The sequence below is a fragment of the Indolivaga alginatilytica genome (assembly GCF_003201355.1).
In the GTDB taxonomy this organism is placed as follows: Bacteria; Bacteroidota; Bacteroidia; order Bacteroidales; family Dysgonomonadaceae; genus Dysgonomonas_A; species Dysgonomonas_A alginatilytica.
This window is the reverse complement of the sequence record NZ_QICL01000011.1, coordinates 57,672-115,342: the sequence shown is the minus strand read 5'-3', so window position 1 is coordinate 115,342 and position 57,671 is coordinate 57,672. Positions and strand designations below refer to the sequence as shown.

General features: G+C 34.8%; 49 protein-coding genes (2 of these 49 cut by a window edge). 15 read left to right on the top strand and 34 right to left on the bottom strand.

All coding sequences use genetic code 11. The features are described 5' to 3' along the window. From CLV62_RS10315 to CLV62_RS10300, 4 genes are all read left to right on the top strand, one after another. Positions 1–1,232: the 3' portion of a fimbrillin family protein gene (locus CLV62_RS10315; protein ID WP_110310701.1), read on the top strand. It extends 715 nt beyond the left edge of the window; the window shows 1,232 of its 1,947 coding nt (coding positions 716–1,947); its start codon lies beyond the left edge, outside the window; it ends in the stop codon at positions 1,230–1,232. A 202-nt stretch (positions 1,233–1,434) separates the two neighbouring features. After that, positions 1,435–2,028, top strand: a complete 594-nt coding sequence (locus tag CLV62_RS10310; RefSeq protein ID WP_110310700.1) for a TetR/AcrR family transcriptional regulator — start codon at positions 1,435–1,437, stop codon at positions 2,026–2,028. Positions 2,029–2,069: 41 nt separating this feature from the next. Further along, complete coding sequence (gene fabG / locus CLV62_RS10305) at positions 2,070–2,816, top strand: 3-oxoacyl-[acyl-carrier-protein] reductase (RefSeq protein ID WP_050709391.1); 747 nt, start codon at positions 2,070–2,072, stop codon at positions 2,814–2,816. Positions 2,817–2,974: 158 nt separating this feature from the next. Next, the gene (locus CLV62_RS10300; RefSeq protein ID WP_110310699.1) at positions 2,975–3,655 is read left to right on the top strand and encodes an RluA family pseudouridine synthase; all 681 of its coding nucleotides are present in this window, start codon (positions 2,975–2,977) and stop codon (positions 3,653–3,655) included. On the opposite strand, the gene radA is transcribed toward CLV62_RS10300, so the two are convergent. The 22 genes from radA to CLV62_RS10190 form a co-directional block, all read right to left on the bottom strand. Then, positions 3,644–5,008: a DNA repair protein RadA gene (gene radA / locus CLV62_RS10295; protein WP_110310698.1), complete on the bottom strand. Its 1,365-nt coding sequence runs from the start codon at positions 5,006–5,008 to the stop codon at positions 3,644–3,646. The genes CLV62_RS10300 and radA overlap by 12 nt on opposite strands. 86 nt (positions 5,009–5,094) lie before the next feature. Then, positions 5,095–6,828, bottom strand: coding sequence for a T9SS type A sorting domain-containing protein (locus tag CLV62_RS10290; protein WP_110310697.1), 1,734 nt, complete (start codon positions 6,826–6,828; stop codon positions 5,095–5,097). A 5-nt stretch (positions 6,829–6,833) separates the two neighbouring features. Further along, positions 6,834–7,373, bottom strand: coding sequence for a shikimate kinase (locus CLV62_RS10285; RefSeq protein ID WP_110310696.1), 540 nt, complete (start codon positions 7,371–7,373; stop codon positions 6,834–6,836). Between the two features lie 439 nt (positions 7,374–7,812). Next, positions 7,813–8,631, bottom strand: coding sequence for a glycosyltransferase family 2 protein (locus tag CLV62_RS10280; RefSeq protein ID WP_110310695.1), 819 nt, complete (start codon positions 8,629–8,631; stop codon positions 7,813–7,815). Beyond that, on the bottom strand, positions 8,628–9,509 hold the full coding sequence (locus CLV62_RS10275; protein WP_110310694.1) for a glycosyltransferase family 2 protein: 882 nt from the start codon (positions 9,507–9,509) through the stop codon (positions 8,628–8,630). The genes CLV62_RS10280 and CLV62_RS10275 overlap by 4 nt, the downstream gene beginning before the upstream one ends. A gap of 35 nt (positions 9,510–9,544) precedes the next feature. Further along, positions 9,545–10,468, bottom strand: coding sequence for a glycosyltransferase family protein (locus CLV62_RS10270; protein ID WP_110310693.1), 924 nt, complete (start codon positions 10,466–10,468; stop codon positions 9,545–9,547). Next, positions 10,465–11,280, bottom strand: a complete 816-nt coding sequence (locus CLV62_RS10265) for a glycosyltransferase family 2 protein (RefSeq protein ID WP_110310692.1) — start codon at positions 11,278–11,280, stop codon at positions 10,465–10,467. The genes CLV62_RS10270 and CLV62_RS10265 overlap by 4 nt, the downstream gene beginning before the upstream one ends. After that, the gene (locus CLV62_RS10260; RefSeq protein ID WP_110310691.1) at positions 11,277–12,431 is read right to left on the bottom strand and encodes a glycosyltransferase family 4 protein; all 1,155 of its coding nucleotides are present in this window, start codon (positions 12,429–12,431) and stop codon (positions 11,277–11,279) included. The genes CLV62_RS10265 and CLV62_RS10260 overlap by 4 nt, the downstream gene beginning before the upstream one ends. 12 nt (positions 12,432–12,443) lie before the next feature. Next, entirely contained in the window at positions 12,444–13,286 is an 843-nt protein-coding gene (locus tag CLV62_RS10255) for a class I SAM-dependent methyltransferase (RefSeq protein ID WP_110310690.1), read from the bottom strand. Beyond that, on the bottom strand, positions 13,279–14,550 hold the full coding sequence (locus tag CLV62_RS10250; protein ID WP_110310689.1) for a glycosyltransferase: 1,272 nt from the start codon (positions 14,548–14,550) through the stop codon (positions 13,279–13,281). Before CLV62_RS10250 ends, CLV62_RS10255 begins: the two co-directional genes overlap by 8 nt. A 2-nt stretch (positions 14,551–14,552) precedes the next feature. Next, on the bottom strand, positions 14,553–15,464 hold the full coding sequence (locus tag CLV62_RS10245; protein WP_110310688.1) for an alpha-1,2-fucosyltransferase: 912 nt from the start codon (positions 15,462–15,464) through the stop codon (positions 14,553–14,555). A 39-nt stretch (positions 15,465–15,503) separates the two neighbouring features. After that, a complete protein-coding gene (locus tag CLV62_RS10240; protein WP_110310687.1) occupies positions 15,504–16,337 on the bottom strand; it encodes a glycosyltransferase family 2 protein in 834 nt (277 codons plus the stop codon). Between the two features lie 98 nt (positions 16,338–16,435). Beyond that, positions 16,436–17,422 carry a glycosyltransferase family 2 protein gene (locus CLV62_RS10235; RefSeq protein WP_110310686.1) on the bottom strand — a complete coding sequence of 329 codons (987 nt, stop codon included), beginning with the start codon at positions 17,420–17,422 and terminating at the stop codon, positions 16,436–16,438. Continuing rightward, positions 17,422–18,324: a glycosyltransferase family 2 protein gene (locus CLV62_RS10230; protein WP_110310685.1), complete on the bottom strand. Its 903-nt coding sequence runs from the start codon at positions 18,322–18,324 to the stop codon at positions 17,422–17,424. Before CLV62_RS10230 ends, CLV62_RS10235 begins: the two co-directional genes overlap by 1 nt. Positions 18,325–18,332: 8 nt before the next feature. Continuing rightward, positions 18,333–19,226 carry a glycosyltransferase gene (locus CLV62_RS10225; RefSeq protein ID WP_110310684.1) on the bottom strand — a complete coding sequence of 298 codons (894 nt, stop codon included), beginning with the start codon at positions 19,224–19,226 and terminating at the stop codon, positions 18,333–18,335. A 20-nt stretch (positions 19,227–19,246) separates the two neighbouring features. Continuing rightward, complete coding sequence (locus tag CLV62_RS10220) at positions 19,247–20,848, bottom strand: glycosyltransferase (RefSeq protein WP_110310683.1); 1,602 nt, start codon at positions 20,846–20,848, stop codon at positions 19,247–19,249. Then, on the bottom strand, positions 20,845–22,068 hold the full coding sequence (locus tag CLV62_RS10215) for a glycosyltransferase (RefSeq protein ID WP_110310682.1): 1,224 nt from the start codon (positions 22,066–22,068) through the stop codon (positions 20,845–20,847). Before CLV62_RS10215 ends, CLV62_RS10220 begins: the two co-directional genes overlap by 4 nt. A 2-nt stretch (positions 22,069–22,070) precedes the next feature. Then, entirely contained in the window at positions 22,071–23,000 is a 930-nt protein-coding gene (locus CLV62_RS10210) for a glycosyltransferase family protein (protein WP_110310681.1), read from the bottom strand. Continuing rightward, positions 22,993–23,718 (bottom strand): FkbM family methyltransferase, encoded by a 726-nt coding sequence (locus CLV62_RS10205; protein ID WP_110310680.1) that lies wholly within the window; start codon positions 23,716–23,718, stop codon positions 22,993–22,995. Before CLV62_RS10205 ends, CLV62_RS10210 begins: the two co-directional genes overlap by 8 nt. After that, positions 23,694–24,986 carry an ABC transporter ATP-binding protein gene (locus CLV62_RS10200; protein WP_110310679.1) on the bottom strand — a complete coding sequence of 431 codons (1,293 nt, stop codon included), beginning with the start codon at positions 24,984–24,986 and terminating at the stop codon, positions 23,694–23,696. Before CLV62_RS10200 ends, CLV62_RS10205 begins: the two co-directional genes overlap by 25 nt. A 19-nt stretch (positions 24,987–25,005) precedes the next feature. Continuing rightward, on the bottom strand, positions 25,006–25,863 hold the full coding sequence (locus CLV62_RS10195) for an ABC transporter permease (protein WP_185144260.1): 858 nt from the start codon (positions 25,861–25,863) through the stop codon (positions 25,006–25,008). A gap of 149 nt (positions 25,864–26,012) precedes the next feature. Beyond that, a complete protein-coding gene (locus CLV62_RS10190) occupies positions 26,013–27,671 on the bottom strand; it encodes an AMP-binding protein (protein ID WP_110310677.1) in 1,659 nt (552 codons plus the stop codon). Positions 27,672–27,845: 174 nt separating this feature from the next. On the opposite strand from CLV62_RS10190, the gene mtaB reads away from it, so the two are divergent. From mtaB to CLV62_RS10175, 3 genes are read left to right on the top strand one after another with little or no spacing between them, the layout of a single operon-like run. Continuing rightward, complete coding sequence (gene mtaB, locus CLV62_RS10185) at positions 27,846–29,156, top strand: tRNA (N(6)-L-threonylcarbamoyladenosine(37)-C(2))-methylthiotransferase MtaB (RefSeq protein WP_110310676.1); 1,311 nt, start codon at positions 27,846–27,848, stop codon at positions 29,154–29,156. Positions 29,157–29,165: 9 nt separating this feature from the next. Then, positions 29,166–30,059 (top strand): lysophospholipid acyltransferase family protein, encoded by an 894-nt coding sequence (locus tag CLV62_RS10180; RefSeq protein WP_110310675.1) that lies wholly within the window; start codon positions 29,166–29,168, stop codon positions 30,057–30,059. Next, positions 30,056–31,090 (top strand): glycosyltransferase family 2 protein, encoded by a 1,035-nt coding sequence (locus CLV62_RS10175; RefSeq protein WP_110310674.1) that lies wholly within the window; start codon positions 30,056–30,058, stop codon positions 31,088–31,090. The genes CLV62_RS10180 and CLV62_RS10175 overlap by 4 nt, the downstream gene beginning before the upstream one ends. A gap of 851 nt (positions 31,091–31,941) precedes the next feature. Here CLV62_RS10175 and miaA read toward each other — a convergent pair. The 3 genes from miaA to CLV62_RS10160 form a co-directional block, all read right to left on the bottom strand. Beyond that, positions 31,942–32,847: a tRNA (adenosine(37)-N6)-dimethylallyltransferase MiaA gene (miaA, locus tag CLV62_RS10170; protein ID WP_110310673.1), complete on the bottom strand. Its 906-nt coding sequence runs from the start codon at positions 32,845–32,847 to the stop codon at positions 31,942–31,944. Next, positions 32,847–33,401: an IS1096 element passenger TnpR family protein gene (locus CLV62_RS10165; protein ID WP_110310672.1), complete on the bottom strand. Its 555-nt coding sequence runs from the start codon at positions 33,399–33,401 to the stop codon at positions 32,847–32,849. Before CLV62_RS10165 ends, miaA begins: the two co-directional genes overlap by 1 nt. A 162-nt stretch (positions 33,402–33,563) precedes the next feature. After that, positions 33,564–34,280, bottom strand: a complete 717-nt coding sequence (locus CLV62_RS10160; RefSeq protein WP_110310671.1) for a 2-phosphosulfolactate phosphatase — start codon at positions 34,278–34,280, stop codon at positions 33,564–33,566. A 290-nt stretch (positions 34,281–34,570) separates the two neighbouring features. Here CLV62_RS10160 and CLV62_RS10155 point away from each other — a divergent pair, with 290 nt between their 5' ends. Next, positions 34,571–35,164 carry a DUF3109 family protein gene (locus CLV62_RS10155; RefSeq protein WP_110310670.1) on the top strand — a complete coding sequence of 198 codons (594 nt, stop codon included), beginning with the start codon at positions 34,571–34,573 and terminating at the stop codon, positions 35,162–35,164. Positions 35,165–35,189: 25 nt separating this feature from the next. On the opposite strand, the gene CLV62_RS10150 is transcribed toward CLV62_RS10155, so the two are convergent. Further along, positions 35,190–35,585: a 2-amino-4-hydroxy-6-hydroxymethyldihydropteridine diphosphokinase gene (locus tag CLV62_RS10150; protein ID WP_110310669.1), complete on the bottom strand. Its 396-nt coding sequence runs from the start codon at positions 35,583–35,585 to the stop codon at positions 35,190–35,192. Between the two features lie 160 nt (positions 35,586–35,745). Here CLV62_RS10150 and CLV62_RS10145 point away from each other — a divergent pair, with 160 nt between their 5' ends. The 4 genes from CLV62_RS10145 (at position 35,746) to CLV62_RS10130 (ending at position 43,054) form a co-directional block, all read left to right on the top strand. Further along, on the top strand, positions 35,746–37,134 hold the full coding sequence (locus CLV62_RS10145) for an NfeD family protein (protein WP_110310668.1): 1,389 nt from the start codon (positions 35,746–35,748) through the stop codon (positions 37,132–37,134). 78 nt (positions 37,135–37,212) lie between these two features. Continuing rightward, entirely contained in the window at positions 37,213–37,959 is a 747-nt protein-coding gene (gene kdsB / locus CLV62_RS10140) for a 3-deoxy-manno-octulosonate cytidylyltransferase (RefSeq protein WP_110310667.1), read from the top strand. Positions 37,960–38,163: 204 nt separating this feature from the next. Beyond that, positions 38,164–38,793, top strand: a complete 630-nt coding sequence (locus tag CLV62_RS10135) for a TetR/AcrR family transcriptional regulator (RefSeq protein WP_110310666.1) — start codon at positions 38,164–38,166, stop codon at positions 38,791–38,793. Positions 38,794–38,806: 13 nt separating this feature from the next. Beyond that, on the top strand, positions 38,807–43,054 hold the full coding sequence (locus tag CLV62_RS10130) for an acyl-CoA dehydratase activase-related protein (RefSeq protein ID WP_110310665.1): 4,248 nt from the start codon (positions 38,807–38,809) through the stop codon (positions 43,052–43,054). Positions 43,055–43,108: 54 nt separating this feature from the next. Here CLV62_RS10130 and CLV62_RS10125 read toward each other — a convergent pair whose 3' ends face one another. Beyond that, the gene (locus CLV62_RS10125; protein WP_245904072.1) at positions 43,109–45,475 is read right to left on the bottom strand and encodes a glycoside hydrolase family 20 protein; all 2,367 of its coding nucleotides are present in this window, start codon (positions 45,473–45,475) and stop codon (positions 43,109–43,111) included. Between the two features lie 189 nt (positions 45,476–45,664). On the opposite strand from CLV62_RS10125, the gene CLV62_RS10120 reads away from it, so the two are divergent. After that, positions 45,665–47,176, top strand: a complete 1,512-nt coding sequence (locus CLV62_RS10120; protein ID WP_110310664.1) for a catalase — start codon at positions 45,665–45,667, stop codon at positions 47,174–47,176. 56 nt (positions 47,177–47,232) lie between these two features. Here the strand turns inward: CLV62_RS10120 and CLV62_RS10115 are convergent, their stop codons facing one another. The 5 genes from CLV62_RS10115 to CLV62_RS10095 form a co-directional block, all read right to left on the bottom strand. After that, the gene (locus CLV62_RS10115; RefSeq protein WP_110310663.1) at positions 47,233–48,318 is read right to left on the bottom strand and encodes an RnfABCDGE type electron transport complex subunit D; all 1,086 of its coding nucleotides are present in this window, start codon (positions 48,316–48,318) and stop codon (positions 47,233–47,235) included. Further along, positions 48,308–49,600 carry an electron transport complex subunit RsxC gene (rsxC, locus tag CLV62_RS10110; protein ID WP_110310662.1) on the bottom strand — a complete coding sequence of 431 codons (1,293 nt, stop codon included), beginning with the start codon at positions 49,598–49,600 and terminating at the stop codon, positions 48,308–48,310. The genes CLV62_RS10115 and rsxC overlap by 11 nt, the downstream gene beginning before the upstream one ends. Positions 49,601–49,603: 3 nt before the next feature. Further along, positions 49,604–50,533 (bottom strand): FAD:protein FMN transferase, encoded by a 930-nt coding sequence (locus tag CLV62_RS10105; protein WP_110310661.1) that lies wholly within the window; start codon positions 50,531–50,533, stop codon positions 49,604–49,606. Then, positions 50,526–50,921, bottom strand: a complete 396-nt coding sequence (locus CLV62_RS10100; protein WP_110310660.1) for a hypothetical protein — start codon at positions 50,919–50,921, stop codon at positions 50,526–50,528. The genes CLV62_RS10105 and CLV62_RS10100 overlap by 8 nt, the downstream gene beginning before the upstream one ends. A gap of 137 nt (positions 50,922–51,058) precedes the next feature. After that, positions 51,059–51,778 carry a YebC/PmpR family DNA-binding transcriptional regulator gene (locus CLV62_RS10095; RefSeq protein WP_110310659.1) on the bottom strand — a complete coding sequence of 240 codons (720 nt, stop codon included), beginning with the start codon at positions 51,776–51,778 and terminating at the stop codon, positions 51,059–51,061. A 217-nt stretch (positions 51,779–51,995) separates the two neighbouring features. On the opposite strand from CLV62_RS10095, the gene CLV62_RS10090 reads away from it, so the two are divergent. Continuing rightward, positions 51,996–53,150 carry a PepSY-associated TM helix domain-containing protein gene (locus CLV62_RS10090; protein WP_110310658.1) on the top strand — a complete coding sequence of 385 codons (1,155 nt, stop codon included), beginning with the start codon at positions 51,996–51,998 and terminating at the stop codon, positions 53,148–53,150. A 72-nt stretch (positions 53,151–53,222) separates the two neighbouring features. Here CLV62_RS10090 and pheT read toward each other — a convergent pair whose 3' ends face one another. After that, a complete protein-coding gene (gene pheT, locus CLV62_RS10085) occupies positions 53,223–55,682 on the bottom strand; it encodes a phenylalanine--tRNA ligase subunit beta (protein WP_110310657.1) in 2,460 nt (819 codons plus the stop codon). Positions 55,683–56,178: 496 nt separating this feature from the next. Here pheT and CLV62_RS10080 point away from each other — a divergent pair, with 496 nt between their 5' ends. Next, a complete protein-coding gene (locus tag CLV62_RS10080; RefSeq protein WP_110310656.1) occupies positions 56,179–56,685 on the top strand; it encodes a TlpA family protein disulfide reductase in 507 nt (168 codons plus the stop codon). 38 nt (positions 56,686–56,723) lie between these two features. On the opposite strand, the gene CLV62_RS10075 is transcribed toward CLV62_RS10080, so the two are convergent. Beyond that, positions 56,724–57,671 carry the 3' portion of a beta-N-acetylhexosaminidase gene (locus CLV62_RS10075; RefSeq protein ID WP_110310655.1) on the bottom strand. 684 nt of this gene lie beyond the right edge of the window, so 948 of the gene's 1,632 nt are visible here — the last part of the coding sequence; its start codon lies off the right edge, out of view; the stop codon is at positions 56,724–56,726.

Sequence of the window (57,671 nt, the reverse complement as noted above, 5' to 3'; positions counted from 1 at the left end):
AGCGTAATAATCCGACAACCGGCTATGGCATCACATTTGAAGCGATAGTTCTTCCGCAAACAATTACAGCTTCAGCAGAATTATTTGCGATAAGATCGGCTGAAGGTACAACTCCATATACTTATAAAGCAGCTAACAAAGTAATATTCAGCTCTCAAAAACAATATACTTTTAATATTACAATTTCAAGGACGGGTATTTCAGTAACTACTGATGAGATTCAAGATTGGACAACAACACCCGATATTGAAGGAAACATCAATAAGCCAGTAAAAAAAGCAATCGACATTTCTAGCATCAATTGGAGTCTGACAAGAGTATATAAGGTGATGGATAAAGGAATTCAAATTGCTGAAGTAAGCAAAGAGTACTTACTTAGCGGAACAGCAATAGATGTACAAGCAATTGTTGTATATCCAATGGATGCAAACTCTAACGCCGATCTGACTAGAGGTTTTGTTGCACAAATAATGCAAACAACATTAAACGGAAATAACGAATACGATCCTAATACTGCAATAACAACACATGGAGGCAGTGTTAGCTGGCATAAACCAACCAACCTGATGGCTTATACAGCAGGCAAGAGTGATATCATCAACAAAGTACAAATTGACAAAAGTGATGTTTCTGCTGCTGGTGCAGATGCCATATACTCATTAACTCTAGAACCTGACATGGTGACTGATATTGACGAAAACAAGTATGGTGTAGTAAAAATAGGAACTCAATATTGGATGCGTGAAAATCTGAGAGTAGAACGCCATAGAGACGGATCGCCAGCAGAAACTTATTACTATAACAATAGCATTGCCAATAAAAATCTGTTAGGAGGACTTTATACATGGAATACTGCAACCAACCCTAGCAATTTAGCACCCAAAGGATGGCACGTACCAACGCATGATGAATTTAAGACTCTTTCGATTTATGCAGCAGGAACAGCTACAGCACCTTATTATAATGCAGGTAAAAAGTTAAAAGCAATGAGAATGTGGAGTACTACAGTCAATAATAGTAACATTACCGGGTTTGATGCTCTACCAGGAGGAAGAAGACTTGATAATGGTACCTTCAACGAAATAAACCTTTATGGTCAGTGGTGGAGTACTACTGAATATAATGCAGCTTATGGAAAAAGAGTTTATATAGATTATGGTAACACTGGAGTCTGGGTAGAAGCCAACCTTCTTAAGACATATGCCGAATCGGTTAGATGTCTTAGAAATTAATTCGTCTTTACTCAGCAAAACAGAAGAGGTACTTATTTAATAGGTATCTCTTTTGCTTTACATAGAAAAGCCCCTATTTTAGCAGAAGAAAGAACTTCACAGCTTCAAAAAATTTATAATTAAAAAAGAAAGAACTAATCAAGTCTGAATATTTTGTGTTATTTTTGCACAAAAAATAAAGGACTGTGCAGTTTTATAGAATATGGCAATAACCAAAACAAGAAATATGTTGATTGATGTCGCCCGGCAATTATTTGCTAAGCTGGGTGTCGATAATACAACTATGAATGACATTGCCGTTGCTTCTCATAAAGGTCGTCGCACCTTATATACTTATTTCAATAATAAAAATGAGGTATATAAAGCGGTTGTAGAATCCGAGCTCGATAAGATGATCAAAGCACTCCAAGCCGTAGTCGAAAAAGATCTTCCCGCTGACGAAAAATTAATGCTGTTTTTTTATACTCGTCTCGATGCTGTAAAGAATGTTGTAGCACGAAATGGAAACCTTAGAGCCGATTTCTTCAGAGATATCTGGCGTGTACAGAATGTTCGCAAAACATTCGACAGAAAAGAAACCGAAATCCTCAAAGAAATACTACAAAAGGGAGTAGACGAAGGTACTCTCTCGATGCCCGATGTTGACTTTACGGCGGAGATAGTACACAATGCCCTTAGAGGATTAGAAGTTCCTTATATAAGAGGACTCATCAATCCTAAAGATTCAGATAATAAGAGACGTTATCTCAATATATCGCATCTTATTTTTCAAGGAATCAAAAAGAACAAAAACTGAATCAACAAAATAAATATTCACGAGTAATTTAATATTTGATTATGAAACTTTTAGAAGGAAAAACAGCGATCATAACCGGTGCAGCCAGAGGTATCGGAAAAGCAATAGCAATAAAATATGCACAAGAAGGTGCAAACATAGCATTCACCGATCTAGCTGTTGATGATAATGCAAAACAAACAGAAAAAGAAATAGCTGCTTTAGGCGTTAAAGTTAAAGCATATGCATCAAATGCTGCGGATTTCGACGATACACACAAAGTAGTGGATGCAATCGTAGCCGATTTCGGAAAAGTAGATATCTTGGTTAACAATGCAGGTATCACTCGTGATGGTCTTATGATGCGTATGACTGAACAACAATGGGATCTGGTTATCAATGTAAACCTAAAATCGGCATTCAACTTCATCCATGCTATTACACCTGTAATGATGAAACAAAAATCGGGTAGCATCATCAACATGAGTTCTGTTGTAGGTCTTTCAGGAAATGCTGGTCAAACTAATTACTCAGCATCAAAAGCCGGTATGATTGGTCTTGCTAAATCTATTGCAAAAGAAATAGGTTCAAGAGGAATACGTGCAAACTGTATTTGTCCAGGATTTATTATTACCGAAATGACAGGTGCATTATCTGACGATGTTAAAAAACAATGGGCAGAACAAATTCCACTTCGTCGTGGAGGTACTCCCGAAGATGTTGCTAATGTAGCAGTATTCTTAGGTTCTGATCTATCATCTTATGTTAGCGGACAAGCAATTCCTGTTTGTGGCGGTATGAATATGTAATATCACAACCCAATTTTATTGCTTTAGCTAGTAAGATTATCTTATATCAGTTTTATTAAATACGGCAATAATATTCGAGAGAGACATTTCACTCACATAATATAAAAGGCGCAAAGATTTTAATTAACTTTGCGTCTTTATTTTTTGTCCCAAACATTATGACTGTACTATACGAAGATAATCATATCATTATTGTAAATAAAACTGTTTCGGAAATCGTACAAGGCGATAAAACAGGAGATAAGCCTCTTTCTGAAATAGTGAAAGAATGGCTTAAGGAAAAATATAACAAACCCGGGAATGTATTCTGTGGAGTAACGCATCGTCTGGATAGACCTGTTAGCGGAATCGTTGTATTTGCAAAAACAAGCAAGGCTCTTCCTCGTCTAAATAAAATGTTTCAGGATAAAGAAATAAAGAAAACTTATTGGGCTATTGTAAAAAACACTCCGAAAGAGCCAGAAGGGACATTAATCAATTATCTGGTTCGGAACGAAAAGCAAAATAAATCGTATGCCTATGATACAGAAAAGCCTGATTCTAAAAAAGCTATTCTACATTATAAGCTAATCGCTCAATCAGATAAATATAATCTCCTAGAAGTTGATTTGGAAACAGGGCGTCATCATCAAATACGTTGCCAATTAGCAAAAATGGGATGTACAATAAAAGGAGACTTAAAGTATGGAGCCGACCGATCAAATCCTGACGGAGGTATAAGTCTACATGCTCGCAGCATAAGTTTTATTCATCCTGTATCTCAAGAGCTGATAGAAATAACCGCACCCGTACCAGAAGATAACCTATGGAAAGCTTTTGAAGCCCAATTATCCAAATAATTGGCGGAATGCTTCTTCAACTTTTCTTACAGGAATAATCTCAATATTTACTTTCGCAGTAAATCCTTTCAGATTATTGTGAGGTATAAGAATCTTAGAAAAGCCCAATTTTTCTGCCTCTAATATACGCTGTTCAATTCTATTGACTGGACGAATCTCTCCTGACAAACCTACTTCTCCTGACATACAAACATGTCTTTCAACAGCAATATCAAGGCTCGAAGATAAGACAGCGCTTATCACAGCCATATCTATCGCAGGATCGTTCACTTTCAACCCTCCTGCAATATTTAGGAATACATCTTTTTGTATCAATTTAAAACCTGCTCGTTTTTCAAGAACTGCAAGTAACATATTCATCCGTCGGCTATCAAAGCCCGTAGCAGACCTCTGAGGCGTTCCATAAGCGGCTGTACTCACTAAGGCTTGCGTCTCAATCAAAAATGGGCGTACGCCTTCAATAGCAGCAGCAATAGACACACCACTCAAGCCTTCATGATTCTGAGTCAACAACAATTCCGAAGGATTGCTAACTTCTCTTAATCCATTCTGGCGCATCTCATATATACCTAATTCGGCAGTACTACCAAATCGGTTCTTTATACCTCTCAGAATACGATACATATAATGCTGATCGCCCTCAAATTGCAATACTGTATCAACAATATGCTCTAAGACTTTAGGACCGGCAATACTACCTTCTTTATTTATATGACCGATAAGTATTACAGGGGTACTTGTTTCTTTTGCAAACTTCAGAATAGCAGCAGAACACTCTCTTACTTGAGCTACACTTCCCGGAGAAGACTCAATTCCCTCCGTAAATATGGTCTGAATAGAATCTATTACAACCAGTTCCGGTTTTGTGTTTTGTATATGAACAAAAATTTGTTGCAGATTTGTTTCACAAACAATATAGCAGTTCTGACTCTTTTCGTTTATGCGATCGGCTCTCAATTTAAGTTGGCGTACACTCTCCTCCCCCGATACATACAATGTTTTCAGAGAATCTAAGTTTAGTACAGTTTGCAATATAAGGGTTGACTTTCCAATTCCGGGTTCTCCTCCTAAAAGAATCAAAGAACCGGGTACTAGGCCTCCTCCTAAAACGCGATTAAGTTCACCATCATTAAGATCCAAACGAGGCTCTTCACCCGTTTTTACATCCTGCAATAAAATCGGTTTGGCCTTCGGAGAGTCGAATAGTGTATCAGTGCGCCTGCTTCCGCTTTCTTTGGCTATAAGCTCTTCTACATAAGTATTCCATTCTCCACAGATAGGGCATTTTCCCAACCATTTAGCTGAGTCGTTACCACAATTACTACAAACATATACTGATTTGGTCTTAGCCATTATTTATAGATCGAATTAAGTAAAATGATAAGGAGACCCATTTTTTAAGATCTCCTTTATTAAAACAGAAATAAGGTTATTAATGCTTATTTCTTTATAAACTTGCCGGATAGTTTCTTAGATTCGGTTTGAACCAAAATAGAATAAACCCCTTTCGTCCATGAATCAACCGAAATTGTGGTTGTCGATGCATTATACCCTGATTTAGAATATACCTGACGTCCATTCAGATCATACACTTTAATAGTCCGAATGATTGAATTTGCATTAATATTTACTTCATTATCTGCCAGAGTAGGAAAAACGACAAGTTCCTGAGGGCTGTTGTCAATCTTTGGTTCTTCTATCCCTAAAGGATTATTCGGATCGTAGCCCCGAAGGTAGAGAGTTCCCTCATTTATAGGATCCAGATATTTTTTCATTTGCATACTCTCATCCTCGAGATAATCAAAATGATAACCGAACTTGCCAAAATATTCTTGTGAATTTCGATATAAACAGTAGTCTGTAGTATTTACACCTCCGGTTAAAGTACCAACAATCAGACCATTCTGACTAAAGATAGGAGACCCGGAAGAACCACCTTGGGTAGCACTACGCCCATCATAAAAAACTCCCCAAAAACCATTTGTTGCACCATTGTACCCCGAACCTCCCCTATAGGTCTCTGTCGTTACAGGGGTTTTCAAATCTTCACGCGGCAAAAAAGTTACTATTTTTTTCACATCTCCGTTAGGATGGTGTATAACTACACCCGACGATGCAGCCACATCTCTTCTATCCCAGCCATTAAAAAAGACTTTATATTCTAAGGGTATATTATTTTTCAATTTTAATAAAGCACCATCAGACCCATGTGTTTGTATACCACCTGATATTCTTTCAAGAGGCATCTGAACAAGAAGGTCAGTACCTACCAATGTTCTGCTTGTCACAGGGAATACATCTTCATTTTCACATCCCGGAAATTCATGATTAAAATAAACCACAATTGTTTCGTATTCTACAATACCATTGGTGTTGAAACAGTGTGAAGCTGTTAATAGATATGGAGTACCATCCCTTTTAGTATTATTAACCAGACTACCCGAACAGACAAACCAATTACCGCCAAGCTTAACCTGATAAAGTACTACACCTCTTTTTTGATCCTTCCAATTAGCTCCATCTGCACAATTTACATTAATCATACAACTTTGAGAAGAATTAATCCGGGGCGGACTGGTAGGCAAAGCCCTTAGTGCTGTATTAAAGTTATCACCATACACATATCCAACATCTTCAACTACAATGCGAGGAGATTCGTTCGAAATTGTAGAGGCAACATATTCTAAAGTTATTTTATCACCTGCTATAATTTCAGACGCAAACTTACCTCCCTGTGGATGTGTATTACGTGTATATGCTCCAAGTATCCGGGAATGATCCTCATTATATACGTATAGCTTTGCACCTTCCGGAATATAAAAATCTTTATAACCTAAGATCAATCCCTGAGCGCCTTCAGCCTCAATTACCTGTTGCCATATCTTTACAGAATCGCTAAATGTAGTCCAACTCCCGATACTATCTATATTAATATTTACAGGGATCACTTTAGCTATTCGAAGAGGAGCATCTTTTCTCTGCTCAACCATTTCATCTTCCCATGTCAAGCGACTTATATCCAAGTTAACCGGAACCTGAGAAACAGAAAGGGCCGATCGTGTACTATTCTTATATCTGAAACTGGGAGGAGTTCCACCTTCACTGATCTGACTAAAAACCGATAAGCTGGATATCAGAGAAACTAATATGATAAGAATCTGTTTATTAATCATCGTTCTTAAAGTATTTGTGTATTATTTATTTTGTCAATTATGAGAAGAACGTACTTATCTACATCCTCTCTATTTACTAGCTCATCAGCTTCGAAGATAATTTTTGCCTGACTATAGTGAGGCTCTCTTCGACTTAGATTTTCTTTTATAAACAACAAAAGTTCTTCTTTGTTTTTATCCTTAATCAAAGGACGTTTTTCTTTACACAAATCCAACCTTTCGGATAACAATTCCGGACTGGCTTTCATATAGACAGTAGTTCCGGCTGCATTCATTGTCTCCATATTGTCATAAAAACAAGGAGCACCGCCTCCTGTCGAGATAACAACATCCTCGAAATCGGCAACCTCCTTCAATATTTTATTTTCTATTTCTCTAAAACCCTCTTCTCCAAATTGCTCGAATAATTGGCTGATTGTTTTATTATATCTGGTTTGGATAAAATGGTCTAAATCTACAAATTCCAGGTTTAGAGACTTTGCTAACTCCCTGCCTGCTGTAGTTTTACCGACGCCCATATATCCGATTAAGAAAATACGTGTCATAAAATGCTTTTTACAAAAATAAGTAAATAATTATTGGAAAAACTATCTATAAACGAATATTATTAACGTATACAAAACTTTAAGCTACTTTATAATCTTATAGTTTTGTCGATTATGCCAATCAAGAGTTGAATAATTCTTTCGTAAAGACTCATAAGTTACAAAAAGTAAACAATTAAGGTAACAAAAGTAACCTGTAAATAACTAAAAAATGTCACTTTTGAGAATCCCACAAACACCTGTTAATCAGAAATTAAAAACCTAAAAGGTTACAAAGGTAACAAAAGTGACACTTTTTCACTGTCTTATATTCTCTCTTCTGTTGTTACTTTTTATTCATAACTGTTGATTGTTGACTGATCAGTTTTCTTATAGATAAACTCAACTTCTGATTCGCATATTTATAAGGAACGCAAAAGCTTTAAAAATCTTTGTAGGTTTATAGTTTTGTTAATTTCAAAGTTGTGCAAATCTTTAAGAAAACCTTAAATAGAAAATGTATCCATTTTTTTGAATGAACAAAGTCTATTACAAAACCATTTCTGGATAAATAATACAGCCTGTCGATCTCTTTATAAACTTGTTCGGAAAGTTCTTCTTGAGCTACCTTCTGCTTCTCTGCCAGAATAGCTTTACCACCTATAGTACTGCTCAAACCATCGGTATTATAGACTGCAATATCCACATCGACATATTGCACCTTTTCGTGATTAATACCTATCGCTATCAAAAAATGTTTCCAATCGGACATAATTCGAAGACTCTCATCATAATACCCATATTCGTCAAACATTTCTCTCTTTACCAGAAAAGCCTGATGGCATAAAAACCCTGAATAAATATCATACAATGAAAATAACCAATCTCGATGCCTGTAACTGTCATCTTTTCGGAGCTTTCCTTTCTCATCCCAGATTATATTGCCACACACAAAATTGTCTTCAAGATCGTGTCTGAAAATATCTGTCAAAACATCATCGGACGCAAAGACATCTCCCGAATTAAGAAAATAACAATATTCGCCCAGAGCTGTATAAATACCCTTATTCATGGCATTATAAATACCCGAATCGGATTCACTTACCCAATAATGGATATTATTTTTATGCTCCTGTATTACTTCAACACTTCCATCGGTAGACCCTCCATCAACTACAATAAACTCATAATCAATAAACGATTGGGATAAGACACTTTTTATGGTCTGCTCCAATCCTATTTTGTTATTCCAATTAATAGTGATAATCGATACTTTCATTGACTTCCAAGTTTAAAGCATTGTTCATGGCGATCGAAAGATATAACCTCCGGATATCCGAAATTATCCAATTTAAATTTATCAAGAATCAGTTTAGCATTAAATATTTTGAATTTTGACAGAAATAAGAATTGTTTTTTCCTCTTATTGTATCGCTTTAAAATAGATTTCTCCTCCTCTGTATATACTCTGGCAGCCAATACAGATTTGATCTCTGCATCATAAGCATCTTTTTGTTTCATGGAAAGCTGTTCGCCATCCCTCATTCTGAAACCGCTTAATATAGCAGTGGTCACATATAATTTCTCGTATGTGAAAAATCTGAACCACAATTCAAAATCTCCTGCATATTTCAGTGAAGATTCTATTCTCGATCCGGCTTTCTCCCATAAAGAGCGGCGCCAGAATACCGATTCTTGCTGTATCCACTGGTATTGACCAATGTACAGGTCATACTTAGACCATTGACGTAATGTATGCGGACATTCGACAATACGTCCCAAGGCATCATATATAGATGGAAATCCCAATAACCAGTTAACCTGACTATACTTTCCGAATATCTCTGCTACAGTAAAAAAAGACTTGGATTGATACATATCATCCGAATTGATCCATGCCATAACCTCGCCTGTCGATTTCTCGAATCCTTTACGTATAGCATCATACATCCCATTGTCGGGTACACTTTCCCAATATGCTAATCGGTCGGCATACTTCTTGATGATTTCAACAGAACCATCGGTACTGCCTCCGTCTATAACTATGTATTCGAGATTAGGATACCCTTGATTCAATACCGACAGTATTGTTTCCTCCAGATACTTAACCTGATTATAATTAGGTGTAACAATTGATATTTTAGGGTAGTTATTCATTCTGATATACAATATTCAAGTCATGTTTATGATTCTCACTTATGCTTTATTGCCCGTTGTATTCTCCATACAATTCGTTTCAGCCGATACAATCTGTCCGTAGGCGTTTGAAAATACTCTTTCAGCCTTTTGTGAGCTTCTTTGCTATACATGTTCTTTAGAGGCTCAACTTTTATATAATCTGCTATTAACATATTACGATACACTTCATTATCATCGCAATTCATGCCCGACCCGTCAAATCCCAGATTTTTCACTAAGCTTTGACGCGGATGCAAAGCAGTTCCCTTATTCAGGTAAATTGCTGCCTGCCATTTTACAGCCCATGTTTTGAGTGTGCCCCTTACATTATACATCAATTGCTCCTGATAAGATGTTCCCTGTAAAGCGTTGAATTTACGCCAGTCCACATTTTCATTTTCCAACCGGTTATATATACGCTCAATATCAACGTCGAAATATTTCCATGCACGTTTCCAAGTAGCCCATCCCCAGCAAGTACCTGCATCAAAACAAAAGGTATGAGGCAATCCTTCCGAATCTATAGGAAACATAAATCCTGCAACAGACATTATTTTCTCGTTGTTCTCGTGCAAATTCAAAGCATCGTTCATGTATGTCAGAAAGCCTACACTGGTTTCAATGTCATCTTCCACAACAATAACTTTTCCGTATTTATCTACCGTTTCGGTAACTCCTTTTACGATAGAATCGGCTAATCCTTTATTACGGTCCGACTCTATTATGTGGACTTCTCCGCACCATTGCTGTGATTTGATTAAAGCCCTGACTTCTGCTATTTTCTTTAAATCATCTTCCGAGGCATCCGCTTTAGGACCATCTGCATATATATACAATATACTATCTTTCGATAAATCGTTCTTCATCAAAGCGATTAACGTTTGCTCTGTATGTTTAGGTCTATTATAAACAAACAAAACGATTGGTGCTAGAGTCATAAAAGGTGTATTTTTATAGGTTTAAATAGTTTGTATAACACTCTGAAAGAACAATAAATCAATCTGTTTGACTTTATAAATTTAGGAATATAAGCCTCCTGTTCCAACATTCGAAGTCTTTCGTAATCTGTTAACAGATTATGAGGCATCAGCTCTTTTATAACTTGCCTGCGTTCTTCTAAATGGTATTCTCCGTGTGTTTTATTGGTACTGATACCTTCCATTTCGAAGATAACAACATCCAGATCGAGGAAAGCTGTATGTTCTCCACCCAATATTGTTAGAAAGAAAAATTTCCAATCCGATACTATTTTCAGAGTCTCATCGTATAGTCCGTATTTCTCAAACATATCGCGTCTGATAAATGTAGCCTGATGCAACATCGTATTTACAAACATATCATATAGAGTCACTTGACGATTACCCAGATTCTCCCATTTAATTTGGTGAGTACCATAATCGCATATTTGAATACCTCTAAGCAGAGGTTCTATATATTCTCTCGAAAATGTTTTCTGCAAAACATCTTCCGAGGCGTAGCTGTCACCCGAATTAAGAAAATGAAGATACTCGCCTTTAGCAACCGCAATACCTTTATTCATGGCATTGTATACGCCATTATCGGGTTCACTTACCCAATAGGTTATCTTATCCGAAAAAGAGTTTATTATCTCTCTACTTTCGTCCGTAGAACCTCCATCTATAACAATATATTCGTAGTCGGTATACGTTTGCCCAACTACACTTTCAATCGTACGCAGCAATCCTTTCGCATTGTTGTACGATATGGTTATTATGGATACTTTCTTCATCTAAGTACTTCCTTATATATTTCGACAGTCTGCAAAGCACTCTTTTCCCAAGAGAAATTTTGTAAGCGTTGCGTGCCTTTATTTATCATATCGTGCCTCAATTCTTTGTTGTTCAACAAGCTCGACACTGCTTGTCTTAACCGGGCGGGCGATTTAGAGTCAAAATAAACACCCGCATCTCTTGCAACTTCGGGAAAACAACTCTCATTACTTAAAACGACAGGGCATTGAGCTTGGAATGCTTCCAAAATCGGAATACCAAAACCCTCATAATAAGATGGATATATAAACATTTCAGCAGATTTATACAATCCAAATAGTTGCGTATCATTCACAAATATAATTTTGAGCTGGTCTTTTATCCCCAATGCTTCAAAGTATTTGTTCTCCTCCGAAGTAAAATGATCGCCTGTACAAACAACACACAATTCTTTGTTTTCCAACAAGATCGGCTGTATAGCTGCAATGAAAAAACTGAAATTCTTATACCCCAAACGCCTGTCCCCTACATACAGCAGATATTTCTTCGGCAAATTTTCGGGTTTATGACCTCCGTCAACCAAAGACGAGGCATGATATGTCACCGATATTTTATCGGCTGAAGTTCCGAATACGTCTATAATGTCTCGTTTTGTATTTTCCGAGACTGCAATTATATGAGCTGCATTATCGACCAGCTTCTTCTTTCGTTTAATAAATTGCGGACTATTTATAAATTCGGGATATAACTCGATAATCATATCATGTACAGTCAGCACATAAGGCTTACCATTTAAGTGATCGAGATAATAATCGCCAAAGAAAGTCGGATGAAAAACATCGAAATCTCCTTTTTTGAGCTTATCAATGGTTCTTGCTTCATTAATCTTATAAAAATCAGGATATTTCTCAGGAAACCTCTCTTGTAAAAACGAATACAGTCTTTTTTTACCTTTAAAATTTATTTTCGGAAGAAAAGAATAATAAGAAATTAACTGATCTTTCCACTCAAAAGGGATATTCAAACCTTTCAGATATTCATTGAAAGCATACTGTACAGATACATCAGCTTCAACACCAGCAGGCAAGTGCCTGATAATCTCAGCGAAATAGCGAGATACACCGCCTATACGTTGATGTTCAAATATCTGATGATCGTATAATACTTTCATAGCCTGAGACCTTTAATCTTCTTTATGAACAATTTTACGTATATATTGCACATCCTGAGGAATCTTACTACCTAAATTTACGGCAGCAGGAGCATTACTTTTACTTCTGCGTAATATACCAATCAAACGATCGGCTACTTTATCCCAGAAAGTTCGTGTATAATCCAATGGATTCTTTTTCAATGTCTTTTTAGTCAGAATATGAAGGTCTTTTCCATTAGAGTAAAAATTACAGGAGAATTTACCCGCAATAACTTCAAATGCCTGTTTGGTGTAGAAACTGACATGCTGACCTCCCTCGGGAGCAAAATACCACCAATCGTTAGTACTTGCGACTTCTTTATCGGGGACTAATTCGGTCGAAAAAATGATAGAATCCGAATAAGTGAATAGTTTCTCTATTTCCTCCAAAGGATTTGCTAAATGTTCAAAAATCTCGAAAGCGGTAACAGCCTCAAATTTAGGTGACGGCTCCAATTCCTCCAATGTAAAATACTTGGCAAACAGATTATCACAATATTTATCGTCCCAATAAAAATCAAATCCTTTATCACGCATCAAACGGACATACATTCCGTAGCCACCTGCATAATCAAGAAATTTTTTAGTATAGTCGAACGAACTTTTTATTACATTCTCCACTGCTGACGAATATACCAGATTACGATATATCAAGCCAATATCCATAGAGGTAATGGCATCGCTATAAGCTTCGTCCAACCAATACGGAGTATCGGACTGAATGAAACCGCAACAAGTGCATCTATGATAATCGACATCGTATTTATGTAACACTTTTGCCGAAAACAATTTTATGCTTTCGCCTCCACAAATAAGACATTTTTTGTTATTCATTGGCTAAAATTTCTTTGTACAATTCTATATATCGATTGGCGATATCTTCTATCCTGAAGTTATCCAATACTTTTTTCCGGGCATTATAACTAAGACTGTTATCTTCGTTATGACTAAGACAATAAACAATACCAACCGTCAAATCACCTGTATCATAAGGCTTTGCTAAATACCCATTCTGATGATGGTCGATCATATCGGGATTTCCTCCGATATTAAATGCCACAACAGGCGTTCCACAAGATAAACTTTCAAGAATCGTATTCGGAAAATTTTCGTGTGTAGACGGTACAATTGCAACATCCGCTGCATTGTATGCCAAAGCTAAGTCGGCTTCTCCACTTACATATCCTAAAAACTTGGCAGGAAAGTTAAACTGATAATCATCACGCTTCTCTGACCCGAATATAAGCAATTCTACTTCATCTTCGGAATACATTCCCGACAATATTTTTAAACTCTCCATCAACAACTCTCCGCCTTTTCGGGGATCTGCCATTGCAGATATTCCCCCAAAAAGAATAGTCTTCTTTGCTGTATCTAAAGATAATGATTTCTTTGCTTCCTCCTTATTCATGGGAGCAAAAACAGAAGTGTCAATACCATTGGGAATAACTGTTACAGGATATTTATTTAGCAACAAGCTACCTTTAGCTGCATCCGCAAGCCACCTGCTTGGGCTTACAATATGAAAACGGAGCGAAGAATACCTCTTCTTCTTCATCTCAAATACCTTGTAGCTTAAGTCTTTTTCTTTAGTTGATCCTAATTGAGGACAAGCATTGCAATGTGTTTTATATTTGTCGCAATCTTCGAAATACGAACATAATCCTGTAAATGAGAAACAATCGTGTATTGTCCAGATTATAGGCTTCGTTACGTTCGAAAATTCCGTAAAATCGACATAACTCTCCCCTACCCAATGCATATGAACCAGATCGAAATCCAATTTATCCAATGAGTTTTTCAATAGCGAAATTGCAATATCCGAGAGTATTTTATTTTGCATATCAGGGTAGCCTCCCCAAATAAGACGTCTTCTCTTTTCTTGAAGCTTAAGCTTATATTTATTCAGAAAACCAACGATACGATTTTGCGGATCATGGTAATTTTCGGCCAGATGCACTGTTTTACATGAAGTTCTTTTGCTATTAACCAAAAGGATATCCTCAATACCCTTCTTATTAATCTCTTCGTGGAGACGAAATGCAACACGTGCAGCTCCTCCAAAAGAATCTTTAGTGCTTAGCGTTACAATTTTCATACTTATCTCTTCAAAAATTTCTTCACTTTTTCCTTCAACGATTTGGGTGCTAAATTTTGAACCTTTTCCTTAAAGTTCAAGCTTATAGCTAAAAGATATAATCCCCACGACAACTTACTTTCCGTGCGTATCCAATCGAGAGGTATTAAATCTTTTGTATTATAATTACTAAAAGTTTTTCCATACCAAGGATCAGGGTATATCACCACTTTATCGGAATTAGGATTCAGCCACGCTCCCCACCAACTGAAAGTACTGTTACTTATAATATTATTCTTGCATAGCATCTGAATATATAAATCGATAATCGGCTTTTCGTTATCGCTAAAATAAAAATTATCTCCTTTAAATTTCTTTTTACACCATTCAATATCATCGCTAATAATCAGAAATTTCTTATCACGCCCTATATAATCTATCGCCTTATTAAAATAAGGCATCGATGCAACTGCATACCTATGAGGTTGTTTACAATAATCGCCTCTGCGAACGTGTATGGAGGTCACATCCTCTGATAATATATCTCCGTATTTGTTCAGAATATATTCCTTTTCACTTGGCGAAATCTCGAACAAGCTATTAACCAACTCCTTATCAAAGTATTTATAGGAATGAAAAGTACCATACAGCAGAATATTTTCATGATACGGTATCTCTCTGTATACAAAATCAATATCATAATAATAAAAACACTCTTCCTGAGGTCGTCCCTCTTGAATAGGTATATTCCTTAAGATATTATCTTTAAATTGTTTTATATAATCTTTTATATAACAGTTGTCAGGTTCAGGCAAAAAATAACCATCATGACATACAACCCTATAGTTCAGGTTATATTTCTTAGCATAAGAAGCTCCTGCGGCTATCTGAAAAAGATTGTTCCCAATCCGCCCGTTCAGTTCTATATAAACCATACCAAAACATATTAAGTGGCAATAAAAAGGTCTGAGACCTTATTTCTTTTTTAATAATTGATGAATATAACGGAGTGGAGCCAGTATGATTCCGCCGATTCTATATTGTAATGAATTTTCAATAAGTTTATACCTCTTTAATTCACTGTACATTTCTATCGGATTGATATATTCCAGATAAATATCCATATGATTTTTAAATATTTGAAGCCTTAAGAAACGCTCTTTCTCTTCATTTATTAACGTACGCATCGATACATCTTTTGTCCGATAGAAGAAATGAAATTTATCCAGTTTCACCACTTTATCCTCACGACGGAGCAGACTTAACCAGAAATCATAATCTTCCCAACCATAAATCATATTCACATTATAACCTGCTGTCAGGTCATAATCGGAGCGCTTATAAATGGCGGAACAATAAATGCAATTACGCACAAATAACATATTATCATATGTATACGGCAATAAATCCCATTCCTCATTTTGGACCCCAAATAGCTTTGCTCTGCAAAACACAAGTTTTACGGACGGGTCTTTTTCCAAAATACCAATTGCTTCGATGGTATAATCTTTCGATATTTTATCATCCGAATCAAGAGGTAGTATATATTTACCTGTAGAATGTTTAATTCCATAATTTCGGGCATCTGAAAGCCCTCCGTTTTCTTTTTTCAGGTATTTGAACCGATCATCTTTCCGGCACCATGCCAATGCAACTTCTTCCGTATTATCGGGTGATCCGTCATTCACAATAATACATTCCCAATCGATATACTCTTGCTCCAAAACCGTTTGCAAAGTTTCGGGTAAATATTCCGCCTGATTGTAACAGGGAACTATTATAGATATAACGGGAGAAATCTTAGGCATATAAGTGACGTTAAATATTTAATGCGATATTTTATCAAAATAACTATATCCGGGTATTTTATAGTTGCCAAAGCCATAAAAAGGCCTTCGACCTTAAATTATCTTAGTAATTTCTTTATATTGATTTTCAATAAAACATTTATAAACCTCAAAGATACATTATTCCTTATCACTCTTAACAATTCTCCGAGAGAGATAAATCGATCCCGAGGCACATTCCGATAAATAATTATATCAATATATTGATCAAAACATTTCTTATAAAACAGATTGAGCCGCCTATTAGTTTTGCTTAACTTATCCAGAATCAATATTTTCGAAGGTAAATCAATATCAAAACATCTATTTACAGAAATCAGTTCATCAGAAGTTAAATTCTCTCCAAAATAGTGGGATAAATATTCTAATTTTATTCTCTGCTTTGTTTCTAACTGCTCTTGAGCCCTTTGACTCGTAACTTGGTTTGGGTGTTGTCGGTATTGCAGTAATACTTCCTCTAAATTTGCCATTTTCACATTCTTAATGGCAGCTTCTACCCAAAAACGATAATCCTCTATGTATGTATAGTCAGCATTATACCTTATATTATTCAAATTGATAACATCCCTACGCATCATTACTGTCGGATGAGCAAAAACAACATCGTCTAATAATTTAATACGTATTTCATCATTATAATTGGGATGGTGTATCTCATACGAAGTGCCCATAAAAACAAAAGCCGTTCCAAGAATCGATATATCGGGATTATTCTCTAAAAATTCTACCTGCTTCTCCAATCTCGTATTGAAAGCTATGTCGTCAGCATCCATACGGGCAATATATTTTCCCTGAGCAATATCTAATCCATAATTTAAGGAGTAAATCAGTCCTTTATTCCCTTCATTACGAATTAATTTTATCCGGGTATCATTAAATTGCTCAATAATATCAGCTGTAGAGTCCGTTGAACCGTCATCTATTATTAAAAATTCAAAATTTTTAAATGTCTGCTCCAGAATACTATCAATAGCCTCTCCGATATACTCCGCAGCATTATATGCAGGCATAAGAACTGAAACCGTATATGGATATTTTATACTCATTATTTGAATAATCTCAAAAATAATCGTTTAAATTCATAAAATGCGATTATAGGTTGCTGCCTTAAAAATAAGAGAAGAATTTTTAAATTTGTTTTTTTAGATAGTAAATAATACAATCTGTAATGCTGCCATTCTGCGAACCATTTTTCCCTAAATTGTTTATCTGATTTAATACCTTGCCTCTTAGCTATCATTTTAGAAATAGGAAAACCTTCCAGAAAAGTTAAGCCATTCACTTCCGACCGATTAGAAACATTCGAGCTATGATTTCGAAAATAATTTAAATATTCTTTTACTTCAGATACAGTTCCTCTGGTATTCATTGCCAGTTTTGCCCAGAACAACCAATCTCCGCAATAAGTCAGTTTTGTTAATTCTTCCCAGATAGATTCTTCAATTGCATCTTTACGGAATACAACCATACTGGCATTGTAAATTACATTTCCATAAAGTAAATTATTGGAAAGAAAATAATCAAGGTTACAAAAGTCCGTTTTTAAGACTTCATCTCTCTTTCGCTTAATAGTGTCGTATTCATCAATTACATAAGATTGGGAAAAACAAAGTACCGAATTATTTTTCTCTATTAAAGAAATTATCTTCTCCAGAAAAGTAACGTCTGCATAATCATCACTTTCAGCAATCCAAATATATTCACCTTGGGCTAATTCTATTCCTTTTTTCCATTGTTTAAAGGTTGTTCCGCTATTAACCTCATTATAAACAACATGAGAAACTTTAGGGTGATTCCTGTATTTTTCTATAATCTCAATACTACTATCTTTTGATTTATCATCCAAAATAATAAGCTCAAAATCCTGATATGTTTGATTCAACACCGAATCAATCCGATGCTGAAGATATTTTTCATGATTATAATTGGGTATAATTACTGAAACCATAGCAAATTTTAAACTTCTTTATTTCTTAGGATGCGATACATTCCTCCCCAAGTATACTTGTTCAGTAAAATCCATTTATTCCATTTTACCAACTTCATAAAATTATATGAATATAGTAATTTTAGTAGTTGAAAAATACATTTTCGATGTTTCTCAACTCTGGCTAAAATAAAGCAAAAGGTATTAAATTCATTTCGAGAAATTTCACTTGTTGAAATTTCTCCAATATAATAAGGCAATACCTTTTTCCACTTGTTATAGAGTTTGAATGATTCTTCGAGCCATTCGATTGTAAAATCGCCGTACGAATAATGCTCCAGCTCAATTCCCAGAGTAACTAAATTCTGATATTTCTGAGCAACTTGCAAAGAATAATCAATATCATAACAATGATAACTCCGAAAGGTTTCCTGATCGAACTTAAATTCTTTTGTTATAGCAGTTCTTGTACAAAACCAACAACCGTCCAATACAACAACGCTATCTAATATCTTATTATTTGGATTCTTATAACATTTTGCAATCTCATTATTCTGAGGATAAACTTGTGTTACATTCATCTTCGCATATTTCTCATCTCCGGGAAAAAACCAACTGGAAGGAGTCTGGGGCTTGTAACTTCCTCCTGCAACACCTAATAATCCTGCATTTTCATTTTCTTCAAATACATCAATTACTTCTTGTCCCCAATTGGGTGTATTTATTAAAATATCATCATGACAAAAGCATATATATGGATATTGAGCTTTTTCCGCTCCCTTATTATACGCTTCGCATAAACCCATTAAGCCGGGATTCTCGATTGAAATTATTTCATAAATAACTCCAATATTTAATTTTACATTTTCCGAAAATTTTCGGAAATTATCGGGCTTATAGGTTGATATGACAATTGATATCATTAAAAATATAATTAAAAGAATTAGGTCTTGGTATTATAAGCCGATTCACCTTGAAAAATACCATCCTCACTTAATTTCCACGAATTTGAATTATTTGATGTTTTGAAGTAAAACTTATCCTCTTCCGATAGATTCTGACTATCAATATACCATCCTCTATGTTGTGCTGTAAAATCACCCCCGATTCTTAATCCTTTCAGGAAAGTTTTCTTGTTATGTTCATAATAAGGAGGATAAATCGCAAAAGTTGTATCGGTATCAGCCACATACACATTATCTGTTATAGGAATTTCCCAATACTTTTTCTCCCAAGCAATAACTTCCTCTTTTGCACTAAATGAATCGGGAATATCATCAATTTCAAGAGCAAACCCAACCTTGGTTACTTTTGTATATTTATCTAGAACCTTAATTAATTGTTCCAGATAATTTTCCGGCAAGTTTTTATTTGGTATAATGTCCGAGTCCGTTACAATATAATAACCTGAGGCATATTCTCTATACAGTTCCTTGTTATCCCAAAAAACAAGATGCCCGTAGTTTCTATCCATTCTTTTTACAACCACAGTGTTTTTTATTTGGTCATAATATTCAAGAAGAGGTGGATATTGCGAGTCATTATCTACTATCACTATATTCTTGTGATTTCTTTTTAGAAAGAAATCCACCATTTCTTTTAGATCCGAAAGCCTGTTATAATTAATAATAATAATAGGAACTTTTCCAGTATCTGACTTTTGTCTACGTACATTTTTATTGAAACACCATATCAGTGGATGTATTCTTTCCCTGTATATATATTCCTTATTTTTTTTTTTAGAGAAACCCAGAGTTATTATTTTCTTTGCTACCGATAAAAAATCGCTGACTAATTTTCTTGCAGTTCTAAGAACTCTGAATACTCTTTTATTATAAAAATTTGCATATAACTCCTGAGTATAACAAATATGATTTAATTCAGGAGAAAAAGATTCACTAACCACCTTATACCTTTCACTTTCAACTAGATCGGCATTATTACTGCTCATCCCATTCATTTCAAAAGAAGAAATAACTATGGGGATATATTCTTGAGTACTATTCGTAAAAGCTATGATTTTAAGAAAAAAAGCCCAATCTGAAACAATTTTAAGATCCTCCCTGTAGTAGCCATATTTTTCAAATAAGCCCCGTCTTATAAATGTTGTAGGATGTGTCAACGTTGCTCTTAGCATATGCAAAACACTAACATGTTTAGGCATTCTTACAATATCTTCATGACCATCAGGAAATATTCTGTGCAAATTACCATATACAAGATCATGCTTGGGGTTAAATTCGAATACTTTTGATAAAACATCATTTGTATAAAGCGTATCTCCACTATTTATAAATAAAAGATACTCTCCTTTGGCTTGTCTGATGCCTTTATTCATGGCATTATAAACACCGGTATCAGGTTCGGAAACCCAATAATCTATTTTTTCGGAGTACGTTTTTATAATATCAACACTATTGTCTATCGAAGCTCCATCAATTACAATATATTCAAAATCAGAAAAATCCTGATTGACTATGCTTTTAACGGTTCGTTCTAAACCACCGGCATTATTATAATTAATGGTAATGATGGATAGTTTCATTTCCTTTTATTTAGTATATCTTCATATAATTGCTTATATTTTTCGGCATGCAATTTTTCTGAAAAGTGATCTAATGCATATTTCCTTATATCCTCATTATTAAAAGAGTAATTATTATCAAGAAAATCTTTAAGATTATCAATTAAAGATTTAACACTTATCTCTTCTACCAGTATACCATTTTCACCTGTTTTTATGTGTTCGACCATCCCTCCATTAGAAAAACTTAAAACAGGAGTTCCATTAGCAAATGACTCCGGCATAACATTTGTAATAACATCTTCCCTAGAGGGAATTACAGTTAAATCAGCGGCTGAATAAATAGTATTTAGAACCGAAATATCGTGAATCTTTGGAAAATGAATATAATTAATTTTACTATTCAACTGTATTTTTCCTCCACCAACACTTACTAAATTAAATTTAGAAGTATCTAATTGATTAATTGCATCAATAAGAAGCCCTATTCCTTTTCGATAAACTGTAATATCGTGAGCCACAAAAAGAATAGTCTTTAATCCATTATTTAAACCTAGTTTCTCTTTGACCATTAATCTATCCAGATCCGGATATTTAGAGAGATCGATTCCATGAGGGATCGATGTATAGTGCGGGTATCTCCCCAAAATTAGACTTGCTTGTGATTTATTCTTTAACCAATCAGAAGGACATACAATATTAATATCTTTATTACGATCTATATATCTTATTTTTTGTTCAAAAATTTTATGATCTAACTTTCCTAATGTTGCCTCATTTCTAATTCGATCTCCCTCATAATGAAATAATCCCATAAATGGGTTCATATCATGTAATGTCCAAAGAATAGGTTTCTTTATTTTTTTAAAGAATGAAGGATAATTAATAAAATCAGCAACCCAATGTAAATGCACAATATCCGTATCTTTAAAAATATCCAAATTTTCTATTCGATATGAGGTCCTTGGATACGTAATAATCTCATAGTCGCCAGGGTACCTTTGTGTATTCTTCCAGTTTAGGTGCTCCGGGGTAATTTCGAAGTGACATTTTATTTTGTGTACAAATGAACTTACAGGAGGAACTGTATATACTTTAGCGCCTAGATTTTCCTTTGCAAGATTATATTGCTGAACAAAGTTCGAATCTACATCAGTATATTTTAGTAAAGCACAATGTAATCGATATGCTGCAATACCAGCACCACCTGTAGTAGCTACCGAAATATGTGTAACTTTCATTTCTATTTTATTTTTTTGTAGATTCTGAATAATATGTTTCGTATCCGCTTTTTCCTTGAGGAATCTGTTCCAAATATATAGAATCGTCTCAGATATTCTTTACCATACTTACTCTCTTTGATTTTTACAGGTTCTACTTTTATAGATTTAGCTAATTCAACATTATATCTATCATCAGGAGAAGAACAATGTTCTCCACTTAAGTCAATACCTATGTTATCCACCATCGAATAACGAGGATAAAGGCATAATCCTTTTTTTAGAAAGATTGTCGAATACCATCTAATAGCCCAAGTATTAATATTTCCATGATAATTATCTTCTATTTGCCTATACAAGTTTATAGCACCATTTAGGTTAAAGGCTTTATAATCCCGTTGCAAAGGGATCGTTTTAAATAGATAGTCGATATCAAGAATAACTTGATCCCAGGACCTCTTCCATGTTGCCCATCCCCAACAACTCATAAATCGTAAAAAATATGTTTCTAGTAGCCTATCAGCTCCTGTAGTGACTGGAACAAAACCAGAAATATGCATTACTCTATCTACATTCTGATATAGTTGTAGTGCATCATTCATATATTGTAAAAACCCCACAGAAGTTACAATATCGTCTTCCAACACTACTATTTTACCATATTGGTTTATAATATCAGTAACACCATCAATAATAGAAGAGGCTAGCCCTTTATTCACTTCTGATTCTATAATATGAACTTCACCACACCATTTTTTTTCTCTTATTATTCTACGCACTTCATACACTTCTTTTAAAACATCATCAGAAGCATTGGTTCTAGCACCATCGGCATATATATATAAGACAGAATCTTTAGCTAAAGAATTATTAGCTAATGCCTCTAATGTTTGCCTTGTATGCCAAGGCCTGTTATAAACAAAAAGAACTATGGGTGCGAGTTTTTCAGTCATTCTTCAATTTAAAAAACATAGAGTCATAAATTTTCACGACAACTTCATAGCCTTTTTCTTTAAGAAAAAGATAAATTTCATTTTTATCTATTTCATCTAAATTTCCCTCAAGAGATTCAACTATTACAATAGAAGGTTTATACTTATTCCAATCATTAGATTTCAAAACTGCAAAATCCAACCCCTCAACATCAATACTCATAAAATCAATAGTCATACCAACTGGTAGATATGAATCCAATACCTCTTTCAGTGTTTTAGTTTTTATTACCCTTGTATCTATTATTCTATATTGACGCAATCCATTTTTTTTATCAGCTTCTTCTTTAGAAAATGTATTCAGAGCAGGTTCATTAAAAATATAATACGTTAGATTCTGAGAACTTCCAGAGATAGCAAATTCTAAATTTATGTCGAGAGGTCGTATTTGTTGAAAAGGAATCATACTTCCGGGCATCGCATCGACATTAATACCTCGCCAACCTTGTAAATAGAATTTATACGTATTTGAAAATCTTATGGGGTGATGTGCTCCAATATCAACATAAAATCCAGTAAGTTTTTTTTCAAAAAAACGACTTAAAACCATATCTTCACCTACCTGGGAGAAAGAAATATTACTAAAATATTGGTATTTATAATTCAGTAATTCATTCGCAATATAAGTTGGACAATTTTCGAAAAATATTTTTTTTATCTTTTGTTTGATCTGTCCCATATACCTTTAATTAAAAATTTAGCATTCCATTGATCTGTTCTTACTCCTCCTGTTCTATAAAAATCTCCGTGTTCTATCTGAATTTGCCCTATTTCATCTTGTGGCCAATCTAATATTTCACCTTTCGACCTTAACAGTCCTCTAACTAATACAATATTTGAGGATATAGGGAAATCTTCCACACTACATTTTACAGTAATATATTTCTCGTCTTCGGTTGAAAACAATTGCCCTTGATAAGAGCTATATAAATTGGATATGGGATCGCCATAAACATCATGTAAAGAAAAACCTAGGTCAATATTCCTGAGATTTAATTGGTTCGCCTTTAATACAAAAACAAAAGTAATATCCTCTCCTGTAATAATTGTATCAACTCTTTCCCCATTGCTATTTTCAATATAGAAATCTGAAAAGATAATACTACCCGAACCTTTCCTGTTTTTTATAAGTTCGACATTAGTCGTCGTATTTGTATTTAACATCATATAGCGTTCAACAGTTTTATCAATTTTATCAAAACAGTCGATACTTCCATTTTTTAATAAGAGTCCCTTAGTACATAAGCTTTTGATTGAACCCATATTATGGCTTACAAATAAAACCGTACGCCCTCCTCCTTGTGCTACATCTTTCATCTTACCAATAGCTTTCTTTTGGAATTCGGCATCACCTACAGCTAAAACCTCATCCACAACCAGTATTTCAGGCTCTAAGTGTGCTGCAATAGCAAATCCCAGACGAACAGTCATTCCTGAAGAATATCGTTTTACCGGAGTATCAATATACTTTTCTATTCCCGAAAAATCAACGATTTCATCAAATTTTCTATTTATTTCTCTCTTGGTCATTCCCAAGATAGCACCATTCATATAGATGTTTTCTCGTCCTGTTAACTCTCCGTGAAAACCTGTACCAACTTCGAGCAAGGAAGCAATACGTCCTTTAGCCTTAATACTACCTGTAGTTGGAGATGTAACTCTTGACAGAATCTTTAATAATGTCGATTTTCCAGCTCCATTCTTTCCTATTATTCCTAATACTTCGCCTTGTTCTACATTAAAAGAGATATCTTTTAATGCCCAAACATAATCACTAGTAGATTTTGCACTGCTATCGTTTACTTGTCCAACTTGTAAATAAGGATCTTCTTTACCTCTAACCTGATGCCACCACCTGTTAAGGTCATGAGCTAGAGTACCCGTTCCTATAGTACCTAAACGATATTGTTTTGATATATTTTCAAACTCGATTGCTATATTTGACATAAATGTTCTTCTTCTTTAATTATACAATATCTATAAAACGGCGCTCTACTTTATTAAAGACAATTATCCCTAATAAAACAATTATAAAAGTGAATATGCTGCTGTAAAGCAAACCTCCCCATGAAAGTTCTCCGGTTCCTAACATCCCAAATCTGAATGCTTCAACAACAGACGATAATGGATTTAATTGGATAACCCATTTGAAAGCACTGTATTTTGCAGGAATGGCCGACAATGGATAAATAATCGGAGTTATATACATTATCAATCCAATTGCAAAAGAAAATAGTATATTTAAATCACGATACTTAATAGTTACGGACGATATAAGAATACCAACGCCAAACGCAATACCGGCAAGCATAATTACCAATAAAGGAAATAATAGAATATAAACAGTTACTCCGATGGATGATCCAGTGAACAAAAAATATGCATAAATAGAGAAAAACAAGAGCATCTGTATGAACATTTTAAGGACAGCTGAAGCCAGCCCTGCGATCGGAACAACCAACCGTGGAAAATACACTTTGCTAAATACTCCTGCATTTCCCGAAAATGTTCCGGAACTACGTCCTAAACAATCAGAAAAAAAGTTCCAGCACAAAATACCTGACATATAAAATAACATGGGAGGTAAACCATCTGTTGATATTTGAGCAATACCTCCAAATACTAATGTATAAATAAGTGTAGAAAAGATCGGTTGAATAAAAAACCAAAGAGGTCCTAATATTGTCTGCTTATATGCTGAAATAAAATCTCGTTTAACATACAGATACAATAAATCTTTGTATCTCCAAACTTCTTTTAAATGTAGATGAATACCCTTTTCTTTGGGTTTTATGACGATATCCCACTGATCGTCTCTTGCTATATCCATACGTTAGTAAAGTAATTAAATAAATTAATATCAGACGACAAAGATAATACTTTTATGGAAAATGTATTCATCATCCCGAGACATAAAGCGCCCATGTTAAATTATGGGCGCTACATTATGTTAATTAACAATATATAGGGATATTATGTTTCGTATAAATATCTTTTTATACTCTTTTTAGGTGTTTTTTCGAACTCTGTGGGATAAACATGTATGGAAGAAAGAGTTTCATAATTCGCAACAGACTTATTTAAAACCTGCCTGTTCTCTTCCATTACTATATCTAATGCACTGGAAGATAAGCCGGTTGAATTCATAGCTTCATAATCAGGATACACCAAAGCTACCAACTTATTGTTTCGACTTACAACCAATGATTCTGTTATATAGGGCAAATTATTTAACTTGGCCTCTATCTCTTCAGGAAAGATATTCTGACCACTAGCGCCCAATATCATTGTTTTACTTCTTCCTCTAAGGTAAATTCTATTATTTTCATCAATAGTACCTAAATCTCCAGTTTTAAGCCATCCGTCAGCTGTAAAAGCAGCATTAGTAGCCTCTTCATTTTTATAGTAACCTTTCATTACATTCTCTCCTCGAACTTGTATTTCTCCAAGAGTATTGTAAGGATCAGGAGAATCTACACGCACTTCCATTATAGACAAAACTTTTCCACACGAAGTTGGAACAAAATCATAATGGTGATCATACGAAATCAAAGGACCACATTCTGTCATGCCATACCCTACTGTAAATGGAAATTTAATTTTATAAAGAAAACTTTCGACTTCTTTATTGAAGGCTGCTCCACCAATAATAACCTCTCTAAAAGAACCCCCAAGAGCATCTATCAATCCTTTTCTGATTTTTGCATATATCTGATCTTTAACAATAGGGATCTTCAAAGCCATTTTAATACTCGACTTCTCCAGCTTAGGCAAAATAGCCTTCTTATATAGTTTTTCAATAACCAACGGGACAGTAACTATAAGATTGGGCTTTATCTCAGAGAATGCAGCCGCCAAGATTTTAGGAGATGGTGCTTTTCCTAATAACGTAATGTGAACACCTTCCGACAGTGCATATAGAAAATCAAATGCACAGCCGTATGCATGAGCTAAAGGCAGAAAAGAAACAACTCTATCCCCTCTGAATAACAAATCTAATGTTTTGGCATAAGTTACATTTCCAGCCAAATTATTAGCAAGAAGCATAACACCTTTACTAAACCCTGTAGTCCCTGATGTGTAATTAATTAATACAACCTCAGAATTATCTACATCAGCATATATTATATCTTCTTTCGAAAAGCCTTTTGGGTATTTAACCTCCATATCATTATCGAGGTTTCTGATAGCTGACTTTATATGTTTTTTACTGTTATCGTATATACAAGAAAAATCAGATAAGCTAAATATTCCTGTTAAATGAGACATCTGTCCTTCTTCCAGGCTTTCCCAAATAGAATCACTAACAAAAAGCAGCTCCGATTCAGAATGATTTACAATATGGTGGATATTATCGGGGTGGAAGTCCTGCAAAATCGGAACAACAACCGCTCCATACGTGATGGTAGCCATATAAACCATACACCATTGTTGTGTATTCTTACCAATCAGCGCAACCTTTGTACCTTTCTTTATTTCTAACTTATCAAACAAAATATGCAAACGAGCAATTTCTTTTGCCAAATCTTTATAGAATAAGGCATCCGTGTCTCCATAATCGGACAGTGCAGGTAAATCCCAGTTATATTTAAAACTATCCTCATATAATTTGATGAAATTTTCTTTAATCATAAAAACTGCTCATTTTTTCGTTGTTTGTGCAAAAATAGATACAGAAATGGTAATTGCAAACTTTTTTAACTTCAATATTGATCCATTTTGTGTATTTTTGCAAGTTATTTATAATGTATAGTTATATTTTACTGAGTATCAATACACACTTAGTCACATTTGTTTAATAAATCAATGATAGATAATACTATATTCGAAAATAAGCTTGCCGCTTATCTTACTTTAGGTTGCAAGCTGAACTTTGCCGAAACTTCGGCAATAGGTAAACAATTATCAGAAGTAGGTGTACGCAAAGCCCGTGAAGGGGAAATTGCCAACATCTGTGTAATAAATACTTGTTCTGTTACTGAATTTGCAGATAAGAAATGCAGACAAGCTGTAAGAAAGTTAATTAAAGAAAATCCCGGAGCCTATGTTATAGTAACCGGTTGCTACGCACAACTTAAACCCGATGATATAGCCTCAATAGAAGGTGTAGATATTGTACTTGGTGCTGAGCAAAAGTTAGATGTAATAGCTTATCTTGACGAACTTAAGAAAAAAGAAAAAGGAACTGTTTTTACCAGTAAAACCAATCATATAAAAACATTCGTTCCTTCATGTTCGAAGGACGACAGAACCAGGTATTTCCTTAAAGTACAGGATGGCTGCGACTATTTTTGTTCTTTCTGCACCATTCCTTTCGCAAGAGGAAGAAGCCGTAATGGAAGCGTTGCCGACCTTGTTAAACAAGCCGAAGAAGTTGCTGCAAACGGAGGTAAAGAAATTGTATTAACTGGTGTAAATATTGGTGATTTTGGTAAAACCACAGGCGAAACATTCTTCGATCTAGTAAAAGCTCTCGATAATGTGGAAGGAATTGCACGTTACCGTATCTCATCAATAGAACCAAATCTTCTGACAGATGAGATTATTGAATTTGTAGCGCGCTCCAAACGTTTTGCTCCACATTTTCATATTCCATTACAATCGGGATCCGATACTGTATTAAAGCTGATGAAAAGAAAATACGATACAGCTTTATTCAGACATAAGGTAGAAAAAATAAAAACGGTTCTCCCTCATGCCTTTATTGGCGTAGATGTTATAGTTGGTACCAGAGGTGAAACGGATGAATATTTCGAAGAATGCCGACAATTTATCCAAAGTCTAGATATTTCTCAGCTCCACGTGTTTACATATTCTGAACGCCCAAATACACAAGCTTTAAAAATAGATTATGCAGTGGATGTCAGAACTAAACATTTCAGAAGCAAAGCATTACTAGACATATCAGATAGAAAACTTAGAGACTTTTATCTTTCTCAACAAGGCTTATTAAGAAAAGCTCTGTTCGAACATTCTATTCATGATAATAAAATGTATGGCTTTACAGAAAACTATGTAAAAATAGAACGAGAGTACGACGAAAGACTTGTAAACGTAGTAGGTGAAGTACATTTAGGAGGATTAAACATAGAAGGGACAGCAGTAGTTCTTCAATAAAGAAAGAAGATGAATCATATAATATACAAAATAATATACGCCATACTGTACATGCATGCTCTACTACCATTCAGAGTACTGTATATACTATCCGATATATTATACATTCCTGTATATTATATTGTAAGATATAGGCGTAAAGTTGTAAGGACTAATCTGAAAAATTCTTTTCCAGAAAAGAGTAAAAAAGAACTACTCGAAATAGAACACCAATTCTATCATCATTTTTGTGATTACTTTGTTGAAACGATCAAATTACTTCACATAACAGACGAAGAGATAAAAAAGCATATCACTTTCAAAAACATGGAATTGGTTGATAACCTGATGAAGGATGGAAATTCGGCTATCATGTATTTAGGTCATTATGGTAATTGGGAGTGGGTACCATCAATCACTCTACATGTCAACAAAGACACCTTGCTAGGTCAAATATATCGCCCTCTCAAGAATAAAGCTTTCGATAATATATTTCTAAAAATAAGAAGCCGCTTTGGTAGTGTCAGTATTTCCAAGAACAATACGTTGAGATCTATTATTCAGTACAAGCAATCGGGTCAAAAAGTACTTATTGGGTTTATGTCCGATCAGACTCCAGCTTGGAATAATATACATTATTGGACTACGTTTATGAATCAGAATACCGCTGTATTTACAGGTGTAGAGCGAATATCTAAACAAACAGGTTTCTCAATAACCTATCTCGATATAAAAAAGGTTGCAAGAGGCAAATATAATTGTGAAGTAAAGTTAATTTCAGCAAATCCAAAAGAAGAACCTGAATTTGCGATCACTGAAAGATACATCAGAGAGATGGAAAAAACCATCTTACACAATCCCGCTTATTGGCTCTGGACACACAAACGTTGGAAATATAAGAAAGAAGATTTCGAAAAAAGATGAAAAAAGTATCTGTGGTTATACTTAATTGGAATGGAAAACATCTTCTTGAACAATTTCTTCCATCTGTCGTAAAATATACTGACAGTGATATGGCTGATGTTATTGTCGCAGATAACGCTTCGTCAGACGATTCGGTCTCCTTTATTCAAGAAAACTACCCCACTCTGTCTATTATCCGATTATCTGAAAATTTTGGATATGCTGAAGGATATAATCAAGCACTGAAACAAATAGAAACCGAATATTCTATACTTCTCAATTCGGATGTAGAAGTGACTGCCGGTTGGTTAGCTCCAATAATCAACTTTCTGGATACACATCCTGATGTTGTTGCAGTTCAACCTAAAATACTTGCCCAACAAAAGAAAGACCATTTTGAGTATGCAGGAGCATCAGGAGGCTTTATTGATAAATATGGGTATCCTTTTTGTCGCGGGCGCATATTTGACTCATTAGAGATAGATAAAAATCAATACGATCAACCTATTGACATATTTTGGGCTTCGGGAGCATGCTTAGTTATTCGCACAGAAGAGTACCTTAAAGCGGGTGGACTAGATGTATCTTTCTTTGCTCACATGGAAGAAATAGACCTTTGCTGGAGACTTAATGCTAGAGGGTTAAAAATAGTATGCATACCTCAATCGGTAGTATACCATGTAGGTGGAGCAACCTTAGCCGGTGAAAACCCAAGAAAGACTTTTCTTAATTTTAGGAATAACTTAATTATGCTCTATAAAAATCTAGATGATAAAGCTTTTAGAAAAATTTATAGAGTCCGATTCTTTTTAGATTATTTAGCTGCATTACAAATGATACTAAAAGGTAAAACTAGTAGTGCAAAAGCAACACATCAGGCACATATTGAATTCACAAAAATAAAAAAGAATTATAATAGCCTAAGATCTGAGAATCTAGACAAACAAACTTCTAAAAATATAAATACAATCTACCCTAATAGTTTACTCTGGCATTTTTATATAAGAGGGCATAAAACATTCAAACTTCTATCTTGGAATATTCAAAAATAACTGCATCTCAACTCCTTCTGTATAATATATTTACATAGCTCTCTCAATCTTTATTTTAATACTCACTTCTCAGATAGCGAAAACCTTCAAATTAAAAACATAAAACACTCACTATCAATCATATTTGCACATAAAAACGAAAATACAAATTGATATTTCTGCTTTAGAAAACGAATAACAAGTTTTGAATTAAAAATACACATCACAATATTTCTTATTCTTTTTCTAACATAATTCTCCCCTACAATTTCATCTCTCAAAAACCATCTATATCTAACAAAAGATAATAGACTACAATTATCAACTTAAATACAATATTGATATATACGACTATAACCAGACAAATATTTTAACATTTTCATTTGCAGCGAGAACAAACTAAACACCTATATATCTACACTATAACAAGACTATCGATATACATAGATGGGATAATCTGCTTATCAAGTACATCTATAGAATTAAATACACAAAAAGAATGAAAGAAAACTGCAATAAAAGAATATACCCTTTTTATCACTAAAAAATAATACACTAAAATAAGGTGATTCAAATAAGTAACCGCAATCAACATAAAATAATATGAGAGGTTATTCAAATTAAGTTCCTCTTTTACACAGATAATGTAAACTTGAATAAAGACATAACATTAAAAAAATTCTTTGATAAAAACTGGTATTAAAAACCACAACAGACTGATATACTAATATAGAACAGAGTATACCTCGCGTATTCCTTAACATCTACATCTAATAAACAAACATCATAATCACCTAATATATAGAGAATAAAAAACTCCACCAATATACATTGATAGAGTTTCCATTGATATACGATATAAAATATCTATACTATATAGTTTTTTCTATTATTGTTTGAAGTGCTATATTTTGAGGCGTATCAGACAAGTTTATCCAAGTAATATCTGTATCTCTTTTAAACCATGTCATCTGTTTACGAGAATATATACGTGAGTTTTGTTTTATCTTCTCTACTGCAAAATCTAAAGTCCATTCACCATCTAAATACTTAAATAACTCTTTATACCCCACCGTATTTAGTGAATTATTCATTCGTAAAGGATAAAATTTTTCAGCCTCTGCTAATAATCCATCCCTCATCATTTCATCCACACGCATATTTATTCTTTGATAAAGCTCTTCCCTATCCCTCATCAATCCAATCTTAATGATTTCAAAAGGACGTTGCTTAACCGTATTAGTCCGAAAAGAAGAATATGGCTTACCCGAAATCAGGCAGACCTCTAAAGCATGAATCACTCTTTTATAGTTTTTCAGATCTACCTGATCGTAAAAAACAGGATCCAATATCTTTAATTGTGAACGAACAGGCTCTAATCCCTCTTTTTCAAAACGATCATAAAGCTCTTTGCGGAGAACATCATCAATGGTAGGAACTTCGTCAATCCCTTTACACAGTGCATCTATGTACATCATTGATCCTCCCGTCACAATAAGCACATCTAAAGTTTCGTGCAACTCCGATATTATCTTTAATGCTTCGGTCTCGAATTCACTAGCACTATAATAATCTTCAACACTAAGAGTGCCGACCATATAATGAGGAACACGAGACAACTGATTCTCGGTAGGAGCGGCAGTACCTATCGAAAGACCTTTATATAATTGACGTGAGTCTGCTGATATTATTGGACAATTCCAATATTCAGCAAGACTCACGCTTAATTCAGTTTTACCAACTCCGGTTGGACCGAGTAGTACAAGAAGTTTTTTCATCAAAAATTTTCACCATCTGATGGAGGTAGAGCATCGTCTAAACCATCAAAACCTTCTGCATCTAATTCATCCAAATCATATCCTTCATCTCCGTAAAAATTCTCACCGGTATCTATAACCGTACTTTTTACTTCGAAATCATTGAAATCTACAAATTGAGCCGGTGCATCACCTATCGATTTTGTACAAATGGCTTCATCCAAGTCTTTTCCTGTAATAATCTCTCTTAGCTCAATAAAGAAAGATCGTTCAGTCATATAGTCAAAAACATACATAAGTTTTTGCTTTTCGTCTTCAAGGAAATCATTCAATACAGAATCTTCCATTATATAGGAGTCTTCTTCCGAACTTGTATCCATTTCGGTCAAAGTTATTTCACGCTCTTTTTCCCAGTTATCACTACAAATAAAGAACGAAGACATTTCACCCTCTTTGTAATCTACTGATGAAAGAATAGCATTGTGTAAATCCAGAAAAGTTGCATCGGCATCTATCTGAATTTCTCTTTTGAAATCCTCCACTTCATCTGACAACATTAAAAACCTAAATACCATGAGTCTAGCTAATTATTTTCTTTATTATTATAAATATTTCCAACTTATTATTTTCTATAGCTTTCCATTATAACTACCAATATATATTGTAGTTACGAAAGTAACAGATAGGTCTGCGACCTTTATTTATTTTTCAAAGTTATATAAAAGAATTATATCTAATTACTGTAGGGATATCTTTTTCGTGTTTTTATTGTAAATGGGCAAAACTGGAGTTGTATCTGATTGTAAGCAGAAATCGGCAACATCCAAAAGCCCATGTGCTTCCAGTCGTTTCATATGCTCTCCTCTTTTTATATATGCGAGAATATCCGGTTTAGCCTCTTTCCACATAGACAAGGCCACACCTGCAGCATCAAAGTTCGCATTATATGCGCCTTTATCAACTAATATCTCTGCCAAAGCACCACCAAACAAGCTATCCTCCAGATTAAATTTATCTTTCCACCCCGCACAAAGAACCAAAACATCTTTTTTTTGAGAAAGACAGAAATCAGCTACCGTCGAAATATTAGAAAAAGAACCGATTATCAGACAAGAACAATCTTCTGCCATATCTATGGCATGAGTACCATTGGTTGTAGAGATAACAACATCTTTTCCCTCTACTTTTTCGCGAGTATATTCTGATGGAGTATTACCGAAATCGCCAAATTCGAATTTCACAACATTTCTTTCTCCTCCTACTAAATATCCCTTCTCTTTGTATGCCTTAGCTTCTTCTACCGTTGCTACTGGCATAATACTGGCTGCGCCATTGTTGAGAGCCATACACATGGTAGTAGTAGCACGGAAGATATCTACTACAACTACAATAGTATCAGTATTTTCTACATAATAAGGATATAAAATCGGGGAAAAACAAACGTCTATTTTCATCTTTAACTATTCTTTAAGGTGTCAAAACCTTTTATTTCTTAAGTAAGCATTAATACAACAATAAGTTATCAGTATAAAATACTGTATAAATACGCATAGTGACTTATATAAGCAAAGCTACAAAAAAATAATAGGCTATAAAAGCTATAAACAGCACTTATTCCGATTTAGTAAACTTATATAAAATCACTATCTTTACACGCTCAACTAAAATTTCAAGCCTATTTATTGCTTTTACAAAAACTGACTCATACTAAAGCAACAGGCATTTACTTTATACAAAGAATAGAATGATACAAATAGATGATGCCATAGTAGCATTAGACGTTATAGAAGAAAATTTTATCTGCGATCTTTCAGTCTGCCAAGGAGAATGCTGTGTAGAAGGAGAATCAGGTGCCCCTCTCGAAAATGAAGAGGTAGAAATTATCGAAAAGCTATTACCTGCAATATGGGACGATTTATCACCCAAAGCTCAAGAAGTTATCAACGCACAAGGTGTTGCCTACAAGGATAGAGATGGCGACATGGTTACTTCCATTGTGAATGGAAAGGACTGTGTATTTACATACTATGATGACAAAGGAATATGTAAATGTGCTATCGAAAAAGCACACAAAGAGGGTAAAACCGATTTTTACAAACCTATTTCTTGTCACTTATACCCTATAAGATTAGAAAAATTCAGAGAGTTTACAGCAGTAAATTATCATAGATGGCGTATATGCAAGGCAGCAGTATTATTAGGAAATAAAGAAGGATTACGAATCTATCAGTTCCTGAAAGAACCTCTTATCCGTAAATTCGGAAATGCCTGGTATAACGAACTATGTATTGCAGCAGATGAATACAAAGAAATGAAAAAGAATGGGTTGACTAAATAAAGTCAACCTTTTTTATACTGATTACTTATTTGATAAAATTCTCGAATAGATTATTTATGTAGGGACGCTCAAAATCTTCGGTTTTAATAATATTCCCGTTCACAACCAGCAGATCAACATCTATCTTAATAATACCTCTCGATTTTTCTTCTGGCTGTCGCCCGATTTCAGTTTCTATCTTCTTCAATCTTTCAGTCACTGTTAAGTCATCATCTTCCGAGTTAATCAATGCCAGTTGATTTAAGAAATCACTCTGATAATTATCACCAAAAGGCTCGGTGTTAATCATTTCAGAAAACATTACATCAGGATAATACTTACTAAGCAGGTAACGGCAACGAGACATATTTTCTGTCCTGTTTTCGTTCGACCCCATGCTTATAATAAATGTATTCATAATCGGGTACAAATATACATTCATTTTATTAAAAAGTTATAGATTGATTATTTTGAATTATCTTTGTTTAAGGTCATATCCACTATAGAAAAAAGGTCACTGCCCTTTTTATTTAATGGGTAAATAGAATATAGGAAATTAGTTATACTTATAAGATATAGCATTAACAGTTGAAATTACTTGCATGAAAAAAACACTTACTCTTCTTTTTTTAATTCTCGTTGGATGTATTCAGCTTATAGCCGACAACAATACACCCCTTATATACAAAATCAATATCAAACAAGAGATAGGACCAGTTACGTGGCAATATCTTCAAAACGGATTGCATCTTGCTGAAAAAGAAAAAGCAGATTATATACTTATTGAAATGAATACCTATGGAGGTAATGTAGTAGAAGCCGACTCGATGCGAACGGCTATCCTCAACAGCAAAATACCTGTGTATGTATTTATTAACAACAATGCAGCATCGGCCGGAGCTTTGATTGCTATTGCTTGTGACAAAATTTTCATGCGAAACAGTGCCAATATAGGAGCAGCAACAGTAGTTGATGCTTTGGGAGAAAAAGCCCCCGATAAGTATCAATCCTATATGCGCTCACTTATCAGATCTACTGCCGAAAGTCATGGTAAAGACACTCTTATATCTCAGAGCAACGACACCATACTTAAATGGAAGCGAGATCCCAGAATAGCAGAGGCAATGGTAGACGAACGAGTGGTAATACCAATGCTAACCGATACAACCAAGGTTTTGACTTTAACAGCTAATGAAGCCCTTAGTGTGGGATATTGCGATGGAATTGCCGAAAACATTTCCGAAGTTATAGTAAAACATATGAATATTGAGGATTATGAAGTTCATACCTACAATCCTACAATTTTCGATTATATCAAAAATATTCTTACTAATGGAATAGTCCAGAGTATTCTTATTATGATTATCATAGGAGGAATATATATAGAGCTTAAAACACCGGGTGTAGGTCTTCCTATTGCAATGGCTATAACGGCAGCTTTATTGTATTTTACTCCTTTATATATGGATGGCTATGCTCAAAATTGGGAAATCATCATATTTGTTATCGGTCTTATTTTAATCGCCTTCGAGATATTCGTCATACCCGGGTTTGGCGTTGCAGGTATCAGTGGTATCGTACTTACCATTGCCGGATTATTCCTCAGTTTAGTAGGTAATGTTGATTTTGACTTTACAGGAGTATCATCCGATCAAACACTCAAATCATTAATAACAGTCATTGTGGGAGTCTTTATGTCTTTCGTTCTCATTATTACTCTCATTAGCAGGATTGGGAAAGAAGGAAGCCTATTCAGGAATATTGCATTAACAAGTGATCAGGAAGGATTTATCTCTGTACCCGAAGAACAGAAACTAATGATTGGAAAAATCGGACATGCTGCTACCGTATTAAGACCATCGGGAAAAGTAATTATAGATGGGGAATACTATGATGCGGTTGCCAACCAAGGTTTTATAGAAAGTGGCAAAAACATTAAGGTCATTAAATACGAAAGCTCTCAACTATATGTAGTAGAGATAAAGGTTTAAGACATAATTTTATTTAGATAAATATAGTAATCATAGACAGCGAAAACCAGAGCATTAGATCGTTTTATAATAAAGAATATGAAATTTATAGGAATTGTACCAGCCAGATACGGATCGTCTCGCTTTCCAGGAAAACCTTTAGCAGATATGGCTGGAAAACCCATGATACAACGAGTTTACGAACAAGTAAAGAAAGCTCTAGATGAAGTTTGGGTAGCTACTGACGATGAACGAATAATAAAAGCAGTAGAAGCTTTTGGAGGAAAAGCTGTATTAACTTCACCCGATCATAAAAGCGGTACAGACAGATGTAATGAAGCTTATACTAAAATAGGACTTGGATTTGATGTTATAATTAATATACAGGGAGATGAACCATTTATTCAGCCTCAACAGATAGAGACGCTAAAGGCTTGTTTCGAAACCAAAGAGACTGAATTGGCAACTTTAGTAAAACCATTCAAAAAAGAAGATGGCTTTGAGGTATTATTTAATCCTAACTCTCCTAAAGTTATATTGAATAAAAATAGTGAAGCTATCTACTTTAGTCGTTCTATTATTCCATATATAAGAGATGTACATCACCAAGAATGGCTCGATAAGCATACTTTTTATAAGCATATAGGTATGTATGCGTATAGGGCTGATATTCTAAAGGAGATAACTCTTTTAGAACAATCGACGCTGGAACTAGCCGAGTCATTGGAACAACTACGATGGATAGAAAATGGCTATAAAATAAAAGTAGGACTTACTGATATAGAAACTATTGGCATAGATACCCCCGAAGATATGGAGAAAGCCACCAAGCTATTAAATTTCTAGCACTAATCTGTATTAGACAATTATAGCTTTGCCTAATAACATAAAATGAACTAGTTATATTTGCAAAATATAAGAAATAGAATTCAGGTCTAAGATCTGAATTCTTCCTTTTAGTAACTAAACACTTGTTTAGTTGCTATTTTTTTCATTATTTTGCATAACTAAACAAGTGTTTAAAACAGGAACATTACTATTACTCCCAATATGATCAGCGACAAAGACCTTCATGAAGTAAAAAAACGTATACTGAAAGAAGCTAAAACTCTCTTTATAAAAAATGGGTACAATGGAACAAGTATCAGAGATATAGCCAAAGCATCGGAAACAAATGTTGCGATGGTAAATTATTATTTTCAATCAAAATACAACTTATTTGAAATAATATTTGAGGAAGCAATGGAGATACTTACTCAAAAAATATTCTTGACTTTGGGTTCTGATGCTCCCTTCTTCGAATTGATAGAAACATGGATACATACGTACTATGAGATTCTTTTTGAATATCCCCAAATACCGATGTTTATTTTAAATGAGGTAAGCCTGAATCCTGAAAGACTCACAACCCGAATAAAAAGTAAGAATCCATTTCAGGCATTTGAGCAGATAGCAAAACGCATACAAGATGAAACAGCTAAAGGTACAATAAGAGAAACACCGTCTGCCGATTTTCTTTTAAATATTATTTCTTTATCGCTATTCCCCTTTATGTTCGGAGAATTAGCCATGGCACTAATGGATGTATCGAGAGAAAAATACAGCGAACTGATAGCCAATCATAAAAAATATGTTGTAGAATTTACCATTAATGCCCTGCAACCAAATACTAAGCTTTAAAATATTGCCCGATATGTACACCAAACTTCAATATAAAATGGGAGTTGACGTTGGATCAACGACTATTAAAATAGTAATTATAGATTCTGATTCGCAGATTATCTATAAAGCCTATCGAAGACATCAGGCAAATATACAACAATCGTTTGCCGAAGAACTAGACAAGGTAACCAATCAATTTTCTGATACCGAATTTTGTATAAATATTACAGGATCGGCAGGTATGGGTATTGGCGAACGTATAGGAGTTACTTTTGTACAAGAAGTAGTGGCTGCTGTAGAAGTGGTCAATAAAGTATATCCTGAAACTCACACACTTATTGATCTGGGTGGTGAGGATGCCAAAATGGTTTTCTTCAAAGAGGGAAAACACCCTGATATACGTATGAATGGTAGTTGTGCCGGAGGTACAGGCGCTTTCATCGATCAGATGGCAAACCTGATGAATATCTCAACAGAGGAATTGGGAAATCAAGCCCTTAAATTCGAAAAAATATATCCCATCGCCTCTCGTTGCGGTGTATTTGCTAAAACAGATGTTCAAAACCTGATAAGCAGAAACATTCCCGTATCAGATATATCAGGTTCTATACTTCATGCTGTAGCACTTCAAAGTGTAACAACTCTTGCCAGAGGTTGTGATATAAAACCTAAAATATTATGTATTGGTGGTCCTCTTACTTTTATTCCTGCTTTACGAAATTCATTCAGAGAAGTACTAAAAATAGAAAATAACGATTTTATACTGCCCGAAAACGGTGAATATTTTCCGGCTTGGGGAACAGCACTCTATCAAGAAAAGGATATAACTTATCACAATCTGAAAGATTTAATAGGCAAATCTGAGGATAATACAACCGCTCAGAAAGACTATTTACCTGCTTTATTTAAAGATGAAGAAGAATATTTGAAATGGAAGAAAAACAGGAAGATAAAGCCTCTCAAATTTCAAGAACTGGGAAGTAAAAAAGAAATAGAATGTTTTCTTGGTATAGATTCAGGTTCTACTACAACTAAAATTGTAGCAATGGATCCCGATGCCAATATCATATATCGATTCTATGGAAGTAATGAAGGAAATCCCCTTAAGAAAGTTATAGAGGGTCTTTCGAAGTTTTACAAAAAAGCAGAAGACAGAGGTGTATCTTATAAGTTTCTATCCTCTGCAGCTACAGGTTATGGAGAAGATCTTATCAAATCGGCTCTAGGACTCGATTACGGAATTGTAGAAACGATGGCTCACCTATCAGGGGCACAATATGTAGATCCTAAAGTATCTTTCATTCTCGACATTGGAGGACAAGATATTAAATCGATATTCACCGAAAACGGAGTAATTTCCAATATTGAATTGAATGAGGCTTGTTCTGCCGGATGCGGTTCATTTTTGCAGAACTTTGCATCTACAATGAATATGACTTTAGGCGAATTTTCGCATGCCGCATGTATAGCACAATATCCCTCTGATCTGGGTTCTCGTTGTACTGTCTTTATGAATTCGAAGGTAAAGCAGTCTCTTCGTGAAAATGCTGGAATGGACGATATTGCAGCCGGACTTGCTTATTCAGTAGTAAAGAACTGCTTATATAAGGTTCTTAAAATATCCAATCTAAAGCAATTAGGCGATCATATTGTTGTTCAGGGAGGTACATTCCGTAATGATGCGGTATATCGTACTTTGGAGTTACTTTCCGGAAAATCGATCAGCTCGACGGATCACCCCGAATTAATGGGTGCCGTGGGTGCTGCTCTTTATTCTCAAAGATTATGGAAGAAAAAGCAGCCTACAACTTACAGTACCAGAGCAATATCTTTGCCCAATATAGAAGCTATTGATACAAGAGAACTTCAATGTAAAGGCTGTACAAATAATTGTTCGGTATTGCGTTTCAAATTCGAGAATGGTAATATCTGCTATGCTGGTAACAAATGCGAAAAGATATTTTACAATAAAAGCTCTATACAAAAGGGTGGCTACAACGGTTTTGACGAAAAAAATGATATATTATTCAACCGAGGAGTTAATGCCGACAATATACAACAAGGAAAAACAATCGGGATACCTCGTGTTTTGAATATGTTCGACAATTATCCTTTCTGGCATACACTTCTTTCGGAATGCGGATTCAATGTGAGATTATCACCCGAATCAACCTATCCACTCTATCAAAAAGGAGTGGGTAGTGTAATGTCCGATAATATATGTTTTCCTGCAAAATTGGTACATGGGCACATATTATCACTTATCGAACAAAAAGTAGACCGTATCTTCTACCCCATTATACCCAAAGAAGAAAAAGAATTTGGCGGTTCGTCTAACTCTTTCAATTGCCCAGTAGTCAGTGGTTATCCCGAAGTTATCAGAAGCTCAGTAGAACCCGATGAAAAGTATGGTATCTCCTTCGACAAACCTGTTATAACTTTCAGTAGCGATAAAGCTTTGGAGAAAGGTTGCTATGATTATTTATCATCATTAGGAGTTTCGAAGTCTGTTTTCAGCAAAGCTTTCGAAAAGGCAATGAAGGTAAAAACAGAGGTAAAAATAAAGTTAAGAGAAAGTCAAAAAGATTTACTAAATCAAGCTATTGAAAATAACGAGACAGCCTTTGTTGTTGCAGGCAGACCCTACCATGCCGACCCACTTATTCATCAAAAAGTCGGACAAATATTATCCGATCTGGGTGTTACAGTATTTACGGATGATGTTTTCCGTAAAGAAGAAAGCTCAGGATTCGGACGTTTGAATATTGTATCGCAATGGTCGTATCCAAATCGTGTAGTACAAGCTGCAATGGAGGTTGCAAAACTACCTCAGAATATACAATTGATTCAGTTGAATTCTTTTGGTTGCGGTCCTGACTCCTTTTTTATGGATGAAACACAGGATATACTAAAGGCAGCAGATAAGAATCTTACGATCTTACGTATTGACGAGATTGCCAGTCCGGGATCTATACGATTACGTCTAAGATCTTTAGTTGAATCTCTAAAAACGATTAATACACAAGAGCAGAAAGTACCTCAACCGGCATACGAAGGCTATCGCACGCCTTATACAAAAGAAGACCGAAAGAAAACGATACTTCTCCCTTGGTTTACCGATTTCTTATCACCTTTTGCTCCTGCTTTGGGTGAACTGGTCGGATATAAACTACAAAACCTCCCTAAATCGAACAAAATATCAGCAGATTTAGGTTTGATGTATGGTAATAATGAAGTATGTTACCCTTCAACTCTTATTTTAGGGGATATTATAAACACATTACAATCGGGAGAATATGATGTACAAGATGTGGTTCTAGCGATTACTCAGACTGGAGGACAATGCCGTGCAACTAATTATCTGGCTCAAATAAAGAGCGGATTACAAAATGCTGGATTCAGAGACATTCCCGTTATTGCCCTTTCATCAGGAGATTCGTATCAGAATGAAGAAAGTGAATTTAATATCGATTGGAAAAAACTAGCTAAAATAGCGGTTGATACTGTACTTTACTCGGACGCTTTACAACAAATGCACAGTGCAATTAGTGTGCGTGAAAAAACAAAAGGTGCCTCACAACAAGTATTTGATTTTTATATAGAAAGAGGGATTGATGGCGTAAGAGCCAATTCTCCTAAAACTCTACGCAGATTATTAAAAGAAGCTGTTGCCGACTTCAATAATGTACCTATTTTTGAAAAACAATATACCAGAGTTGGTCTTATTGGAGAGATATTCTTGAAATATAATAATTATGCTCAGGCAAATATAACCGAATGGCTACGATCGAAAGAAGTCGAGGTTTCATGTCCTCCGCTTTTAGATTTCCTGATACAATTTTTCGTCAACAACAAAGAAGATGTGAAGAATGGTCTTAAAGAAGAGACTATCTTCGCAAAAGCCATGCAACCTCTTATCTGGACTTGGATCAATAGTAAGATTAAGAAGTTTGAAAAGATTATGACTAATTTCAAATTCTACGAACCATCCGAGTCTATTTTTGCTAAAGCAGAAGCCGCTTCCGAAGTATTAAGTCTATCCAATCAATACGGGGAAGGGTGGCTTATAGCCGGGGAAATAGCCCATTATGCACGTAAGGGTGTTAACAAAGTGGTCTGTATTCAACCTTTCGGATGTATCGCCAATCACATTGTAGCAAAAGGGATTGAAAAGCGATTGAAAACTCTATATCCCGAAATGAATATCCTATATCTCGATATTGATGGAGGTATTGCAGAAGTCAATATTCAGAACCGTTTACATTTTATGATATCATAATTTTACTATTCAAAAAATAAAAGGAGAGTCGAAACGGCTCTCGTTTTATTTTTCTTACTCTACAACTATTTCATCTACCATTATATATGCCATAGCTCCTGCTTTTTCATGCCACGATGGTAATCCGTCAATAGCTTCAAGTGTTACTCTTATATAATTGGCTTTTACTGTATCAAATGTTTCTTTTACTTCAAATATCTGCGGTTTAATATGCTCATTAAGTATTGGCTGAGTTTTAGAACTTACTTCTCTGAAAGTTTTTCCATCATCCGACATCTCTATTTTTATTGATTTAGCAAAAAATAATCCACCACGACTATTTACAAATTGATTTAATTTCACCGAAGAAATTGGTACTTGATCCCCCAATTTTATTGTTGCTACCATATCTTCTCCTAAAAAACCAAGCCACGATCCTGTACGATAACTATTCTTATACCCTCTTTGCCCATCAACCAAAGTTACTGCACCATTAAAAGTATATTTCTTATCAGGCTGATTTTTCAATTCAATAGGTCTCGCTGTAGCTTTATTAAAAGAAAATTCCTTTGAATAAGTGTTATCTTGCTTACCATTTCTTACGACTAATGATTTCAGTTCACTAGATTTAGAAATAATAATAGGTTCTGAATATTTAAGGCTTTTCTCTGTTGGAGCAGTACCATCTAATGTATAATAAATGGGAGCATTATCGAATGTGGATAACGTTATCTTTATCTCACTCATTTCTGTATTATAGTCGTATTTTGCCTGCACCCCATAAGCCTGTTTACAATTTTCGTAGCCCAGCTTATCCAATAATAAAGATTGTCGATACATTCTCGCTACAAAATTATTATAATCTTTTTCCTGAGGATACGACCATAAGGTTTCAGACAAAGCTGCCATACGAGGCAACAACATATATTCTACATTTTTACTGGTAGGTAGATATTCAGCCCAGACATTTACTTGTCCTCCCAAAATATGCTTTTGTTGATCTTTCTCTAATTCAGCAGGTATAGGATCAAAGCTATATACTTTCTCCAAGTCCGTTAACCAACCGAAAGTATAAGGTTCGTTATCAACATCAGGTGACTGATAATAATCCAGATAAAGATGTGATTCGGGAGTCATAATTACATCATGATCCCTGTTAGCGGCATATATTCCACCGTCAGTTCCTCTCCACGACATAATAGTAGCATTAGGCGCAATTCCTCCTTCTAATATTTCATCCCAACCGATTATAGATCTTCCTTTCTTATTAATCATCTCTTCTACCCGATGGATAAAATAGCTTTGCAACTGTTCACCAACAGGAGCTGCCTTCTTCACTTTTATTCCTAATGATTTTATTCTTTCCTGACATTTCGGACAAGCCATCCACCTGTTTTTCAAACATTCATCTCCTCCAATATGAATATATTTTGCAGGAAATAATGCTACAACTTCAGTAAATACATCATCCAAAAATGTAAATACACTATCGTTTCCGGCACAAAGAACATCTTCATAGATACCCCAATCTCGTCCGACTTGGTAAGGTCCACCGGTACAACCTAATTCGGGATAAGATGCCAGAACAGCTAATGTATGTCCGGGAACATCTATTTCGGGAATTACCGTTATAAAGCGTTGACGGGCATATTCTACGACTTCTTTTATTTCTTCCTGAGTATAAAAACCACCATAAGGTTTGCCGTCATATTCTTCCGAATGTCGGTCAATGGCTGTTTCTGATCTTTGTGAACCTATTTTTGTCAGATTAGGATATTTCTTGATCTCTATTCGCCACCCTTGATCATCTGTTAAATGCCAATGAAAGACATTCATATTGAATAATGCCAGTACATCTATATATTTCTTTATAAAGTCTGCTGAATAAAAATGGCGTGAAACGTCTAATGATACTCCCCGATGCGAGAACTTCGGATAATCTTTAATCACAACAGCAGGAAAAGAAACGTTATTTATATTCTCTACAGGCAATGATTTACGCAAAGTTTGAATACCATAAAATATGCCTGCCCCGCTAGTTGCTTGTATGATTATATGATTATTGGTTATTGATAAATTGTAATAGTCTGGATTTTTATCAATTGCATCATCAATTTGAAACTTGATAATATTCTCACCCTCATCCTTAGTAGTCAATTGAAGTTCAATGCCAACACATTCCTTTACATACGCTGCTAAAAAAGTAGCTAACTGATACGATTCATTATCATTCTCCAGATAAAGAATTTTAGTTGACTTATCCAAAATAAAGGGTTCTTTGTCTGATTGAAGAACTACTTGTTGTGGTAAGGGTATTATACTATAATCGGCTTTTGCAGACTGATTTTCATTCGTACATGCAGACAATAGAGATATAGAAAAAACAGTAATTAAGAATAATCTTAAGGTTATAATCCTTTTTAGTATTGGGAAATGTGTCATGGTAAAATTGGTTGTAGCTAGAAATTTAAGACAATAAATATACAAATAAAATGTATAGTGAAAAAATTCTAAATTTTATAAACATTTTTATCCTATCTTGTGTTATCAAAAAACACGCTACTAAACTTTATTAAAACTATACAGTATGTAAATATCTCTTAATAAACATAATCCAAACAAATTAAAACTATGAAAGAAGAAGAAAAAAAGAAAACCTTAACAACTAATCAAGGTAGTCCTGTTGACAATGATCAGGCTTCGATTACAACTCAAAACCCTACCATGACTTTACTTTCGGATACTCATATGATCGAAAAACTAGCGCATTTCGACAGAGAACGTATCCCCGAAAGAGTTGTACATGCTAAAGGTTCGGGAGCTTTTGGCTACTTTGAAGTAACAAATGATGTAACAAAGTATACTTGTGCCGATTTTCTATCACAAGTAGGAAAGAAGACAGAAATGTTAGCCCGATTTTCAACCGTAGGAGGCGAAAAAGGTTCTGCTGATACAGCGCGTGATCCTCGTGGATTTGCCTTGAAATTCTATACAGAACAAGGCAATTACGACATGGTGGGTAATAATACACCTGTATTTTTTATTCGGGATGGTATTAAATTTCCCGATTTCATCCATACTCAAAAAAGAAATCCAATATCAAATCTCCCCGACCCGGATGCTTTTTGGGATTTTCTGTCACTGACTCCCGAAAGTATACATCAGGTTACCATTCTTTTCTCTGACAGAGGCACACCCGATGGTTTTCGTCACATGCACGGATTCTCGAGCCATACTTTTATGTGGTACAATGCGAATGGTGAACATGTATGGATAAAATGGCATTTCAAAACCGCACAAGGAGTAAAGAACTTTACAAATGAACAAGCAACCGAACTGGCAGGTACAGATCCTAATTATGCAACACGTGATTTGTATGAAAGTATCGAAAAAGGCGATTATCCTGCATGGAATGCTTATATTCAGATAATGACTCCCAAAGAAGCGAACAATTATAAATTCGATCCTTTTGATATTACTAAAGTATGGTATCAGGGCGATTATCCATTGATTCCCGTAGGCAGGTTTGTTTTAAACCGTAATCCTGAGAATCATTTTAATGAAATTGAACAAGCTGCTTTTTCTCCCGGAAATTTTGTTCCCGGTATAGCTGCTTCTCCCGATAAAATGTTGCAAGTACGCCTGTTCAGTTATCCTGATACTCACAGACATCGATTGGGTGCAAACTTTGACCAATTGCCTGTAAATGCACCTAAATGCCCCATGCATAATTATCAACGTGATAGCTATATGAATACCCGCAATGATGCACCTGCCCCTAATTACTATCCTAATTCGTTCGAAGGTCCTTCACCAGATGCAAAGTTTGCACCTCCGGCTTTAGATGTACAGGGATTAGCTGCCCGACACGAATATCCATTAGGTGATATTGATTTTGTACAGACCGGGGAATTATATGGTCGTGTACTGAGCGATTATGATAAAACCAACCTTATCAATAATCTTGTAGGTCATATGAAGAATGCACAACAACGTATTCAATTACGTCAGGCTGCATTATTTTACAAAGCTCATCCCGAATATGGAACTCGTATTGCACAAGGTTTGGGATTGAGTGTTGACAGAGTAAAACAATTAGCTGAAATGAGTCAGGAAGATAGAGTAAAAGCTACTGCACAATAATATTTCGTATAAATAGAAAGCGCTAAGATGTCATATCTTAGCGCTTTCTATTTATTTTAATGCAATTGTTTTGAAAAAGAAAATCGACCAATTACAATCAATATATAAGCAAAGATTAAATACCTCACCAAATCAAAATGATGCAAATAAACTAAAGCATAGGTTGTAGCAACAATTCCGATAGTAAGCAGAACTCCTGCCCCTACTCTTTCCTTTAGATTTATGTTTTCGCCCCAAACTTTAGGCTTAAATACCCAATTGATAGGAATTACAAATCCATTTACAAGTAAAATGGAATATGACATATATTCGTATTTTACATCATTCAACAGGCAGAGCATAGCAACCAAACCAATCATAGCACCATAATATAGTTTTCCCATCTTAGTGGATGCACTTGAGGGCATATCGGTAGCCATAAATAAGGTTCCTAATAAAATTCCTCCTAAAGAGAACTTAATATCTTTGAAAGCAAATATTTGCAATAGTATAAAGAATGTAACTAACAGTCCAAATGGTATATGCCACGAAATACGTCTACGAAGTAAAAGATATAATCCGCCCAACACTAATAATAGAACCGAATACTCTCCTATCGCACCTGACGGTTTAAAGAATATAGAATTCATATATTCGGTGAAGCCTCCATTTCCTAAGAAATTAAATATATTCAAATCCTGAAAATTGACATAATCTTTATTATACCAAATAGTTCGTGAAGTCATTACCAAAGGAAAAAAGACAGTCATAAATTCCCGTCCGACCAAAGCCGGATTAAACATATTCCGTCCTAATCCTCCCCATAGAATCTTACCAAAGATTACAGCCATAGCCGAACCAAAGGCAACTACATACCAAGGCGTAAAAGGTGCTAATGTAAAAGCCAGTAAAATAGCTGTTACTATTGCAGAACCATCGAGCAATGTATTCCATTTTTTCAGGAAAATACCTGCAAATATAAATTCGCCAACCATAGCACTGATAACAGCAACAAACATCACAAACAGAGGAGCCTCTCCATACGCAAAGTATGAAATAACTGCACAGGGAATGAGTGCCAGAAGAACATCCGACATTACTTCCCAAACACTATCTTTGGCTCGTACAAAAGGTGTATATATTGTTTTACTATCAGTTTGCATGGGTCAATAAAGCATTAAGTTTTATCTTTCCTTCTTTGATGCTTTCCATCAAAGGAACATCACTCGGACAGATGTATTCGCAGGCAGCACATTCTATACATGAATTTAAGCTGTACTTTTCTAATGAAGCAATCTTTCCTGTTCTATAATTTTCAGCAAAAACAAGAGGCATCAATTTCATTGGACATACATCTACACAATAACCACACGATATACAGTTGTTTCTTTTGATCTCCTTCTTTTTGAAAAACAGTACCCCCGAAGAGCCTTTGATTATGGGAGCAGAAGTTTCCACAACATTCTTCCCCATCATAGGACCACCCAGAACTAATTGTTTATCGTCTAATGTATTTGTCAGATTCTGATATTCTAGAACATGGCTTATAGGTGTACCAATTTTAACCTGATAGTTTCCCGATTTTTTAGATTGTTCTCCTGAAACTGTTATTATACGTTCTGTTAAAGGTTTACTCTCCACAAGTGCGTTGTAGACAGCATGAATTGTACCTACATTACTAACCATCAAGCCTTCATCTTTGGGAAGAACTCCACGAGCTAATTCTTTTCCTGTAACAGATTTTATAAGTTGTAATTCGCCACCCTGAGGATATTGATTGGGCAATATTGCAACCCTTATATTTTTATATTCAGACTGAGATAAAAATGGACTAAATATATCCAACAACTCTTTATTCTGCTTTTCTATTGAAAGAACTATTTCACGTGCTTGCAGTACTTTATTTATCAATAATATGCCTCGGAAAAGTTCTTCTGTCTTATCTCTCATCAAGGCATAATCAGCTGTTAGATAAGGTTCACATTCAGTACCGTTTACTATAAAAGTATCAATCTTTTTGCCTAACAGATTATATTTTACAAAAGTCGGAAACTGTGCTCCTCCCTCTCCTACTATACCTGCACCTTTTATGATAGCTAATATTTCATCAGAAGTCAGATTATCTACTTCAATTGCAGGTCTTGTAATCTCTTCGTTACGAAAATCATTTTGCAGAACTATTGTTTCTACCAAAGTTCCGTCAGCTAAAGGGTGTAACTCTATTGCCTTAATCGTACCCGAAACGGGAGCATGAATATTAGCCGACAAGTTACGCGTTTCCTCAGCGATAAGCTGATATTTAAGAACGTACTCACCAACTTCTACAATTGGCTTTGCTGCCTGCCCTATATGTTGTAATAAAGGCAAATACAAGACAGGAGCATCGGGAATATCCGATATACTCATCTGCTTGGTTTTGCTCTTCATCGAAAAAATATGCATCATAATTTATTGTACTATATATTTTTCGAAACCATCCGAAAATCGGATACTATTATTTTTATCCATCAAAAAACCCGAAACATCAAACTGCGTTGATAATAGTTTCATTTTCTCTGTAAAACCATCCAATGTTTGATTATATAATCCTGTCGAAATAATGTCACCAACGAAACAATTGGTTGATATTATTCCTATCTGTTTGTTTTCGGAAGGATAGCCTGTGAGGGGATTGATGATATGCCCATATTTTTTGCCACCAATCTCTACAAATGTTTTAGTTTGTGCCGAAGTCGAAAAACAAGCATTCGAAACCTCCAGTTTAAATAAACTATCATCCTTTTTCAAAGAGTTCTGTACATTTACAATCCAAAAGGGATGGATGTTATTATTCAGAGTTTTAATTGTGCTGCCTCCTGCATTAATAATAGCATCGGTAATACCTTCTTTTCTCATTTTCTGAACTAACTTATCTACTGCATAAGATTTCATAAACGAGCCTGTAATAATTTCCTGTCCTTCTGCTATTCTGACTTTAGATCCTTCGATTTCTATTGTTTTATAATTAACCCGTTTTTTTGTAGCCTTTATTTCTTCCTTCAATGGTAAACGAGGTTCTTCGTCTTTATAAAAACCCCATAGACGAACTAAAGGCATTACAGTTATATCATATTCACCATCGAACAGATCCGAAAAATAAATAAGCTGCCTCAACAAACTGATAGTTTCATCATCAACTTCAACAAATTGCCCTGCATTCTTATTTATCAAATCAAAAAAAGAACCTTCGCTATATGAATTATAATGTTTGTCAACATCTTCCAATACAGCAAAAAGTTCATCAAACAGGCTTTCGTCACAGAAAACCGGAATTTTTATTTTAATATGTGCATGGAATAACCATCGCACCTGAGCTTTATATAAAAGTCCGTCATTCACTTGCAGCAGCAGTTTCTTCTTGTACTGGTTCTATCTTTGTTTGAGGAGCAGCCTCTTTTACTTTTGTCTCTTCTTTCTTTTCGGAACTTTTAGCCGGTTGCTCTTTTAAAGCTTTCTCTGTAGATTTTTTCGGAGCTTCTTTCTTAGTCACCTCCTCCGTTCTTACTTCCGAAACTTGTGAAACTGGGATTACATTATTTTCTGTTACAACCTCTGTCTCTATTTCTTCCGTGATTACACGATTTTTACTTGCAATCTCTTTTTCTCCTGAATCAGGAATTTTTGCCCCATCATCATTCTTAAATATAGTATCTATTGCAGCTTTGTTGCCAAAGACTATCAAGACAATACCAAATAGAAAAAGAATAATTTTCTTTACTGTTGTCATCTTATTCAGACATTAAGTTATTTTTCCTTACAAAAATACGCAATACGCAATTGTACCGAGCATTAATTAACCATTTATAATAAAAAAGAATCTTATTTAATAACAAATAAGATTCTTCAATTTATAGATATAGTCAATTATTCTTCGGGCATCATATTATGAAATACATTCTGAACATCTTCATCATCCTCAAACTTATCCAAAAGCTTATTTATTTGGGCTCTTTGCTCCTCTGTAACCTCTTTTAGTTCATGTGGAATTCTTTCAAATTCAGCACTATGAATTTCAAATCCGTTTTCTTCTAAATATTTTTGAATATCGGAGTAAGATTTAAACTCACCGTATAGAAGTATATCTTCTTCATCTTGCTCTATTTCATCTACACCATAGTCGATAAGCTCCAACTCTAAATCTTCCAGTGAAACACCTTCTTTAGCTGAAATTTTAAAAACACATTTATGATCGAATAAAAATTCTAAGCTACCGGTTACACCTAATGATCCATTATTTTTATTGAAATAGCTACGCACATTAGCCACTGTACGAGTTGGATTATCCGTGGCAGTCTCTACCACAATTGCAATACCGAAAGGACCATACCCTTCGTAAGTAACCTCTTTGTAGTCAGATTCGTCTTTAGAAAGAGCCTTTTTTATAGCACGTTCAACGTTCTCCTTAGGCATATTTTCCTTCTTCGATTGCTGTATTAATACACGCAAACGAGAATTTGTATCAGGCTCAGGACCTGCTTCTCTAACTGCAATAGTTATTTGTTTTCCAAGTTTAGTAAATACACGAGCCATATTGCCCCAACGTTTCATCTTCGTTGCTTTACGGTATTCAAATGCTCTTCCCATATCAAGTTTATTATAATTTCATTAAGGTCTCAGACCTATTTGTTACTTTATTTTCTGGATACAAAAGTATAAAAAATAGCCTATACAAAAAACTAATAATACGCTCATTAATAATAATGATTTCAGATATTAAAAATCATTATTATATGCGATTGCCTGAGTAACACTAATTGTGTTACTTTGCATAATTTTTGGAATAACGGAATTAAAAAATTTAATGAAAAAACTATCATTCAAAAGGATAAGTTATCTATTACATCTTTGGCTGGGAATGATTTCGGGTATAATTGTATTTATTGTTGCAATTACCGGATGTATATATACCTTTCAGACAGAATTACGAGATATATCTCAACCTTACCAATACGTAGAAGTACAAAACAAACCATTCCTTTCGCCATCAGAACTAAAGGAGAAATCAATAGAATATGTATACACATCACCAGCGGATAGCAGTAATGTGATTTATGGAATTACTTATACTAAACAAAACAAAGCAGCTACAGTAGCGTATAATCACTATCAAGATGGCTATACATTATTGGTACTGAATCCTTATTCTGGTGAGTATTTAGGAAAACAAGTTCTGAAAGATGATTTCTTTAGATTTGTGCTTGCTGGTCATCGTAATCTTTGGTTACCTTATCCCGTAGGTCATCAAATTGTAGGATGGGCGGTTCTGATCTTTGTTATTGTCTTAATCACAGGTATTATTTTATGGATTCCTAAAAGATGGAATAAGAAGTCATTAAAACCTCGTCTTACTATAAAAAGAAAAGCAGGATTCTTTCGATTTAATTATGACCTGCATAATGTACTTGGTATTTATGCTGCATTAATTGTATTAGTAATTGCACTGACAGGGCTTACATGGAGTTTCGAATGGTTTGCCAATTCTTACTATAAAGTAATATCAGGAGGTGAAGAACCTAAAAAATGGATAGTTGCCGAATCAAATACTACAGCTGTATATCCACTTGGGAATACTGCTGATATCCTTTGGTCAAAAGTGAAGGCTGAATATCCTATAGGAACAAGAGGTTCACTTATCTTTGACTTTCCAAATAAGAAAGCGGATGCATATCGCATCGGATTTAACTCTGCTAATGACGATACTTATTACAAAAGACACTTTCGTTTCTTCGATCAGTATACGCTAAAAGAATTAGAAGGTGGTGGTATGTATGGCATAAAGTACGAAGATTCGTCTGCAGGTGATAAATTCTATCGAATGACCTACGATATACATGTGGGAGCCATAGGTGGCTTTGCAGGTAAATTAATGGTCTTTTTAGCTAGTTTGATTACAGCTAGTCTTCCCATCACTGGTTTTATTCTTTGGTGGAAAAAAAGTAATAAACAGAAAAAGTAATAAACTCATTCATACTAAAAAAGGATTCTGAATAACAGAATCCTTTTTTGTATATAAAATAGATGTATAATACTATCTCAATTGAGCATTTAATTCCTGCTCTAACGATTTTTGAATCTTCTGCATAATAGCATCAATCTGCTTATCTGTTAATGTTTTTTCATCATCTTGAATAACAAAGTTCACGGCATATGATTTTTTACCTTCAGGCAGGTTTTTACCCTCATATACATCGAATAAACTTACGTCCTTCAATAGTTTCTTTTCCGATTTGTAAGCAATTTTTTCTATCTGTTCGAATAAAATATTTTTATCTAATAACAAAGCTAAATCTCTTCTTACCTGAGGATATTTAGATATCTCTGTAAATGTAACTTTATGCTTTTTAGTTTCTTTCATCAAAGCATCCCAGTTTAATTCTGCAAAGTACACTTCTGTATTTATATCCGCTTGCTTTAAGATTTTTTTAGCTACAATACCCGCTGTACCTATAACTCTGCTACGAGTTTTAATAGTTAAAGCTACGCTATAAATATCATTAGAGAACTGCTCGTATTCGTATTGACCTTGAATCATTCCCAAGCGAGACAATACATTCTCAACATATGCTTTTAACTGATACACTGATGATTTTTCAGTTGCTGTAGCCCAACTATTGCTGTTTATATCACCACATAACCAAAGTCCCAGATGAAATTCTTCTGAATATTCTCTCAAAGGTTTATCGGCTTCCTTTCTTTCTGCATCAAAATAATAACAATTACCAAATTCGTAGAATTTAAGATCGTTACTTTTTCTATTTCTATTGTATGCAATACTCTCTAAACCTCCGAAAAGCAAAGTTTGGCGCATCACATTCAAGTCTGTACTCAATGGATTCAGTAAACGGACACATTTCGAGTCTGGATAGGTTTTCAAGCCTGTATAATAAGCCTCTTTCGTTAAAGAGTTGTTCATTATCTCATAGAAACCATCACCCGTAAGCTGCTCCGAAATCAGATTTTGTAAATCATAGCCTTTATCGGTAGCTGTTTGATAAGATAGATTAGATTTTAGAGACTCTCCTATTTCTATATTATTATATCCGTAAATACGAAGAATATCTTCAATAACATCTACGTCACGCAATACATCTACACGATAGGTAGGTATGCTTAATGTTAATTTATCATCAGCTTCACCTTTAATCTTTATCTCGAGACTAGCTAGAATAGATTTTACAGTTTCTTTATCAAGATCTTTACCAATTAGTGAGTTTACTTTGGCATAAGAAAGTTCAACTATCGGATTTTCTATTTTAGCAGGATAAATGTCTTGAATTTCTCCTACAAAATTACCTCCTGCGACTTCCTTGATTAGCAAAGCTGCACGCTTCAAAACATATAATGTATCATTAGGATCAACACCTCGTTCGAAACGGAACGACGAATCAGTACTCAATCCATGACGACGTGCAGTTTTACGCACCCATGTAGGATTAAAATAAGCACATTCGAGAAATACATCTGTAGTAGTTTCTGTTACACCCGATTTTAGACCACCGAATACTCCTCCGATGCACATACCTTCTTTGTCGTTACAGATCATCAAATCCTTATCGCTTAGAGCATGATCTTGCTCATCCAAAGTTACAAACTTAGTACCCTCAGCTAAGGTCTTCACATAAACAGTACCTCCTGAAATCTCTTTCATATCGAAAGCGTGCAAAGGATGCCCCATTTCATGAAGTACATAATTGGTAACATCTACAATATTATTTATAGGTCGAAGACCGATAATTGAAAGGCGATCTTTTAACCAATCGGGGCTTTCTTTAACCGTTACTCCTTTTATTGTAATACCAGTATAACGAGGACAAGCTTCCTCATTTTCAACTATTACATTTATGCCTTTTTCTTTTACATCAACAGTAAAAGCGTCTACCGAAGGTCGGTTCAAATCAGTTGCTTTTCCGTTTTGTTTCAAATAAGCACCAAAATCGCGAGCTATACCAAAGTGAGAAGCAGCATCTACCCTATTAGGAGTAATATCAACCTCTAACAAATAATCGCTTTTAATATTATAGTAATCTTTGGCTAGTGTACCAACTTTTGCATCGGCTGGAAGGACGATAATACCATCATGGCTTGTTCCTATTCCTATTTCATCTTCGGCACAAATCATACCGAAAGATTCTTCGCCTCTTATTTTTGATTTCTTAATTGTAAAAGACTCTTCTCCCGAATAAAGCTTAGTGCCAACCAAAGCCACTATAACCTTTTGTCCGGCAGCAACATTAGCTGCTCCACATACTATTTGCAGAGGCTCTTCTTGACCTACATTTACACTAGTAACATGTAAATGATCTGAATTGGGATGATCTACACAAGTAAGCACCTCACCCACAACCAGACCTTCGAGTCCTCCTTTTACAGTTTGTATCTCTTCTACCCCTTCGGCTTCAAGCCCTATTGAAGTAAGAGCAGCAGCCACCTCATCGGGTGACAGATCGAAATTAATGTAGTCTTTCAACCAATTGTATGAAATATTCATATTCCAAATTATTTCTTAGCTAATTAATCATTAGCTGTTTATATTTTATATAATACTATTTCTTTTAAAGCCAAAGTAAGCGACTCATGATATATTCTTAGAATATAGCTTCCTACAACTATTTTATCTATAAATAAAAGCGATAAAAAGATATGAGACTTTCAGTCCGCCAAAATTACAAAATTTTCTTTGTCTACCCTAAAAAAAGAGGCCATCCATGCTGTTTGATGTAAAAAAAATCGAATAGTAGCTACTTTTACATTAGATAAAATCTATATTGGCTGAAAACCTTTTCCACAAAACGTTGTTATAAATCTGATATCTAGAATAAAGGTTCCTTATTTTGATTTTGCCGTAAAGTGCTGTATATTTGTGCCACTTTATTAAAAAGTATACTGATTCTAAGCGTAGAGTCGGCCATTCCGAGAATCGGAAAGGCCTTATTCCGAGGGTGATCCTATGAATAAGGTCGTAGTTCTAACCAAAATATTATTTTATGAAGTATTTGAAGTACTTCTTGATTGTGGGGATAGTCTTGACAACATTGTCTTTCACAACAAGCACTTCGAGGATTTCGGAAGGTATTTACCCGGGAGACCTTATGCCTAAGCTGAAAATCAATAATGAGGCAGGCACGAAGCTCGATTTAGAGCATCTGAAAGGAGTTAAAGTATTGGTAAGTTTTTGGGCTGCGTACGATGCAGAATCCCACATGAAAAATGTTCTTTTATGGAATACCTTACAAAAAGAGAAGCACTCATTAGTTATGGTGTCTGTCTCATTTGACAAAAGTAAAGCGGTATTCGAAAAAACATTGAGTATTGACGGAATAAACGACAGGTATCAGTTTTTAGATACAAAAGGGTCGAATTCTGAAATTTATCAAAAGTATCAACTGGAGAAAGGATTTCAAAATTACCTGATTGACGAAAAAGGTGTCATCATGGCAATTAATCTTACTCCTAAAGATTTGAACAGAATATTAGAAAAAGAAACAATGTAAAAAAGAGCTATTCCAGTAGGAATAGCTCTTTTTAAATTTTACCCGTCTTTTAAAACATCTTGTTTGTCAGGTCCCCAAGGTTCAGGTGTCGAATTTTTATCAAATGGATTGAAATATTTGATATTCAATTTATCTAAATACTTGAGGAATGTTTTTACACGACTCTCAAAGCCAATGTAATTTCTATTACTCGCACTGTTATCATACCAAGCATTCTCGGCAATAGCCAATAAACGAGGATATGTCATAAAATCGAGCCTTCCTTTATCCTTAATACGCTCTGTCCACACATTGGCTTGCATTCCCAATATTTGCTTTGGATGATTAGCTATTAATTTAGATATACTTCCTGAGAAATCATATACAGTTTCCAATTCATTAAAATCACCGGCCCAGCGTCGTCCTATTTTATGGCTATCATCTTGTACAAAGTCAAAATAGCAAGGTATCCGTGGTGTTAGAATAATATCGAATCCACTATTCAAGGCTTGAGTTAACAACTCAGGTTTATCATGCCTCCACCACATTATTATGGCTTTATCAGGCGATACACCGGTATTTATAATCTCGTCCCACCCAATCATCTTCCGGCCTTTGGCATTTACAATATCACAAGCTCTACGCACAAAGTAATGTTCCAGACCTATTTCGTCTTTCAGATTATTATCCTTTATAAACTTCTGCATCAGAGGATCAGTAAACCACGATTGATTTCCAAAATGAACCTCATCTGCTCCGATATGAATGTATGGTGCAGGAAATAGCTGTACTATTTCATCAAAAACATTACTTATGAATTCATAAGTAGCCTCTTTTGCCGGATGAAATGTAAAATCTTTCCAACGACCTTCGCCACCTCCCGACACCTCCGGGTACGAACGTCCTACCGCAGTAGCATGCCCCGGCATATCTATTTCAGGCACTACCATAATATAACGTTGAGCAGCATATTCAACTATCTCTTTGATCTCGTCCTGTGTATAAAA

Bases quoted from the DNA above. Each gene is read 5' to 3' on its own strand.
- CLV62_RS10125 (WP_245904072.1), bottom strand. From the start codon at position 45,475: ATGACACATTTCCCAATACTAAAAAGGATTATAACCTTAAGATTATTC.
- CLV62_RS10100 (WP_110310660.1), bottom strand. From the start codon at position 50,921: ATGACAACAGTAAAGAAAATTATTCTTTTTCTATTTGGTATTGTCTTG.
- CLV62_RS10235 (WP_110310686.1), bottom strand. From the start codon at position 17,422: ATGAGTATAAAATATCCATATACGGTTTCAGTTCTTATGCCTGCATAT.
- CLV62_RS10145 (WP_110310668.1), top strand. From the start codon at position 35,746: ATGAAAAAAACACTTACTCTTCTTTTTTTAATTCTCGTTGGATGTATT.
- CLV62_RS10090 (WP_110310658.1), top strand. From the start codon at position 51,996: ATGAAAAAACTATCATTCAAAAGGATAAGTTATCTATTACATCTTTGG.
- CLV62_RS10300 (WP_110310699.1), top strand. From the start codon at position 2,975: ATGACTGTACTATACGAAGATAATCATATCATTATTGTAAATAAAACT.
- CLV62_RS10240 (WP_110310687.1), bottom strand. From the start codon at position 16,337: ATGCCTAAGATTTCTCCCGTTATATCTATAATAGTTCCCTGTTACAAT.
- radA (WP_110310698.1), bottom strand. From the start codon at position 5,008: ATGGCTAAGACCAAATCAGTATATGTTTGTAGTAATTGTGGTAACGAC.
- CLV62_RS10220 (WP_110310683.1), bottom strand. From the start codon at position 20,848: ATGAAACTATCCATCATTACCATTAATTATAATAATGCCGGTGGTTTA.
- CLV62_RS10265 (WP_110310692.1), bottom strand. From the start codon at position 11,280: ATGAAGAAAGTATCCATAATAACCATATCGTACAACAATGCGAAAGGA.
- CLV62_RS10175 (WP_110310674.1), top strand. From the start codon at position 30,056: ATGAAAAAAGTATCTGTGGTTATACTTAATTGGAATGGAAAACATCTT.
- CLV62_RS10150 (WP_110310669.1), bottom strand. From the start codon at position 35,585: ATGAATGTATATTTGTACCCGATTATGAATACATTTATTATAAGCATG.
- CLV62_RS10250 (WP_110310689.1), bottom strand. From the start codon at position 14,550: ATGAAAATTGTAACGCTAAGCACTAAAGATTCTTTTGGAGGAGCTGCA.
- CLV62_RS10205 (WP_110310680.1), bottom strand. From the start codon at position 23,718: ATGGGACAGATCAAACAAAAGATAAAAAAAATATTTTTCGAAAATTGT.
- pheT (WP_110310657.1), bottom strand. From the start codon at position 55,682: ATGAATATTTCATACAATTGGTTGAAAGACTACATTAATTTCGATCTG.
- CLV62_RS10255 (WP_110310690.1), bottom strand. From the start codon at position 13,286: ATGAATAACAAAAAATGTCTTATTTGTGGAGGCGAAAGCATAAAATTG.
- CLV62_RS10180 (WP_110310675.1), top strand. From the start codon at position 29,166: ATGAATCATATAATATACAAAATAATATACGCCATACTGTACATGCAT.
- CLV62_RS10260 (WP_110310691.1), bottom strand. From the start codon at position 12,431: ATGAAAGTATTATACGATCATCAGATATTTGAACATCAACGTATAGGC.
- CLV62_RS10280 (WP_110310695.1), bottom strand. From the start codon at position 8,631: ATGAAAGTATCGATTATCACTATTAATTGGAATAACAAAATAGGATTG.
- CLV62_RS10130 (WP_110310665.1), top strand. From the start codon at position 38,807: ATGTACACCAAACTTCAATATAAAATGGGAGTTGACGTTGGATCAACG.
- kdsB (WP_110310667.1), top strand. From the start codon at position 37,213: ATGAAATTTATAGGAATTGTACCAGCCAGATACGGATCGTCTCGCTTT.
- CLV62_RS10080 (WP_110310656.1), top strand. From the start codon at position 56,179: ATGAAGTATTTGAAGTACTTCTTGATTGTGGGGATAGTCTTGACAACA.
- fabG (WP_050709391.1), top strand. From the start codon at position 2,070: ATGAAACTTTTAGAAGGAAAAACAGCGATCATAACCGGTGCAGCCAGA.
- rsxC (WP_110310662.1), bottom strand. From the start codon at position 49,600: ATGATGCATATTTTTTCGATGAAGAGCAAAACCAAGCAGATGAGTATA.
- CLV62_RS10200 (WP_110310679.1), bottom strand. From the start codon at position 24,986: ATGTCAAATATAGCAATCGAGTTTGAAAATATATCAAAACAATATCGT.
- CLV62_RS10270 (WP_110310693.1), bottom strand. From the start codon at position 10,468: ATGACTCTAGCACCAATCGTTTTGTTTGTTTATAATAGACCTAAACAT.
- CLV62_RS10245 (WP_110310688.1), bottom strand. From the start codon at position 15,464: ATGGTTTATATAGAACTGAACGGGCGGATTGGGAACAATCTTTTTCAG.
- CLV62_RS10160 (WP_110310671.1), bottom strand. From the start codon at position 34,280: ATGAAAATAGACGTTTGTTTTTCCCCGATTTTATATCCTTATTATGTA.
- CLV62_RS10290 (WP_110310697.1), bottom strand. From the start codon at position 6,828: ATGATTAATAAACAGATTCTTATCATATTAGTTTCTCTGATATCCAGC.
- CLV62_RS10190 (WP_110310677.1), bottom strand. From the start codon at position 27,671: ATGATTAAAGAAAATTTCATCAAATTATATGAGGATAGTTTTAAATAT.
- miaA (WP_110310673.1), bottom strand. From the start codon at position 32,847: ATGAAAAAACTTCTTGTACTACTCGGTCCAACCGGAGTTGGTAAAACT.
- CLV62_RS10230 (WP_110310685.1), bottom strand. From the start codon at position 18,324: ATGGTTTCAGTAATTATACCCAATTATAATCATGAAAAATATCTTCAG.
- CLV62_RS10285 (WP_110310696.1), bottom strand. From the start codon at position 7,373: ATGACACGTATTTTCTTAATCGGATATATGGGCGTCGGTAAAACTACA.
- CLV62_RS10225 (WP_110310684.1), bottom strand. From the start codon at position 19,226: ATGATATCAATTGTCATATCAACCTATAAGCCCGATAATTTCCGAAAA.
- CLV62_RS10155 (WP_110310670.1), top strand. From the start codon at position 34,571: ATGATACAAATAGATGATGCCATAGTAGCATTAGACGTTATAGAAGAA.
- CLV62_RS10215 (WP_110310682.1), bottom strand. From the start codon at position 22,068: ATGAAAGTTACACATATTTCGGTAGCTACTACAGGTGGTGCTGGTATT.
- CLV62_RS10165 (WP_110310672.1), bottom strand. From the start codon at position 33,401: ATGGTATTTAGGTTTTTAATGTTGTCAGATGAAGTGGAGGATTTCAAA.
- CLV62_RS10115 (WP_110310663.1), bottom strand. From the start codon at position 48,318: ATGCAAACTGATAGTAAAACAATATATACACCTTTTGTACGAGCCAAA.
- CLV62_RS10120 (WP_110310664.1), top strand. From the start codon at position 45,665: ATGAAAGAAGAAGAAAAAAAGAAAACCTTAACAACTAATCAAGGTAGT.
- CLV62_RS10210 (WP_110310681.1), bottom strand. From the start codon at position 23,000: ATGACTGAAAAACTCGCACCCATAGTTCTTTTTGTTTATAACAGGCCT.
- CLV62_RS10310 (WP_110310700.1), top strand. From the start codon at position 1,435: ATGGCAATAACCAAAACAAGAAATATGTTGATTGATGTCGCCCGGCAA.
- CLV62_RS10275 (WP_110310694.1), bottom strand. From the start codon at position 9,509: ATGAATAACTACCCTAAAATATCAATTGTTACACCTAATTATAATCAG.
- CLV62_RS10135 (WP_110310666.1), top strand. From the start codon at position 38,164: ATGATCAGCGACAAAGACCTTCATGAAGTAAAAAAACGTATACTGAAA.
- CLV62_RS10095 (WP_110310659.1), bottom strand. From the start codon at position 51,778: ATGGGAAGAGCATTTGAATACCGTAAAGCAACGAAGATGAAACGTTGG.
- mtaB (WP_110310676.1), top strand. From the start codon at position 27,846: ATGATAGATAATACTATATTCGAAAATAAGCTTGCCGCTTATCTTACT.